General features: G+C 70.5%; 55 protein-coding genes and 1 pseudogene. 29 read left to right on the top strand and 27 right to left on the bottom strand.

What is annotated here, in order from left to right; all coding sequences use genetic code 11:
- Positions 1-119: 119 nt before the first annotated feature.
- Positions 120-1,439 carry an MATE family efflux transporter gene (locus G3N18_RS03260; protein WP_196382875.1) on the top strand — a complete coding sequence of 440 codons (1,320 nt, stop codon included), beginning with the start codon at positions 120-122 and terminating at the stop codon, positions 1,437-1,439.
- 95 nt (positions 1,440-1,534) lie between these two features.
- A complete protein-coding gene (locus G3N18_RS03255) occupies positions 1,535-2,962 on the top strand; it encodes an AAA family ATPase (RefSeq protein ID WP_196382874.1) in 1,428 nt (475 codons plus the stop codon).
- Positions 2,963-3,009: 47 nt separating this feature from the next.
- Here G3N18_RS03255 and G3N18_RS03250 read toward each other — a convergent pair whose 3' ends face one another.
- Positions 3,010-3,612 carry a TrmH family RNA methyltransferase gene (locus tag G3N18_RS03250; RefSeq protein WP_206692921.1) on the bottom strand — a complete coding sequence of 201 codons (603 nt, stop codon included), beginning with the start codon at positions 3,610-3,612 and terminating at the stop codon, positions 3,010-3,012.
- A 345-nt stretch (positions 3,613-3,957) separates the two neighbouring features.
- On the opposite strand from G3N18_RS03250, the gene G3N18_RS03245 reads away from it, so the two are divergent.
- Positions 3,958-5,283: an Nramp family divalent metal transporter gene (locus G3N18_RS03245; protein WP_338038213.1), complete on the top strand. Its 1,326-nt coding sequence runs from the start codon at positions 3,958-3,960 to the stop codon at positions 5,281-5,283.
- Between the two features lie 10 nt (positions 5,284-5,293).
- A complete protein-coding gene (locus tag G3N18_RS03240; RefSeq protein ID WP_196382871.1) occupies positions 5,294-5,938 on the top strand; it encodes an iron dependent repressor, metal binding and dimerization domain protein in 645 nt (214 codons plus the stop codon).
- Positions 5,939-5,960: 22 nt separating this feature from the next.
- On the opposite strand, the gene G3N18_RS03235 is transcribed toward G3N18_RS03240, so the two are convergent.
- Both G3N18_RS03235 and G3N18_RS03230 read right to left on the bottom strand, forming a co-directional pair.
- Positions 5,961-6,620, bottom strand: coding sequence for a VIT1/CCC1 transporter family protein (locus tag G3N18_RS03235; RefSeq protein ID WP_196382870.1), 660 nt, complete (start codon positions 6,618-6,620; stop codon positions 5,961-5,963).
- A 74-nt stretch (positions 6,621-6,694) separates the two neighbouring features.
- A complete protein-coding gene (locus tag G3N18_RS03230) occupies positions 6,695-7,651 on the bottom strand; it encodes an SDR family NAD(P)-dependent oxidoreductase (protein WP_196382869.1) in 957 nt (318 codons plus the stop codon).
- A 41-nt stretch (positions 7,652-7,692) separates the two neighbouring features.
- On the opposite strand from G3N18_RS03230, the gene G3N18_RS03225 reads away from it, so the two are divergent.
- The 5 genes from G3N18_RS03225 to G3N18_RS03210 all read left to right on the top strand — a co-directional run bounded on the left by G3N18_RS03225 (position 7,693) and on the right by G3N18_RS03210 (position 10,136).
- Positions 7,693-8,502: an HAD-IIA family hydrolase gene (locus tag G3N18_RS03225; protein WP_196382868.1), complete on the top strand. Its 810-nt coding sequence runs from the start codon at positions 7,693-7,695 to the stop codon at positions 8,500-8,502.
- Positions 8,499-8,624 carry a hypothetical protein gene (locus G3N18_RS16275; RefSeq protein WP_268932570.1) on the top strand — a complete coding sequence of 42 codons (126 nt, stop codon included), beginning with the start codon at positions 8,499-8,501 and terminating at the stop codon, positions 8,622-8,624. Before G3N18_RS03225 ends, G3N18_RS16275 begins: the two co-directional genes overlap by 4 nt.
- Complete coding sequence (locus G3N18_RS03220) at positions 8,624-8,803, top strand: hypothetical protein (RefSeq protein WP_230403804.1); 180 nt, start codon at positions 8,624-8,626, stop codon at positions 8,801-8,803. The genes G3N18_RS16275 and G3N18_RS03220 overlap by 1 nt, the downstream gene beginning before the upstream one ends.
- 67 nt (positions 8,804-8,870) lie before the next feature.
- The gene (locus G3N18_RS03215) at positions 8,871-9,194 is read left to right on the top strand and encodes a hypothetical protein (RefSeq protein WP_196382867.1); all 324 of its coding nucleotides are present in this window, start codon (positions 8,871-8,873) and stop codon (positions 9,192-9,194) included.
- Between the two features lie 93 nt (positions 9,195-9,287).
- Entirely contained in the window at positions 9,288-10,136 is an 849-nt protein-coding gene (locus G3N18_RS03210; RefSeq protein ID WP_196382866.1) for a universal stress protein, read from the top strand.
- A gap of 454 nt (positions 10,137-10,590) precedes the next feature.
- Here the strand turns inward: G3N18_RS03210 and G3N18_RS03205 are convergent, their stop codons facing one another.
- A complete protein-coding gene (locus tag G3N18_RS03205; RefSeq protein ID WP_196382865.1) occupies positions 10,591-11,115 on the bottom strand; it encodes a hypothetical protein in 525 nt (174 codons plus the stop codon).
- 100 nt (positions 11,116-11,215) lie between these two features.
- On the bottom strand, positions 11,216-11,623 hold the full coding sequence (locus G3N18_RS03200) for a GNAT family N-acetyltransferase (protein WP_196382864.1): 408 nt from the start codon (positions 11,621-11,623) through the stop codon (positions 11,216-11,218).
- Positions 11,624-11,710: 87 nt separating this feature from the next.
- On the opposite strand from G3N18_RS03200, the gene G3N18_RS03195 reads away from it, so the two are divergent.
- Together G3N18_RS03195 and G3N18_RS03190 are read left to right on the top strand one after the other, a co-directional pair.
- The gene (locus G3N18_RS03195) at positions 11,711-11,899 is read left to right on the top strand and encodes a hypothetical protein (RefSeq protein ID WP_196382863.1); all 189 of its coding nucleotides are present in this window, start codon (positions 11,711-11,713) and stop codon (positions 11,897-11,899) included.
- A gap of 113 nt (positions 11,900-12,012) precedes the next feature.
- Positions 12,013-13,446: an HNH endonuclease signature motif containing protein gene (locus G3N18_RS03190; RefSeq protein ID WP_230403803.1), complete on the top strand. Its 1,434-nt coding sequence runs from the start codon at positions 12,013-12,015 to the stop codon at positions 13,444-13,446.
- 142 nt (positions 13,447-13,588) lie between these two features.
- Here the strand turns inward: G3N18_RS03190 and G3N18_RS03185 are convergent, their stop codons facing one another.
- The 3 genes from G3N18_RS03185 to pyrE all read right to left on the bottom strand — a co-directional run bounded on the left by G3N18_RS03185 (position 13,589) and on the right by pyrE (position 14,789).
- Entirely contained in the window at positions 13,589-13,864 is a 276-nt protein-coding gene (locus G3N18_RS03185) for a type II toxin-antitoxin system RelE/ParE family toxin (protein ID WP_196382861.1), read from the bottom strand.
- On the bottom strand, positions 13,861-14,145 hold the full coding sequence (locus G3N18_RS03180; RefSeq protein ID WP_196382860.1) for a type II toxin-antitoxin system Phd/YefM family antitoxin: 285 nt from the start codon (positions 14,143-14,145) through the stop codon (positions 13,861-13,863). Before G3N18_RS03180 ends, G3N18_RS03185 begins: the two co-directional genes overlap by 4 nt.
- Before the next feature lie 68 nt (positions 14,146-14,213).
- On the bottom strand, positions 14,214-14,789 hold the full coding sequence (gene pyrE, locus G3N18_RS03175) for an orotate phosphoribosyltransferase (protein WP_196382859.1): 576 nt from the start codon (positions 14,787-14,789) through the stop codon (positions 14,214-14,216).
- Positions 14,790-14,910: 121 nt separating this feature from the next.
- On the opposite strand from pyrE, the gene G3N18_RS03170 reads away from it, so the two are divergent.
- The 3 genes from G3N18_RS03170 (at position 14,911) to G3N18_RS03160 (ending at position 18,820) form a co-directional block, all read left to right on the top strand.
- Positions 14,911-16,461: a Re/Si-specific NAD(P)(+) transhydrogenase subunit alpha gene (locus tag G3N18_RS03170; RefSeq protein ID WP_196382858.1), complete on the top strand. Its 1,551-nt coding sequence runs from the start codon at positions 14,911-14,913 to the stop codon at positions 16,459-16,461.
- The gene (gene pntB / locus G3N18_RS03165; RefSeq protein WP_196382857.1) at positions 16,458-17,906 is read left to right on the top strand and encodes a Re/Si-specific NAD(P)(+) transhydrogenase subunit beta; all 1,449 of its coding nucleotides are present in this window, start codon (positions 16,458-16,460) and stop codon (positions 17,904-17,906) included. Before G3N18_RS03170 ends, pntB begins: the two co-directional genes overlap by 4 nt.
- A gap of 74 nt (positions 17,907-17,980) precedes the next feature.
- Positions 17,981-18,820: an exodeoxyribonuclease III gene (locus tag G3N18_RS03160; RefSeq protein WP_196382856.1), complete on the top strand. Its 840-nt coding sequence runs from the start codon at positions 17,981-17,983 to the stop codon at positions 18,818-18,820.
- Between the two features lie 16 nt (positions 18,821-18,836).
- On the opposite strand, the gene G3N18_RS03155 is transcribed toward G3N18_RS03160, so the two are convergent.
- Positions 18,837-19,391, bottom strand: coding sequence for an NADPH-dependent FMN reductase (locus tag G3N18_RS03155; RefSeq protein WP_196382855.1), 555 nt, complete (start codon positions 19,389-19,391; stop codon positions 18,837-18,839).
- Positions 19,392-19,462: 71 nt separating this feature from the next.
- Complete coding sequence (locus tag G3N18_RS03150) at positions 19,463-20,857, bottom strand: hypothetical protein (protein ID WP_338038207.1); 1,395 nt, start codon at positions 20,855-20,857, stop codon at positions 19,463-19,465.
- 132 nt (positions 20,858-20,989) lie between these two features.
- Between G3N18_RS03150 and G3N18_RS03145 the strand changes: the two genes are divergently transcribed.
- From G3N18_RS03145 to G3N18_RS03130, 4 genes are all read left to right on the top strand, one after another.
- Complete coding sequence (locus G3N18_RS03145; protein WP_196382854.1) at positions 20,990-22,327, top strand: sensor histidine kinase; 1,338 nt, start codon at positions 20,990-20,992, stop codon at positions 22,325-22,327.
- Complete coding sequence (locus G3N18_RS03140; RefSeq protein ID WP_196382853.1) at positions 22,324-22,998, top strand: response regulator; 675 nt, start codon at positions 22,324-22,326, stop codon at positions 22,996-22,998. The genes G3N18_RS03145 and G3N18_RS03140 overlap by 4 nt, the downstream gene beginning before the upstream one ends.
- A gap of 189 nt (positions 22,999-23,187) precedes the next feature.
- Positions 23,188-24,072, top strand: coding sequence for an ABC transporter ATP-binding protein (locus G3N18_RS03135; RefSeq protein WP_196382852.1), 885 nt, complete (start codon positions 23,188-23,190; stop codon positions 24,070-24,072).
- On the top strand, positions 24,069-25,184 hold the full coding sequence (locus G3N18_RS03130) for an ABC transporter permease (protein ID WP_196382851.1): 1,116 nt from the start codon (positions 24,069-24,071) through the stop codon (positions 25,182-25,184). The genes G3N18_RS03135 and G3N18_RS03130 overlap by 4 nt, the downstream gene beginning before the upstream one ends.
- A 92-nt stretch (positions 25,185-25,276) precedes the next feature.
- Here G3N18_RS03130 and G3N18_RS03125 read toward each other — a convergent pair whose 3' ends face one another.
- From G3N18_RS03125 to rraA, 3 genes are all read right to left on the bottom strand, one after another.
- On the bottom strand, positions 25,277-26,578 hold the full coding sequence (locus G3N18_RS03125) for a cation:proton antiporter domain-containing protein (protein WP_196382850.1): 1,302 nt from the start codon (positions 26,576-26,578) through the stop codon (positions 25,277-25,279).
- A 184-nt stretch (positions 26,579-26,762) separates the two neighbouring features.
- Complete coding sequence (locus G3N18_RS03120) at positions 26,763-27,149, bottom strand: VOC family protein (protein ID WP_196382849.1); 387 nt, start codon at positions 27,147-27,149, stop codon at positions 26,763-26,765.
- A gap of 171 nt (positions 27,150-27,320) precedes the next feature.
- The gene (rraA, locus tag G3N18_RS03115; protein ID WP_196382848.1) at positions 27,321-27,791 is read right to left on the bottom strand and encodes a ribonuclease E activity regulator RraA; all 471 of its coding nucleotides are present in this window, start codon (positions 27,789-27,791) and stop codon (positions 27,321-27,323) included.
- 175 nt (positions 27,792-27,966) lie between these two features.
- Between rraA and G3N18_RS03110 the strand changes: the two genes are divergently transcribed.
- Positions 27,967-28,533 carry a nitroreductase family protein gene (locus tag G3N18_RS03110; RefSeq protein WP_196382847.1) on the top strand — a complete coding sequence of 189 codons (567 nt, stop codon included), beginning with the start codon at positions 27,967-27,969 and terminating at the stop codon, positions 28,531-28,533.
- Between the two features lie 54 nt (positions 28,534-28,587).
- Here G3N18_RS03110 and G3N18_RS03105 read toward each other — a convergent pair whose 3' ends face one another.
- Positions 28,588-30,816: an ATP-dependent Clp protease ATP-binding subunit gene (locus G3N18_RS03105; protein WP_196382846.1), complete on the bottom strand. Its 2,229-nt coding sequence runs from the start codon at positions 30,814-30,816 to the stop codon at positions 28,588-28,590.
- Between the two features lie 152 nt (positions 30,817-30,968).
- Here G3N18_RS03105 and G3N18_RS03100 point away from each other — a divergent pair, with 152 nt between their 5' ends.
- Genes G3N18_RS03100 through G3N18_RS03080 form a run of 5 tightly spaced genes read left to right on the top strand, consistent with a single transcriptional unit; the run spans position 30,969 to position 34,398 of the window.
- Complete coding sequence (locus G3N18_RS03100; RefSeq protein ID WP_196382845.1) at positions 30,969-31,262, top strand: type VII secretion target; 294 nt, start codon at positions 30,969-30,971, stop codon at positions 31,260-31,262.
- Positions 31,259-32,665, top strand: coding sequence for a hypothetical protein (locus tag G3N18_RS03095; RefSeq protein WP_196382844.1), 1,407 nt, complete (start codon positions 31,259-31,261; stop codon positions 32,663-32,665). The genes G3N18_RS03100 and G3N18_RS03095 overlap by 4 nt, the downstream gene beginning before the upstream one ends.
- On the top strand, positions 32,662-33,255 hold the full coding sequence (locus G3N18_RS03090; RefSeq protein ID WP_196382843.1) for a hypothetical protein: 594 nt from the start codon (positions 32,662-32,664) through the stop codon (positions 33,253-33,255). Before G3N18_RS03095 ends, G3N18_RS03090 begins: the two co-directional genes overlap by 4 nt.
- Before the next feature lie 8 nt (positions 33,256-33,263).
- A complete protein-coding gene (locus tag G3N18_RS03085; protein ID WP_196382842.1) occupies positions 33,264-33,833 on the top strand; it encodes a hypothetical protein in 570 nt (189 codons plus the stop codon).
- A gap of 10 nt (positions 33,834-33,843) precedes the next feature.
- Positions 33,844-34,398 carry a hypothetical protein gene (locus G3N18_RS03080; protein WP_196382841.1) on the top strand — a complete coding sequence of 185 codons (555 nt, stop codon included), beginning with the start codon at positions 33,844-33,846 and terminating at the stop codon, positions 34,396-34,398.
- A gap of 10 nt (positions 34,399-34,408) precedes the next feature.
- Here G3N18_RS03080 and G3N18_RS03075 read toward each other — a convergent pair whose 3' ends face one another.
- Positions 34,409-35,395: a GlxA family transcriptional regulator gene (locus G3N18_RS03075; RefSeq protein WP_196382840.1), complete on the bottom strand. Its 987-nt coding sequence runs from the start codon at positions 35,393-35,395 to the stop codon at positions 34,409-34,411.
- Between the two features lie 248 nt (positions 35,396-35,643).
- Here G3N18_RS03075 and G3N18_RS03070 point away from each other — a divergent pair, with 248 nt between their 5' ends.
- Positions 35,644-36,111, top strand: coding sequence for a hypothetical protein (locus G3N18_RS03070; RefSeq protein ID WP_196382839.1), 468 nt, complete (start codon positions 35,644-35,646; stop codon positions 36,109-36,111).
- Between the two features lie 79 nt (positions 36,112-36,190).
- Here the strand turns inward: G3N18_RS03070 and G3N18_RS03065 are convergent, their stop codons facing one another.
- Positions 36,191-37,279 (bottom strand): glycosyltransferase family 4 protein, encoded by a 1,089-nt coding sequence (locus G3N18_RS03065; RefSeq protein ID WP_141380612.1) that lies wholly within the window; start codon positions 37,277-37,279, stop codon positions 36,191-36,193.
- A gap of 4 nt (positions 37,280-37,283) precedes the next feature.
- Complete coding sequence (locus G3N18_RS03060) at positions 37,284-38,465, bottom strand: glycosyltransferase (RefSeq protein ID WP_196382838.1); 1,182 nt, start codon at positions 38,463-38,465, stop codon at positions 37,284-37,286.
- A 276-nt stretch (positions 38,466-38,741) separates the two neighbouring features.
- On the opposite strand from G3N18_RS03060, the pseudogene G3N18_RS16005 reads away from it, so the two are divergent.
- Positions 38,742-39,153, top strand: a pseudogene (locus tag G3N18_RS16005) (hypothetical protein); the annotation flags it as partial.
- 79 nt (positions 39,154-39,232) lie between these two features.
- On the opposite strand, the gene G3N18_RS03055 reads toward G3N18_RS16005, so the two are convergent.
- From G3N18_RS03055 to G3N18_RS03025, 7 genes are all read right to left on the bottom strand, one after another.
- Positions 39,233-39,418 (bottom strand): hypothetical protein, encoded by a 186-nt coding sequence (locus G3N18_RS03055; RefSeq protein WP_196382837.1) that lies wholly within the window; start codon positions 39,416-39,418, stop codon positions 39,233-39,235.
- Between the two features lie 36 nt (positions 39,419-39,454).
- A complete protein-coding gene (locus G3N18_RS03050; RefSeq protein WP_196382836.1) occupies positions 39,455-40,351 on the bottom strand; it encodes a ribokinase in 897 nt (298 codons plus the stop codon).
- A 4-nt stretch (positions 40,352-40,355) separates the two neighbouring features.
- A complete protein-coding gene (locus G3N18_RS03045; RefSeq protein ID WP_196382835.1) occupies positions 40,356-40,796 on the bottom strand; it encodes a heat shock protein transcriptional repressor HspR in 441 nt (146 codons plus the stop codon).
- A gap of 2 nt (positions 40,797-40,798) precedes the next feature.
- Complete coding sequence (locus G3N18_RS03040; protein ID WP_196382834.1) at positions 40,799-41,791, bottom strand: DnaJ C-terminal domain-containing protein; 993 nt, start codon at positions 41,789-41,791, stop codon at positions 40,799-40,801.
- An 8-nt stretch (positions 41,792-41,799) separates the two neighbouring features.
- Complete coding sequence (locus G3N18_RS03035) at positions 41,800-42,372, bottom strand: nucleotide exchange factor GrpE (RefSeq protein WP_141380458.1); 573 nt, start codon at positions 42,370-42,372, stop codon at positions 41,800-41,802.
- Positions 42,373-42,380: 8 nt separating this feature from the next.
- Positions 42,381-44,249, bottom strand: coding sequence for a molecular chaperone DnaK (gene dnaK / locus G3N18_RS03030; protein WP_196382833.1), 1,869 nt, complete (start codon positions 44,247-44,249; stop codon positions 42,381-42,383).
- A 154-nt stretch (positions 44,250-44,403) separates the two neighbouring features.
- Positions 44,404-45,087, bottom strand: coding sequence for a GntR family transcriptional regulator (locus tag G3N18_RS03025; RefSeq protein ID WP_196382832.1), 684 nt, complete (start codon positions 45,085-45,087; stop codon positions 44,404-44,406).
- 167 nt (positions 45,088-45,254) lie between these two features.
- Here G3N18_RS03025 and G3N18_RS03020 point away from each other — a divergent pair, with 167 nt between their 5' ends.
- Together G3N18_RS03020 and G3N18_RS03015 are read left to right on the top strand one after the other, a co-directional pair.
- Entirely contained in the window at positions 45,255-46,958 is a 1,704-nt protein-coding gene (locus G3N18_RS03020) for an L-lactate permease (protein ID WP_196382831.1), read from the top strand.
- A gap of 59 nt (positions 46,959-47,017) precedes the next feature.
- The gene (locus tag G3N18_RS03015; protein ID WP_196382886.1) at positions 47,018-49,828 is read left to right on the top strand and encodes an FAD-linked oxidase C-terminal domain-containing protein; all 2,811 of its coding nucleotides are present in this window, start codon (positions 47,018-47,020) and stop codon (positions 49,826-49,828) included.
- A 76-nt stretch (positions 49,829-49,904) separates the two neighbouring features.
- On the opposite strand, the gene G3N18_RS03010 is transcribed toward G3N18_RS03015, so the two are convergent.
- Positions 49,905-51,650: a DEAD/DEAH box helicase gene (locus G3N18_RS03010; RefSeq protein WP_196382830.1), complete on the bottom strand. Its 1,746-nt coding sequence runs from the start codon at positions 51,648-51,650 to the stop codon at positions 49,905-49,907.
- 196 nt (positions 51,651-51,846) lie between these two features.
- On the opposite strand from G3N18_RS03010, the gene G3N18_RS03005 reads away from it, so the two are divergent.
- Complete coding sequence (locus G3N18_RS03005) at positions 51,847-53,265, top strand: MFS transporter (RefSeq protein ID WP_196382829.1); 1,419 nt, start codon at positions 51,847-51,849, stop codon at positions 53,263-53,265.
- Positions 53,266-53,302: 37 nt separating this feature from the next.
- Here G3N18_RS03005 and G3N18_RS03000 read toward each other — a convergent pair whose 3' ends face one another.
- Positions 53,303-54,964, bottom strand: a complete 1,662-nt coding sequence (locus tag G3N18_RS03000; protein WP_196382885.1) for a BCCT family transporter — start codon at positions 54,962-54,964, stop codon at positions 53,303-53,305.
- A 163-nt stretch (positions 54,965-55,127) separates the two neighbouring features.
- Positions 55,128-55,513 (bottom strand): MarR family winged helix-turn-helix transcriptional regulator (locus G3N18_RS02995; RefSeq protein ID WP_230403801.1); only part of this gene is annotated, 386 nt, incomplete at its 5' end.

Below are 55,513 nucleotides of genomic sequence, written 5' to 3'. Positions count from 1 at the left end.
AACGGGCTTCTCACGCGCCTGCGGCCCCTCAGAGGCCGGTTCGCCCTGCTTTCGCGACACACGACGGGCCCGCCCCTTCCGCGTCTCGCCGCGTCGGCGCCCGGTCGTAGGCTCGGTCCATGGCCGCGCCGAATCTCAACCGCGAGATTCTGCGCCTGGCCGTCCCGGCCCTCGGCTCGCTCATCGCCGAGCCGATGTTCCTGATCGTCGACTCGGCGCTCGTCGGCCACCTCGGGGTGGTGCCGCTGGCGGGACTCGGCATCGCGTCTGCGGTGTTGCAGACGATCGTCGGCCTGATGGTGTTCCTCGCCTACTCGACGACGCCGGCGGTCGCCCGCCGGTTCGGCGCCGGCGAGCACACGGGGGCCGTGCGGGCCGGCATCGACGGGCTCTGGCTCGCCCTCGCTCTCGGCACCGTGCTCGCGGTGGTCGGATCGCTCACGACCCCGTGGCTCGTCTCGCTCTTCGGGGCCGACGCCGCCGTCTCAGAACAGGCCGTCATTTACCTGCAACTGTCGATGTGGGGGCTGCCGGCCATGCTCATCGTCTTCGCAGCGACGGGCCTGCTGCGCGGCATGCAAGACACCGTGACGCCGCTGTGGATCGCGGGGCTCGGCTTCGGCCTCAACGCCCTGCTCAACTGGCTGTTCATCTACGGGTTCGGCTGGGGCATCGCGGGGTCCGCCGCGGGCACGGTCGTCGCGCAGTGGTCGATGGTCGGGGCGTACGCGTTCGTGGTCGGGCAGCTCGCGCGGCAGCACGAGGCATCCGTTCTTCCGCAGCGCGAGGGGCTCCGCGGTTCGGCGCGGGCGGGGTGGTGGCTGTTCCTGCGCACCGTGTCGCTGCGAATCGCGTTCCTCGCGACGGTCTACGTCGCGACGGGGCTCGGCACCGACGAACTCGCCGGCTGGCAGGTGGCGTTCACGATCTTCTCGACAGCGGCCTTCGCGCTGGATGCCTTGGCCATCGCCGCGCAGGCGCTCGTCGGCCGGGGTCTCGGCGCCGACGACGAGCCGTTCGTGCGCCGGGTGCTCGGGCGCACGGTGGCGTGGGGTGCGTGGTTCGGGGTGCTCGTGGGCGGGCTGATCGCGGCCCTGTCGGGCGTGATCGGCCTCGTGTTCACCGGGTCTCACGACGTCGCCGCGCTCGTGCAGCCGGCCCTGCTGGTGCTGGCCGTCGCGCAGCCCGTGTGCGGAGTGGTGTTCGTGCTCGACGGCGTGCTCATGGGCGCGGGCGATGCCCGCTACCTCGCGATCGCGGGCGGTCTCAACCTGGTGCCCTACGTGCCGGCGCTCGTAGCCGTGTGGATCGCCCACCCCACCGGCGCGGAGGGCCTCGCCTGGCTCGCGGTCTGCTTCTTCGGCGTGTACATGCTCGCCCGGCTCGGCACGCTCGGCTGGCGCATCCGGCGTTCCGCCTGGCTCACCGCCGGGGCGTGACGCGGCGGCCGCTCGCGCGAGCCCGGCGCTGCTCCCGCGGGCCGACCGTGTCGAAGGGCTAGCCGGGGCGCGGTCATCGAACCTAGGTTGAGGGGGTGCCCACCGACGACGACGCCTTCCTCGCCCAGCTCCATCAGCTCGTGCGCCGCCTGAACGAGCGGCCTGACGAGAGGCCCGCATCGCTCACGCCGCTCGGCGAGCGCGTGCGCGATCACCTCGGCGTCGACCCGGGCAGCCTGCCCGTCGTCGTCGAGCAGGTCGCGCCGCACAGGCTGATCGACCTCGACCTGGCGCTCGACTCGCTCGCCGGCGACGACCCGACGGCGCTCGTCCTCGGCATCTCGGGCGGCCAGGCGCGCCATCACGAAGACCTCCCGTCGCTGATCCAGAGCCCGTACGCGCGGTTCACGGTGGATGCCGCGGTCGAATACGCGACCGTCGCCGACGGCCCGCGCAGCACGCGGCAGGTCGTCGCGATGGGCCTGCGCCTGCTGCACTGGAAGGGCGTTCCGTTCGCGGCGCTGCAGCGCGGCGCGAACCCGCGCTTCGGGCGGAACGCGGCGGAGCTCGAGATCCTGAGCCCCGACATCGACACGACGACCGCCTTCATCGACGAGCTGCGCCAAAGGATGAACGCGCTCAGCGTCGTTCGGGGCCAGGTCGTCACCTTCGGTCGCGACGAGTACGGTCAGGGCATCGGTGCAGTGACGTTCCTCGACCGCCCCGACGTGTCTGCCGACGCCGTCATCCTGCCGAGCGGCGTGCTCGAACGCGTGCGCGACCACGTCGCGGGGGTGAGCGAGAACGCCGACGCCCTGCGCGCGCACGGGCAGCACCTCAAGCGCGGCGTGCTGCTGTACGGCCCTCCCGGCACGGGCAAGACGCTGACGGTCCGCTACCTGCTGCACGAGCTGCCGGGAGCGACGACGGTGCTGCTGCAGGGCGGTTCGTTGGGGCTCGTCTCCGAGGCGGCGCGACTCGCGCGGGCGCTCGCCCCGTCGATCGTCGTGCTCGAAGACGTCGATCTCGTCGCGGCCGAGCGCGGCTCGTTCGGCCTGCAACCGATGCTCTTCGAGGTGCTCGACGCGCTCGACGGCATCGACGGCGACGCCGACGTCGCCTTCGTGCTCACGACGAACCGCGCCGACGTGCTCGAGCCGGCGCTGGCCGCACGCCCGGGCCGGATCGACCTCGCCGTCGAGATCCCTCTGCCCGACGTCGCCGCCCGCCGCGCGCTGTTCGCCCTCTACGCCGAGGGTCTGCCTTTGACCGCCGCGGCACTCGACCGCGCCGCCGACGAGGCCGAGGGCGTGACGGCGTCGTTCGCGAAGGAGCTCATCCGCCGGGCCGTGCTGCGGGCGACGCTCGCCGGGCGCGAGGTGGCCGACGACGACCTCGCCACCGCGCTCACCGAGCTTCGCGAGAGTACCGAAGGGGTCTCACGCGTGCTGTTCGGCGGCGAGGTCGGCGGCCCGCCGCCGAGCGGCCACGCGTCGGCGTTCCTGATCGGCGACATCGGCTGAGCTCAGGTGCCGTGATTTCGGGTCCGGTGCCGTCACGCCCAGTGACGTCACGCCCAGCGGCGGCACCACTCGTACATCACGACCGCCGCGGCGGCGCTCGCGTTGATCGAACGGGTCGAGCCGTACTGGGTGATCTCGACCACGCCCTGCGCGGCGGTGACGGCCTCGGGTGAGAGCCCCGGACCTTCCTGACCGAACAACAGCACGCAATGCTCGGGCAGGTCGGCACGGTCGACCGGCACCGAGCCGGGCACGTTGTCGACGGCGATGATCGGCAGAGTGGCATCCTTCGCCCATGCGGCGAACGCGGCGATGTCTTCATGGTGGCGCACGTGCTGGTAGCGGTCGGTGACCATCGCGCCGCGACGGTTCCAGCGGCGCTTGCCGACGATGTGCACCTCGGCCGCGCCGAAGGCGTTGGCGCTGCGCACGATCGAGCCGATGTTCATGTCGTGCTGCCAGTTCTCGATCGCGACGTGAAACGGATGCCGGTGTGCATCGAGGTCGGCGACGATGGCCTCCATCGTCCAGTAGCGGTACCGGTCGATGACGTTGCGGCGGTCTCCCCCGGCGAGCAGCTCACGGTCGTAGCGCGGGTCGTCGGGCCAGTCGTCGACGCTGCCGAGCCAGGGCCCCACGCCGACCGGCAGCTGCGGCTCGGCCTCGGACGCCGGAGCGCGCTCGGGCTCTGACCCGTTCTCGCCTTCCGGCTCGCCTGATGCGCCCACAGGTTCAGGCTAGTCGGGCGTTCGGCGCCCGCCCGATCCGGGGGCATCAGCAGGGGATCCCGTGCCGTCACCGCGGCTCCGCCGCCCCGCACCCCGGTTTCCCGTGCCGACGCCCCCACAGACGCGCCCACACCGGATTTTTCGATACGCCGAAATATCCGGTGCTACGTTTTCGGTGTGCCGAAAAATCCTTCGATGGGGCCGACAGGGCAGGAGCGGTCCGCCCAGCCCGCGCGCACGCCCCCGCGCGCGTCGGAGGGCGCGCCCGTGACCGCCCGCCGCCCGCGTGCCGCGTGGCTGCTGGGCCCGGCGCTCGTGGCGGGCGTCGCCTATCTCGACCCCGGCAACGTCGCGAGCAACATGACCGCGGGCGCCCGGTTCGGGTATCTGCTGGTGTGGGTCGTGGTGCTCGGCAACACGATGGCGTGGCTGATCCAATACCTGTCGGCCAAGCTCGGGGTCGTGACGGGGCGAAGCCTCGCCGAAACGCTCGGCGAGCGCCTGCACCGCCCGTGGGCGCGGCGGGCGTATTGGCTGCAGGCCGAGCTCGTCGCGATGGCGACCGACATCGCCGAGGTGATCGGCGGGGCGGTGGCCCTGTGGCTGCTGTTCGGGGTGCCCCTCCCGGTCGGCGGCCTCGTGACGGGGGCCGTCTCGCTGGCGCTGCTGCTCGTGCAGCAGCGGCGCGGGGCGCGCAGCTTCGAGTTCATCGTGATCGCGCTGCTCGCGATCATCGCGTTCGGGTTCGCGTACGGCGTGTTCGTCGCGCCGCCCGACCCGGCGGGCGTGATCGGCGGACTCGTCCCCCGCTTCGAGGGCGCCGAATCGGTGCTGCTGGCCGCCTCGATCCTCGGGGCGACGATCATGCCGCACGCGATCTACGCGCACAGCGCGCTCGCCCGCGACCGGTTCGCCGACGCCTCGACGACCTCAACCCCGCATCCCCCGACCGCCACCACCGACAAAACCACCCCGCACACCCCGACCGCCCCGACCCCGAACACCGCCACCCCACCCGACCCCGCCCGTATCCCCCGCCTGCTGCGGGCGACCCGGTGGGATGTCACGATCGCCCTGGCGATCGCGGGCACCGTGAACCTCGCCATCCTGCTGCTGGCCGCCGCGAACCTCGCCGGCGTGCCCGGCACCGACAGTCTCGAAGGCGCCTACGCCGCCCTGCAGTCGGGCCTCGGCGCGGTCGTCGCGACCCTGTTCGCGGTGGGGCTGCTCGCGAGCGGCCTCGCGAGCACGGCGGTCGGGGCCTACGCCGGCGCCGAGATCATGCAGGGCCTGCTGCGGGTGCGCGTGCCGCTCATCGCGCGGCGGCTCGTGACGCTCGCGCCCGCGATCGCGATCCTCGCCGCGGGCGTCGACCCGACGGCCGCGCTCGTGCTCAGCCAGGTGGTGCTGAGCTTCGGCATCCCGTTCGCGCTCGTGCCGCTCGTCGCCCTCACGGCGCGCACCGACGTGCTCGGCCGCTACCGCAACCGATGGTGGACGACGCTCGGCGGCGTGGCATCCGCGGTCTTTCTCATCGCGCTCAACGGGATGCTGCTGTGGCTCGTGCTGGGTGGCGCCCCGCCGGGCGGATAGCCTGGACCGCGTGCCCGCGAACTCCGTCGCGATCGACGACTACCTGAAGACGATCTACCACCACACCGAGTGGCAGAGCGTCGCGATCACGCCGTCGCAGCTCGCGGCCGAGCTCGCCCTGGCGCCGTCGACGGTGACCGAGATGGTGCAGAAGCTCGCGGCGCTGGGGCTCGTGTCGCACCGCCCGTACGGTCCGGTGTCGCTGACCGATGCCGGTCGCGCGCGGGCGGCGGCGATCATCCGCCGGCATCGCCTGATCGAGACGTGGCTGGTGCGCGAGTTCGACTACGCGTGGGACGAAGTGCACGACGAGGCCGAGGTGCTCGAGCACGCGATCAGCGACCGGCTGCTCGAGGGCATCTCGGCCCGGCTCGGGCACCCGACGCGCGATCCGCACGGCGACGCGATTCCGGATGCCTCGGGCGTGGTCGTGACCGAACCGTTCGTGCTGCTCGCCGAGGCCGTCATCGGGCACAGCGGGCGGGTGCTGCGGGTGAGCGATCGCGACCCGGCGCTGCTGAGGGCGCTCGAGGGTGCGGGCATCGATGTGGGCCACGCGGTGACGGTCACCGGCCGCGGTGCGGTGCAGGTCGACGGCGGCGCGACGATCGAACTTCCGGATGCCGCGGCGTCGGCCGTCTGGATCACCGCCTGACCTCGGTGCGAGCAGCCCGGGCTCAGAACAGGACGAGTCCCGCGACGTAGCTGACCGCCATCGTGCCGATGCCGACGACGAGGCTGCGCACCAGCACCTTGCGCAGCACGAGGTGCCCGGCGCGCGCGGCGATGATCGAGGCGACCGTGAGCGAGACGATGACGGCGATGACGATGACGGTGTCTTCGACTTGCATGGGAACGAGCCAGGTGATCAGGAGCGGGATCGAGGCGCCGACCATGAACGCGATCGCGGTCGCGAACCCCGACCAGATGGGGGCTGCGGGAGTGAGCAGCTCTTCGATGCCGAACTCGGCGTCGAGCTGGGCGGCGAGCGCGTCGTGGGCGGTGAGCTCTTCGGCGACGGTGCGGGCCGTCTCGGGCGAGAGGCCCTTGGCCTGCCAGTGGGCGGTGAGTTCGTCGATCTCGCCGCGCAGGTCGGCTTCGAGCTCCGCCGACTCTTCCCGTACGAGCCGCTGCTCGGCTTCGCGTTCCACGGCGACCTCGGCCCATTTCGCGCCGCCGGCCGAGAGCCCGCCGGCGATGGTCGCGGCGGTCGCGGCGAGCAGCAGCAGGCGGTCGCTCGCTCCCGCCCCGGCGAAACCCTGCAGCAGGCTGGCCGTGGCGATGATGCCGTCGTTGGCGTCGATCATCCAGCTGCGAAAGCTCGAGGCATCCGTCATCGCGGCGCGCAGGCGCCGCCAGCGCAGCGCCGCCGCGGCGGCGAGCCCGAGCCGTGTCGGCTACGGGGCGGTAGTCACCGCCGGCGCCTCGTGCGGCTCGCCTTCAGGTACGGCCAGGGCAGGCCGGTGGCGTGTTCGCAGTAGTTCCAAAGGCGCGCCGCGAGCTCGTGGTCGCGGGTGATCTTGGCGGGTGTCGCTCGGCGCACGGCCCCGGCGACGACGCGCGACGGTCCCCAGAACTGGCCGCCCTCGGCCTCGGGGTCGACGAGGGCGCGCACGAGCGGCCAGGCGCCGTGCTCTTTCGACTGGGTGATCGGGGCCTGCAGGTTGCCGATGAATCGGCGCCGGCGCGTGGGCTCGTTGACCCCGACGATGCCGCGGGTGCGGCCGCTGATCGAGAACCCGGGATGCGCGACGACGCTCGCGATGGGCACGCTCGCGGCGCGGAGGCGCCGGTCGGCCTCGAGCCCGAGGGCCGTCGTCGCGACCTTGGACTGCACGTAGGCGCGCCACGGGGTGTAGCCGTTCTCGAGCTCGGGGTCGATCGGGTCGTAGGGCCACATCGAGGTCGACATCGACCCGACCCACACCATGCGGCCGCGGCCGGCGGCCAGCGGGAGCAGCAGTTCGCCGGCGAGGGCGTAGTGGCCGAGTGCGTTGGTCGCGAAGACGATCTCGTGGCCGTCGGCCGTGGTCTCGCGGCGGCGCGGCGGGTGGACGATTCCGGCGTTCAGCAGCAGTCCGTGCAGCCCGGCGCGCCCGCGCACGGTCGCCGCCGCGGCGCGCACCGACCCCAGGTTGCTGGTGTCGAGGAGGAGGGTTTCGACCGAGGCATCCGGCGCATTGCGCAGCACCGCGGCACGCGCCGCAGCGAGACGGTTCGGGTTCCGTCCGGTCATGATGACGTGACCGCCGGCGGCGGCGAGCTGCAGCGACGAGAAGAAACCGAGACCGGCCGTCGAGCCCGTGACGAGATACCGGCGCCCCTCGAGGTCGGGGAGGCGGTGGGGGTCCCAGTCATCACGTGCCACGGGTCGAGACTAGGGCGGATCGCACCGCTAGGCTGGGCCCCATGCGGACACGTGCCGATATCGAATGCTGGCTCACCGACATGGACGGGGTTCTCGTCCACGAGAACAAGCCGATCCCGGGGGCGGCCGAGCTGCTCGCCCAGTGGCGTGACACCGGAACGCCCTTTCTGGTGCTGACGAACAACCCGTTCTACACGCCACGCGATCTGAGTGCGCGGCTGCGGATCTCGGGGCTCGAGGTGCCCGAAGAGCGCATCTGGACGTCGGCGCTCGCGACCGCGGAGTTCCTGAAGTCGCAGCACCCGGGCGGCACCGCCTTCGTCATCGGCGAGGCGGGGCTGACGACCGCGCTGCACGAGGCCGGGTACGTCATGACCGAGACGCAGCCCGACTACGTCGTGGTCGGCGAGACCCGCAACTACTCGTTCGACCGCATCACGCAGGCGATCCGGTTCATCAACGCCGGTGCGCGGTTCATCATCACGAACCCGGATGCCACAGGCCCCACCCCGACCGGAGTCGTGCCGGCGACCGGGTCGTTCGCGGCGCTCATCACACACGCGACGGGCAAGGCGCCGTACGTCGTCGGCAAGCCGAACCCGATGATGTTCCGCTCGGCGATGAACCGGATCGGGGCGCACTCCGAGAACACCGGCATGATCGGCGACCGCATGGACACCGATGTCGTCGCCGGCATCGAGGCGGGGCTGCACACGATCCTCGTGCGCACCGGCATCTCGGACGACGCCGAGATCGAGCGCTACCCGTTCCGCCCCGACGAGGTGCTCGATTCGGTCGCCGACCTGCTGTCGAGCGAACCCTTCGAGTCCGAAGACCCGGAGATCTTGTGAACCCGGTCGAGCAGACCCTGCTCTATCTCACGAGCATCGTGATCTTGCTCGGCACGCTGACCGTCTTCGTCGTGCAGTTCGTGCGCGGCCGGCGCCGCGGTTCGGGCGGGGGCGAGCGCTGATGGCGATCTTCTTGGTGCTCTCGGGCATGGCGCTGCTGATCTTCGCGCTCGTCCTGTTTCTGCGCGGGCGCAAGGATGCCCCGCAGGGAACGCCGCTGCCGAACGGCCGCGGCATCATGCTCCTGACCTTCGCGGGTCTGATCCTCGCTCTCGCCTCGCAGCTGCCGATCTTCCAGTAGTCCTGCTGCTGGCGCCGGGGCGTCGTGGGGGGTCGTGGCGGATCGCGCGCTCGGCTAGCGTGAGCCCATGTGGGCAGATGTCGCACGGCGCTGGGCCATCGCACTCGTGTGCGTCGTGGGCCTCGGCGTCGTGTTCGCCGCGACGTTCGAGCAGTGGCCGGCATGGGTCGTGTGGCTGACCGTCGCCGCATCTATCGGGCTGGTCTCGGCGCTGTCGGTGCGACCACGGCGAACGAGGCCCGGCAGTGGCGACGCCGGGCTCTACGCGTCGGATGCCTATTCCGACGCTTACCTCGGGCGCGCGCGCCCGACCCACCCGCACTCCGACGCGCAAGCCTCGTCGCAGATCATCGACCCGCCCCCGCACGATCCGCTGCGACTGCCCGACTGAGCGGCGGGGTTGTCACGGCGCGAGCGCATGCACGCGGCATCCGTCTCGCCTAGCGTGGGAGGACAGGATGCCCCCAACGGAGGGATAAGCCCGATGAACGACACGATCACCGTCGGAGTGACCGGCGCCCCTGCTTCTCACCGCGCGATCGACTGGGCGGTGCGCCGCGCGGAGGCTCGCTCGCAGCGGCTCGAGCTCGTCGCCGTCGTGGGCGGCGCGCTCGGGACGGTCGGCGAGGATGCCGTGGTCGAAGACGCGCTCGCGGCGACCGGCGAATTCCTCGAGGCTCAGGCGGAGCGCATCCGTGCGGCCGCGCCGTCGGTGCCGGTGGCGGTGCGCGCCGAGGCTGGGAATCCCGTGCGGGTGCTGATCGAGGCATCCAGCCGTTCTGCGTTGCTCGTCATCGGCAGCGACTATCGCGGCCCGGGCGACGGACCCCCGCGCGGCGCGCACGGCGTGCGGATCGCCGCCGGTGCCGCGTGCCCCGTCGTTGTGGTGCCCGATTTCGACACCGAGGGTCGGTCGGGCGTCGTCGTCGGTATCGACGGGTCGTCGGTGTCGGAGCACGCGCTGCGCTTCGCCGCCGCCGAGGCCGACCGGCTGGGCGAGGCACTCGTCGCGGTGAGCGTGTGGACTCCGCTGACCGCACCGCGCAATGACTTGGCCGTGTACCCCGACCTGTACCTCGAGAACATGCAGGCCTCGACCGAAGAGGTGCTGTCGCTCGCCCTCGCGGGCCTCGTGAGCGACTACCCCGACCTGGTCGTCGAGCGCCGCGTCGAGCGCGGCTACCCCTCGCAGGTGCTGAACGAGATCGCGAGCGGCGCCCGCCTCGCCGTCGTCGGCACGCACGGCCGCGGCGCGCTCGCCCGCTTCTTGCTCGGCTCGATCAGCCAGGAGGTGCTCGGCCGGCTCGCGACCGTTACTGCGGTGGTGCGGTGAGTTGGGTGGGTGAGTGGCTGCGGTGAGCGTGGTGTGCCGAGTCGGCGCGCAGGGTGTGGCGTATCGAGAGCGCGTCGCGCAGAGCGCGCGGCTGTCGCGCGGCGCTTCGGGCGAGTCATGCGGGCGAACGGACACGGACCAAAGTCGCATACTTGAAGACGAGGATCCCTGCGCGCAGCACGACCGGATTCGGACGTATCGCGGCGAACGCAACAGGCATATTTTCAGCCGCATGGACTAGCGCCTCGCGGGCCGTGCGACGGTGACTGATGTCCTCGGAACGCCCTTCCATGTTGGTCGTTACATCGCGGCGGAGGCGGCCCCATCGATTTGATCCCGCGCCAGACGGGCCCCACTCCCACGCAATGCCCGCTCAGGGATCGCTCACGCAAGACACAATCGACGCCGCCGGACGGTGGCCCGCAGCAGGCGATGCGAAAAGCGGGTCTCGCGATCAACCGATGTGCGAAAGCTCCGCTTGCATCGCCCCGAGCAACTCATCGCGCGTCCTTCGATACTCGACGAACTCTCTAATTACGCCACTTGCAGCATCGGCAAATACGTCTATGAGCTCTAGCTCGACCCGTTTGATCAGACGAGCAACTTCTGGACCGGCAACTACGGCTGCGGAGTTGCTGAGCGCGTCCAGCTCCTCGATGTAGGGCGCATTTTTCTTCAGATACCGCTGCTGCTCGGCTTCAGTCGCGGACTCCGACCAGCGAGCCAACTCGCCCGATGCGACTCCACTCGCAAAACTCAGGAGAACGTTCGAAGCCCTATTGCAACCCGATAGAAGTTCCGCGTATGCCTCACGTCGAAGGGCTCGAAGCTCGCGTCGCTCAGTGGCGAGTAACTCCTGCTCACGGTCCATTCGGGACCAGCGGCGTCTCAGCACAGCACCAAAGCCACTCGCCAACGCAGTGACGACAACGCCACTAAGGGTGAGCAATCCGGCGATGAGCGCTACTTGAGTTTCCATTTGCAGTTTCTGTGCCCCTGACACCTAAACCGCCATTGTTCGCAAGGAGATCACACCGGAGCTGCCTGCACTCGGGCGACAAGAGGCCGACCTCAGCACCTCACCGCGCGGCGCGAACCATCGCCGTCGCGTCGGGTGCTCCAAACCCGAACTGCTCATAGAGCCCGTGGGCGTCTTTCGTGAAGAGCGTCCACCTGAAGTCGCGGCCCGGCCCGTCGTCGATCATGAGTCGCACGATCCGCTTGCCGAGGTCGTTGCCTCGATGGGCGTCGAGCACGAAGACGTCGGCGAGGTAGGCGAAGGTGACCCCGTCAGACACCGCGCGGGCGAAGCCGACCTGCTCGCCGGTGTCACGGCGATAAGCGCCGACGACTCGCCAGGCGCCGTCGAGCTGGGTGTCGACGTCGGCACGCGTGCGCTGACGCCCCCAATACGCCTCGGTCGAAAGCCACGCCCAGACGACCTCGCGCTGAATGCGAGCAGGGTCAGCGTCGAGTTCGTAGTCCATCCCCGCATTGTGCAGCACCCCTCACCCACCGCGGGGTTATGCGCGCCGGCACCACCGGCTAGCCTCGAGGGAACGAACGGAGATCGCATGTCGGGACTGCTCGTCGCCATGACCACCGGAGGCCTGACGCTGCTGGCCGTCGCCCTCATCACCGCCATCGCGGTGCCGCGCATGCGCCGCAGCCGCGTCGACCCGCACCTCGGCCCCGAGCTGCACCGCGCCGGCGAAGAAATCCAGGCGCAGATCGACCGGGGCCGCTCGGGCCTTCTGCGGTGACGATTTCGTGAACGACCCTGCGCACGATCGACGTCAGCAACGAGACATTTTTCTGAGCTGAACGGGATCTTTTCACCCGCCCAATGTCTGACGCCCCTGCCAAAATGGGGCGTATGGACCTCCTCGCTCAGCGGCTCGACGACCTGCGCACGCAGGCCGCGGCGCTGGTGCGCGACGCGGCGAGCGAGCGGATGCTCGAGCGCGCGACCGAGACCGAACTCGCCCAGCAGGTGGCCGCCATCGCAGCCTTCGCGCGGCTCGCCGAAGCACTGCTGGTCCACGCAGTGGGTGAGGTCGCACGCCGCTCCGAGCAGGCGGCGCGCGACGAGCGCATGACGTCGCACCTCGGATGCCGCGACGCGGTCGAGCTCGTCCAGTCGCTCACCCGCGTGGGTCCGCAGACCGCGGCACGCCTCCTTCGGGCTGCGAAAGCCGTGCGCCCCGCCGTGTCCGACACCACAGGCGAGGCTCTCGATGCGCCGTTCCCGAGCGTGCGGGCGGCGATGGTCGACGGGACGATCGGCGTCGACGGCATCCTCGCCATCACCGATCCCCTGCAGGCGACCGCGCCGCGCGTCTCTGCACGCGCGCGCCGCGAGGCGGCCGACATCGTCGTCGCCGAAGCGCGCGGAGAGGGGCCGGATGCCGCGCCGCCGGCCTGCGCCGCACTGCTGAAGATCCACGCACAGACGTGGGCGCTCGCCCTCGATCAAGACGGCGCCGAGCCGCGGGAGCGGGCCGCGGAGCGCAAGCGCGCGCTCGTGCTGGGCGTCGCCTCACCCGACGGCGTGCCGGTCCGAGGTCTGCTGCTCCCCGAGGTCGCGGCGCAGTTGCAGACGATCTTCGACGCGCACCTCTCGCCCAAGGTCGCCTTCGACGACCCGACCGCCTCGAGCATGGCAGACGGTTGCACCGCAGACGGTGGCGACGCGCTCCCGCCGCTTCCCGCCCGCGACGATCGCACCCGGGCACAACGCCAGCACGATGCGCTCGCGGCGGCGGTGCACGTCGCGGCATCCTCCGGTCTGCTTCCGACGATCGGCGGCGCCGCTCCGACGCTCGTGGTCTCGGTCGACGCCGACGATCTCGCGCGAGGCACGGGCTACGCGCACGCGCAGGGGTGCGACCAGCCGATCAGCGTGGCGGTCGCCCGCCACATCGCGTGCGGCGGGGTGATCCAGCGCGTCACGATGCAGGGCGGGCGGATCCTCGCTATCGGCACCGAGGAACGCGTCTTCAACCGCCACCAACGCCGCGCGATCGCCCTGCGCGACGGCGGCTGCATCATCCCCGGGTGCGGCACGCCCGCCGGCTGGTGCGAGATCCACCACGTCACCGAACACGCGGTCGGCGGGCCGACGCACACCGACAACGGCGTGCTGCTGTGCTGGTATCACCACCGCTTCCTCGACCGGATCGGGTGGAGCATCCGCATGAACCGCGGCGTGCCCGAAGTACTCGCGCCACCGTGGCACGACACCCGCCGCGCGTGGCGGCCGGTGACCACCTCCCCCACGCGGCTGCGAAAACGCGTTCTGAAAACCTGAGGCAAAGAGAAAGCCCCGACTGTTACCACACAGCCGGGGCGAGACGAATGAGAAGTTCGCCTATCCCGATCATCGTACCGCGCCCACCTGGGAAGACGCCCGGCGCGGTCTGCCCCGGCTCCGCCCTGCGCCTGCCCGCCACTCAGCGGCGATGGTAAGCGTCGCGACGATGCTCGATGGTGACGACCTCGATGACCAGCCGCTGGTCTTCGATCCGGTAGAGAACGCGGTACTCACCGCGGCGCGCTGAGTAGAGGGGCGCAAGCGGTTCGCGCAGGGGCTTTCCGACTCTCCGAGGATTGCTCGCGAGCGGGCCGACGATGAACTCGAAGGCGGCCGCCGCGACAGACTCGGGGAGCGTGATCTCGAGGGCGCGTCTGGCCGACCGCGTGAAGACGACCTCGTAGGCGTCGCTCACTCGGCCAGGCGACCGCGCGCGACCATCGCCGCGCGAACCTGCTCGGCCGACGACACATCTTCCGAATCGAGCTCCGCGATCGCCACCCGCAGACCGGCGACCTCTTCGGGACTGCTCAAGATATCGACCGTTTCGATGAGCGAGTCGTAATCGTCCGCGCTGAGCAGCACGGCGACTCGGGCCCCGTTGCGGGTGATCTCGAAGCGCTCATGAGTGGTCGCCGCCGACTCGATGTGCTTACTCAGCGAGGCGCGCGCATCTGCGAGGGACAGAACCGTCATGTGCAGAATTCTAGCGCAAATGCCTCAACATGGATGCCTCGGTCCGCTGGCCTCAGCCCAGCGCTCCCCTACTGCGCCTCGAGCCCCAGGTCGTCGAGGTCGATGATCGAGCGCCATTCGAAACCGGCGGCCTCGACGGCGGCCTGCGCGCCGGTCTTGCGGTCGACGACGGTGACGACGGCGACGACGTCGGCCCCGGCATCCTTCGCCACCTGCGCGGCCTTGAGGGGCGACCCGCCCGTGGTCGAGGTGTCTTCGACGATCACGACGCGCTTGCCGGCGACCTCGGCACCCTCGATCTGACGGCCGCGACCGTGGTCTTTCGGCTCTTTGCGCACGACGAACGCGTCGACCGGGGCATCGGCGGCGACCGACGCGTGCAGTGCCGCGTTCGCGATCGGGTCGGCACCGAGCGTGAGCCCGCCGACCGCGTCGACGTCGAGATCGCGCACGATGTCGAGCACGAGCCGACCGATCGCGGGAGCGGCTCGGTGGTCGAGGGTCAGCTTTCGCATGTCGACGTAATACGTCGCCTTCTTTCCGCTCGACAGGGTGAAGTCGCCGTGGAAGACGGCCTCCTCACCGATCAGGGCGATGAGCGCTTGGCGGTCAGACTCGAGTGCGGGCGTAGAGGCGACGGTCATGCGGAAAGTCTACGGATGCAAGGAACCGCGTTTTTTCCCATGACATGTCGTTCGCGACGCGCAGCATGCGCCCTAGAGTCGGGATCGGCGTCCGCGACGGGCGCAGAACCAAAGGAGAGCCATGACCCGCATCGGGATCGTGACCGAACAGCCCGGCGAAACACGCGTCGCCGCCACACCCCAGACCGCAGCGAAGCTCCGCGCACTCGGCTACGACATCGTCGTCGAAACGAGTGCGGGGCACGAGTCGTCGTTCCCGGATGCCTCGTACGAGGCATCCGGCGCAGCGATCGTCGACCGGGCCACCGCCTGGGGTTCCGACATCGTGCTCAAGGTCGCCGCACCGACCGAGGCGGAGATCGCGCTGCTGCAGCCGGGCGCCACGCTCGTCGGCGTGCTCGCGCCCGCGCTCTCGCCCGATCTGCTCGCGGCGCTCGCGGCACGCGGAGTGACCGCCCTCGCGATGGATGCCGTGCCGCGCATATCTCGCGCCCAGTCGATGGACGTGCTGAGCTCGATGGCCAACATCGCCGGCTACCGCGCCGTCGTCGAGGCGGCGAACGAGTTCGGCCGCTTCTTCACCGGGCAGGTCACCGCGGCCGGCAAGGTGCCGCCCGCCAAGGTGCTCGTCGCGGGAGCGGGCGTCGCCGGCCTCGCCGCGATCGGCGCCGCCTCGAGCCTCGGCGCGATCGTGCGCGCCACCGACCCGCGCCCCGAGGTCGCCGACCAGGTGGCGTCGATCGGCGGCACCTACCTCGACGTCGTCGTGCCCGACGAGGCCAAAGAGGTCTCGAGCGACGGCTACGCCAAGGCGACGAGCGCCGCCTACGACACGGCCGCCGCGAAGCTCTACAGCGACCAGGCCGCCGACGTCGACATCGTCATCACGACCGCCCTCATCCCGGGGCGCGCCGCCCCGCGCCTGCTCACCGCGGCCGACGTGGCGAGCATGAAGCCCGGCAGCGTCGTCGTCGACATGGCCGCCGGTCAGGGCGGCAACGTCGAAGGCTCGGTCGCCGGCGAACGGGTCGTCACCGAGAACGGCGTCGTGATCCTGGGGTACACCGACCTCGCGGGGCGCCTGCCGCAGCAGGCGTCGCAGCTGTACGGCACCAACCTGCTGAACCTCATGACGCTCCTCACCCCCGCGAAAGACGGCACGGTCGTCTACGACGAGAACGATGTCGTGCAGCGCTCGGTCACCGTCACCCGCGACGGCGCCGTGACCTGGCCGCCGCCGGCCGTGCAGGTGTCTGCGGCCCCGGCCGCTAAGACGCAGACCGCCGCCACTCCTGTCGCACCCGAGAAGAAGAAACTCTCGGCGGGCGCGAAGTCGGGCCTCATCGCCGCGGGCATCGCCGCCCTCTTTCTCGTATGCGCGATCTCGCCGCCACCGCTGCCGCAGCACTTCCTCGTGCTGACGCTCTCGGTCGTGATCGGGTTCTACGTCATCGGCAAGGTCGCGCACTCCCTGCACACCCCGCTCATGAGCATCACCAACGCCATCAGCGGCATCATCATCGTCGGCGCGACGACCCAGATCATCGTGCCGAACCCGCTCGTGCAGACACTCGCCGCGATCGCGGTGCTCGTGGCATCCATCAACATCTTCGGCGGCTTCGCCGTCACCCGGCGCATGCTCGCCATGTTCCAGAAGGGTGACCAGAAGTGACCTTCGTCTCCACCTCCACCGCCGCGGGCCTCGCGCTCGTGCAGTCCATCGCCGTCGCGGCATACATCGTCGCGGCTCTGCTGTTCATCCTGGCCCTCGCGGGCCTCAGCAAGCAGGAGAGCGCCCGCCGTGGCGTCGCCTACGGCATCGCGGGCATGACGATCGCGCTCGCCGCGACCTTCCTGCTCGTCATCTCGTTCGGCTCGCTCGTTCCCGACGATGTGACGCTCTATCTCGGCGTCGGCCTGATGGTCGCGGCGATCGTCGTCGGCGGCGCGATCGGCCTGTGGCGCGCCCGCGTCGTCGAGATGACCGGCATGCCCGAGCTCATCGCCCTGCTGCACTCGTTCGTCGGCCTCGCGGCCGTGCTCGTCGAGTGGAACGGGCACCTCTACGCCGAGGGCATCGCCGCCGAACTCGTCGGCATCCACCACGCCGAGGTGTTCATCGGCGTGTTCATCGGGGCGGTGACCTTCACCGGGTCGATCGTCGCGTTCCTGAAGCTCTCGGGGCGCATGTCGTCGAAGCCGCTCATGCTGCCCGGCAAGAACTACCTCAATGTCGGCGCACTGGTCCTGTTCGTCGTGCTGACCGTCTGGTACGTCATCACCCCCTCGATCTGGCTGCTCGTCGCCGTCACCGCGCTCGCCCTCGCCCTCGGCTGGCACCTCGTCGCCTCCATCGGCGGCGGAGATATGCCCGTCGTCGTATCCATGCTCAACAGCTACTCGGGCTGGGCGGCGGCCGCGGCCGGCTTCCTGCTGAACAACGACCTGCTGATCGTCACCGGAGCCCTCGTCGGCTCGTCGGGTGCGTACCTGTCGTACATCATGTGCAAGGCGATGAACCGCTCGTTCCTGTCGGTCATCGCGGGCGGCTTCGGCATCGAGGCGCCGCGCTCGGACGGCGACGAAGAGCAGGGCGAGTATCACGAGACGGATGCCGGGTCGGTCGCCGACCTCCTCCGCGAGGCCCGCTCGGTCATCATCACGCCCGGCTACGGCATGGCGGTCGCGCAGGCGCAGTACCCCGTCGCCGACCTCACGAAGAGGCTGCGCGCGCGCGGGGTCGACGTGCGCTTCGGCATCCACCCGGTCGCCGGGCGCCTGCCCGGCCACATGAACGTGCTGCTCGCCGAGGCGAAGGTGCCGTACGACATCGTGCTCGAGCTCGACGAGATCAACGCCGACTTCGATGGCACCGACGTCGTGCTCGTGATCGGGGCGAACGACACCGTCAACCCCGCCGCGGCGGAGGACCCGGGCTCGCCGATCGCCGGCATGCCGGTGCTGCAGGTGTGGAACGCGAAGGACGTGGTGGTGTTCAAGCGTTCCATGGCCTCGGGCTACGCCGGCGTGCAGAACCCGCTGTTCTTCCGCGACAACACCCAGATGCTCTTCGGCGACGCGAAGGAGCGCGTCTCCGACATCCTCGGCGCTCTCTGACGCGGCGGGCGACGGACACGGCGGGCGACGGACACGGGCAGGCGACGTCGGCGGCGAGCAATACGCTGGATGCCATGCGCATCGCCACCTGGAACGTCAACTCGATCCGCGCCCGCGTCATCCGCACCGTGGAGTTCTGCGTGCGGGAGGACATCGACGTGCTGCTGATGCAGGAGATCAAGTGCAAGCCCGAGCAGTTCCCCTACGCCCAGTTCGAGGACGCGGGCTACACGGTCGAGGCGCACGGACTGAACCAGTGGAACGGTGTCGCGATCGCGAGCCGTGAGCCGATCGACGACCTGAAGATCGGCTTTCCCGGCATGCCGGGCTTCGCGAAGGGGCACGACGGACCGGATGCCCCGCAGGAGGCGCGCGCCATCGGCGGCACGATCGACGGGGTCGAGCTCTGGAGCCTCTACGTGCCGAACGGGCGCGGCCTCGACGACCCGCACTACACCTACAAGCTCGCCTGGCTCGAAGCGCTGCGCGGCTACACCGCCGACTCGCTGCGGCAGAACCCCGACCTCGCGCTTGCACTCACGGGCGACTTCAACATCGCCCCGACCGATGCCGACAACGGCGACCCGACCGTCGTCGAGGGTGTCTCGACGCACGTCTCGCCGCCCGAGCGCGAGGCGTTCCAGGCGCTGCTGGGCGCAGGCCTCGCCGACGCCGTGCGACCGCTCGTTCCCACGGGCTACACCTACTGGGACTACAAGCAGCTGCGCTTTCCCCGCAACGAGGGCATGCGCATCGACTTCATCCTCGGCTCGCACGCCTTTGCCGACGCCGTCGTCGCGGCATCCATTCACCGCGACGAACGCAAGGGCGAGATCCCGAGCGACCACGTGCCCGTCACGGTCGACCTCGACCTCGACGGGGCCGACGACGATGACCGGCCGATGATCTTCTGAGAGGTCGCCGGCGGGGCTACTGCCAGCGGCGGATGAGCTCGTGCAGGCGCTGCAGGAAGGCGGTGAGGAACTCGCGCGTGCCCTCGTTCGCGATGGCGCCGTCCTCGGTGAAGAAGTCGTCGGTGATGCGGATGTAGACCTCGGGCGCCCCGACCAGCGGCGCGCCCTGCGCGGCGAGGATCGACTTCAGGTGGCTCTGCGCCAGGGCGGTCGAGATCGCCCCCTTGCTCGCCCCGGTGACCCCCGTCGGCTTGCCGGTGAGCGAACTCTGCCCGCTGGGCCGCGACGCCCAGTCGAGCGCGTTCTTGAGCGCACCGGGGATCGACCGGTTGTACTCGGGGGTGACGATGAGCAGCCCGTCGGCGCTGTCGACCGCGTCTTTGAACGCGCGCCCGACGGCGGGGAAGTCCTTGTCGTACTGCGCGCCGTAGAAGGGCAGCTCGGCGATCGGGATCTCGCTGATCACGAGCCCGGTGCCCGGAGCGAGCCGCACGAGAGCCTCCGCGAAGCGGCGGTTCAGCGATGGCTCCGAGACGGAGCCCACGATCAGTCCCACGGTGTATTCGGCCATGCGTCCATCGTGCCGGGTCCGGGCGCCCCGGTCCATGGGGTGGCCGGGCCGCGGGGTGGTTAGCTAAGGCGTCAGGCCCCGGCGATCGCGACGGCGGGCGCGGGCAGCACCGCGGCATCCCGCTCGCGCACCGTCTCAGAGCCCGCGCGCCACAGCACGACGACGCTCCAGACGAACAGGCCCACGACCATCACGTTGCGCGCGAGCAGCACGCCGGCAGAGAACGGGTCTCCGTCGATCAGCGGCATGTAGAGCACGGGGAAGACGAGCGTCGTCGCGAAGCACACCCCGGCGAGCCAGCCGGCGGCCTTGCGCCAGGCCTGCGGGTCGACGATGAGGCCGACCGCGACGATGGGCGCGAGCCACAGCATGTACTGCGGCGAGCCGACCTTGTTGAAGACGATCAGCGCGGCCGTCAGCGCGAAGCTCGCCACGAGGATGAGGCGCTGCTCAAGGCCGGTCGTGAGGCGACCCTGGCGCACCGCGAGGCGGCGTGCGCGCCACAGCAGCAGCACGATGATCACGAACGCGATCGGCATGAGCAGACCGACGACGTCGCCGGCGAGGTGCGCACCCGGGCCGGCGACCTCACGGGTCGCGAGCACGTAGTTCTGGTGAATCTCAGAGCCGGGAATGCCGAGCACCGTCGCCCACACCCACGGCGTCGCGACGGGCGCTTCGAGCTGCAGTGAACGGTCGCCCTGGATCGTCGCGAAGCTGAACAGGTTCGAGGCGCCGCCGAAGACCACGACGGTCATCGCGATGACGACGCTGATACCGACGCCGCCGATGATGATGCGCAGACGGTTGGATGCCACGGTCACCGCCGCAGCGGCGATCGCGGCGGGCCACACCTTGATCCACGTGGCGGCGGCGATGAGCGCACCGGCGATCGCGGGGCGGCGCATGAGGAGCACCAGGCCGCCGATCGCGAGCGGCGCGGCGAAGCCCTCGAGGCGCAGCATGGAGACGGGCGCGAGCAGCACCTGCACGGCGAGCCAGTACCAGGCGGCGGGGTAGCCGGAACGGCGACGCAGCCCACCGGTGAGCGCGAGGATCGCGAACAGGTTCGCCCCGATCATCAGCACGAACCAGCCGAGCTGGTAGTTGTAGGGACCGGCGGCGATCGCGGCCATGATGGGCGCCAGCGCACCGGCGGGGTACACCCACGGCATGTCGATGACGGGCCAGTAGCCGAGCTTGGCCTGCTCGGCCCAGAGGCGGTAGAGCGGCAGGTCGCCCTGGGTCTGCCCGGCGAGGATCGTCGGCAGCAGCACGAGCAGGTAGAGGCCGTGAACGACGGCGAAGCCGGTCATCAGGCCGCGCGTGGTCATCGCGAAGCGCACCATCGGAGCCCGCAGGGCCAGCATTCGCGTCGCACCCCGACTCCACGCCGAGGGAATCCACGCGAGGGAGGTTGTGCCGCTCACGTCTGAGGCGCGGCGGGCCTGGGGGGCGCTCGTCACTCGCCTGAGTGTAGAGACTGCAGATGTGCGAATGGTGGACGGCATGTGTCGATCACCTGTGCGTTTGCTGAGGACGCCCGCTCCCTCGCGCGGGGGAGGCGGACGACCACAGCCCCCTCTAGCGTGGATGCCATGAGCGTACGACTGCCCTCGCGGCGCGTGAGCCCGGCCGAGCGGCGCGCCGATCTCTGGCTCGCGCTGGCGCTGCTGATCGGGGCGATCATCAGCGCGTGGCTGGGCCAGGTGGCCGGGGTCTACGGCGACGAGACGCCCGCGTTCGGCTGGGCGCTCGTCTACTCCGCCGCCCTCACCCTGCCGCTCGCGCTGCGCCGCCGGTACCCCGAGGTGGTGCTGCTGTGGGTGGCGGCCATGTTCTATGTCGGCGCGTCGTTGCGCATTCCCGAGGTCTACGTCGGCAACGTCGCCGTGTTCATCGCGATGTACACCGTCGGCGCGTGGGTCGCCGACCGCCGCCGCGCGACCGTGGTGCGGTGGATGGTGATCGCCGGCATGTTCGTGTGGCTGCTCGTGACGACTTTTCAGGCCGCGACCGCCGACGGCGACGGCGGGTTGTCTCGCGCGGGGCTGTTCTCGCCGTTCGCCGCGTACATGCTGCTGCAGTTCCTCGTGAACGTCGCCTTCTTCGGCGGCGCGTACCTGTTCGGCGAGCGCGCGTGGGCGCAGGCCCGTTCGCGCGCGGCGCTCGAGGAGCGCACCCGCGAGCTCGATCGCGAGCGCGAGCTCACCGCCGCGCAGGCCGTGGCCCTCGACCGCGTGCGGATCGCCCGCGAGCTGCACGACGTGGTCGCCCACCACGTGTCGGCGATGGGGGTTCAGGCCGGCGCCGCCCGCGCCGTGCTCGATCGTGATCCCGCGGCGGTGCGCGGCGCCCTGCAGGCCGTCGAGCAGTCGGCGCGTGACGCGCTCGTCGAACTGCGTCAGCTGCTCGAGACGCTGCGCACCCCCGACGCCGACACACCGACCGATTCGACGGTGCACCTGTCGGCACTCCCCGACCTGATCGCGCACGCGCGCGAGAACGGACTGCCGACCACGTTCGCGGTGGTCGGCGAGCCCCTCGAGGCGCCCGAGCTCGTGCAGGTGAACCTGTACCGCGTGGCGCAAGAAGCGCTCACCAACGCACGCCGCCACGGCGGCCCCACCGCCACCGCCGACGTGCGGCTGCGCTACAGCGCCGACGCGATCGAGCTCGAAGTCTCGAACGACGGTCGCGCCCACCTCGTCGGCCGGCCGGGGCTCGGTCTCGTCGGCATGCGCGAGCGCGCCTCGGCGTCGGGTGGCACGCTCGAAGCCGGGCCGCGCCCCCGCGGCGGCTTTCTCGTGCGCGTGCGCGTGCCGCTCTCCTCCCCCGGAAGCCCGGCCTCCCCCGGCGTCCCGGTCGGCCCCGGCGTCCCGGTCGCCGCCACGCCCTCGGCAGAACCGTCGACGGATGCCGAGGCCCGCGCATGAGCGCGCCGATCCGCGTGCTCCTCGTCGACGATCACGCCGTCATGCGCGCCGGCTTTCGCATGATCCTCGACGCCGAACCCGACATCACGATCGTGGGAGAAGCGGCGACCGGGCTCGAGGCGGTGGCCGAGGCATCCACTCTGCGCCCCGACGTCATCTGCATGGACGTGCAGATGCCCGACCTCGACGGCCTCGAAGCCACGCGGCGCATCATCGCCGACCCGTCGTCGCGCTCGGCCGTCGTGATCGTGACGACGTTCGACCGCGACGACTACCTGTTCCAGGCGCTCGACGCCGGTGCGAGCGGATTCCTGCTGAAGAACGCCGGGCCCGAGCAGCTCGTCGAGGCGGTGCGGGTCGCCGCCGCGGGCGACGCGCTGCTCGCGCCCGCCGTCACCCGTCGCGTCATCGAGCGCTTCGCGCGCACGCAGCCGATGGATGCCTCGCCGCCCCGCGCGTTCTCGGCACCGGGCATCCGCGTCGACCTCACCGAGCGCGAGAGCGAGGTGCTGCGCCTGCTCGCCGACGCGCGCAGCAACGCCGAGATCGCCGCGGCGCTCTACATCGGCGAGGCCACCGTGAAGACGCACGTGTCGAACCTGCTGCAGAAGCTCGGGGTGCGCGACCGCGTCGCGGCGGTCGTGTACGCGCACCGGCACGGGCTCGCCTGAGCGCGGGGCATCCGCGGCACTCCCTCCCCCGCGCTCCCTCCCCCGCGCGGCGGAGCCGGCGGCGCGAACGGGTGCGGCGGGGCTCCAGGAGTCCGTCGTGCGGCGGAGGCAGCGAACCGCCTGCTCGCCTAGCGTCGAGGGGGAGGGGCTGCGGCGACGACCGCCGTGGCCGCCGAAGAGGAGGAGCGCATGCTCGAACTGAGCGGCATCACGAAAAGCTACGGCACCACGCGCGTGCTCGACGACGTCAGCTTTCAGGTCGCGCCGGGCCGGCTGACCGGGTTCGTCGGCGGCAACGGCACCGGCAAGACCACCACGATGCGGATCATCTTGGGGGTGCTCGCCCGCGACGCGGGCACCGTCACCCTCGACGGCGCGCCCGTCACGGCGGCCGACCGGCGCCGCTTCGGCTACATGCCCGAAGAGCGCGGGCTGTACCCGAAGATGCGCGTACTCGACCACATCGTCTACCTCGCGCGGCTGCACGGCTTCGGCAAGGCCGACGCGACCGAGCGCGCCGAGGCGCTGCTGGTCGAACTCGGCCTCGGCGAGCGGCTGAACGACAACATCGAAACCCTGTCGCTCGGCAACCAGCAGCGCGCCCAGATCGCCGCCGCCCTCGTGCACGATCCCGAAGTGCTGATTCTCGACGAGCCGTTCTCGGGCCTCGACCCGATCGCGGTCGACGTCGTCGCCGGCGTGCTGCAGTCGCGCGCCGCGGCCGGCGTCGGCGTGCTGTTCTCGTCGCACCAGCTCGACGTCGTCGAGCGGCTGTGCGACGAGCTCGTCATCATCGCGGGCGGCACGATCCGGGCGACCGGGTCGCGCGACGAACTGCGCGCCGAGCACGCGCAGCGCCGATTCGAGCTGATCTCGGCGGGCGACGCCGGGTGGTTGCGGAGCGAGCCCGGAGTCGAGGTCGTCTCGTTCGACGGCGGGTACGCCCTATTCGACGCCGACACCGACGAGACGGCGCAGCGGGTGCTCCGCCGCGCCATCGCCGAGGGAGCGGTCACGAGTTTCGCGCCCCGGCATCCGTCCCTCGCCCAGATCTTCAAGGAGGTCATCCAGTGACCGCGCACACCACCGCCACCGCCGCCGCCACCACCGCACCGACCTTCGCGCAGAGCGTCTGGCTCGTCGCCGAACGCGAGATCGGGTCGAAGCTGCGCAGCAAGGCGTTCCTGATCTCGTTCGGCATCCTGTTCGTCATCGCCCTCGCCGGGGTCATCTGGGCGGGCTTCAGCGCGCAGAGCGCCTCGACGACGCCCGTCGCCGTGACGAGCGAGTCGGCGCGGTACGTCGACGGCGTGCCCGGCCTCGAGGTCACCGAGGTCGCCGACCGCACGGCAGCCGAAGCGCTCGTGAAAGACGGGTCGGTCGATGCCGCCGTGATCGCCGACGACGCGTCGCCGCTCGGCTACGCGCTCGTCGTCGAATCCGACGCACCGCAGGGCCTGCTCATGTCGCTGTCGCAATCGCCGTCGGTCGTGGTGCTCGACCCCGCGAGCTCGACCAACTGGATCGGCTACATCGCCGCGATCGGCTTCGGCATCGTGTTCCTGTTCGCAGCGCAGACCTTCGGTTCGACGATCGCCCAGAGCGTCGTCGAAGAAAAGCAGACGCGCGTCGTCGAACTGCTCATCTCGGCGATCCCCGCGCGGGCGCTGCTGGCCGGCAAGGTGGTCGGCAACACGATCCTCGCGATGGGACAGGTGGTGATCCTCGCCGCGATCGCGGTCGTGGGCCTGACCGTCACGGGCCAGACGGAATTCCTGCAGGGCGTCGGCGGACCGATCGCGTGGTTCGCGGTGTTCTTCCTCTTCGGGTTCGTGCTGCTCGCGGCGCTGTTCGCCGCCGCGGCGGCGATGGTCTCGCGGCAAGAAGACATCGGCGCGACGACCACCCCGCTCATGCTGCTGATCCTCGGGCCCTACTTCTTGGTGATCTTCTTCTGGAACAACCCGACGGTGCTCACGGTCATGTCGTACGTGCCGTTCTCGGCCCCCGTCGGCATGCCCGTGCGACTCTTCCTCGGGCAGGCGCAGTGGTGGGAGCCGATCCTGTCGCTCGGCATCCTGCTCGTCACGTGTGTTCTGGCGATCTGGGTCGGCGCGAAGATCTACGAGAACTCGATCCTGCGCATGGGCGGGCGCGTCAAGCTCGGTGAGGCACTCGCGGGCTGACGCGCCGCCGGTGATGAAAACCTGCTGAGTGGGGCGGGAGAGGGCTCGCGACCGTCAGCGAGACGACTCGCGCCCCACCTCGCAGGTTTTCGTCACGCCTCGAGGCCGAGACGCCGACCGCGGGTGGCGAGCTGCGGCGCGATGAGCCCGTGCAGCACGATGCTGCCGACGACCGTGAACACCGTCACGGCGAGCACGTCGTAGGCCTCGGGCTCGGGCAGCCTGTTGAACGCGAGCAGTCCGAACACGATCGTCGCGGTGCCGCGCGGGCCGATGAACCCGATCATCGTGCGCTCGCGCCACGGCACCGACGAACCGAGCATCGACACGTAGACGGGCACGACGCGGAAGAGCGTCAGCGCGAGCGCCGCCACCACGAGCAGGCGCACGTCGAACCCGTCGAGCACGACCACGACCGTCATCGCCCCGAGCACGAACCAGACGAGGTTCGCCGCGAGGGTTCCCGCCTCTTCGACGAGCAGCACCTCGGCGTGCGGGATGGTGTGCTCGGCGGTGCCGCGCGTGCGCATGAGGCGATAGATCAGCCCCGCGACGAACGCCGCGACGAAGCCGTTCGCCGCGATCGTCGACACGGTCGCGGTGCCGAAGGCGAGCAGCGGCACGAGCAGCATGACGTAGCGGATGCCAGAGGGCGCCGCCCACCCGCGGGTCAGCGCGAGTCGGGCGAGCAGCCCGAACAATCCGCCGAACACGACGCCGATGAGCGCGGCGATGACGGTCGCCGGCACGGCGCCGAAGAAGGCGACGGCGAACTCGGTGAGGTTCTCTTCGAGCTGCGCCTGCGCGTCGGGGCTGAGCGCGTCGGTGCTGATCGTGCCGCCGTCGGCCGCGGCGAGGAGTGCCGGCAGGGCCACGGCCGCGGCGAGCGCCATCGCGAACACGGGTGAGACGAGCCCGTCGTTGTAGCCGCTCTCGACGTTGAGGATCTGGCGGATTCGGGGCGGAATCCACGGCGAACGCAGCAGCTCGGCCGCCGGCGAGAAGTCGGTCGGCATGACGACGCACGCGATCACGAGCAGCACGAATACGTTCAGCTCCGGCACGATCCACACCCCGCTGAGCACGACCGCGAGCAGCGACAGCGGCAACGCGATGAGCACGAGTCGGGCGATGACACGGCCCTCGCCGCCGAAGATGCCGCCGCGCACCTCACAGGCATCCACGAAGAGCAGCACCGCGAGGATCAGCTCGACGACGTGCTCGGCCGCGTCGCCCGCGATCGCGTCGGCGAAGCCGTTCACGTCGATGAACACGAGCACGGCACCGGCGAGGGCGAGGGCCGCGGGGCCCGCGACCCCCCAGCGCGCGAACCGGTGCTCGACGAGCGACCACAGCGCGATCGCCACGAACCCGCACAAGAAGATCAGCGGCATCGGTCCCCCTTCGCGAAGTGGCTGCGTGTGCTCAGTCTGGCCGAACCGGCGCGCCACGAGGGGCACCTGGGCACGGCTCGTCGCGCGGGAGGGACGCCCAGGCGCCACCCGCGGGTGTCACGTGGGGTGCCACCCGCGAAGGATGCTCGCGTCGGCGGGTTTCAGCCGCGCACGTCGGTGGGTTTCAGCCGCGCGCGTCGGCGATGACCGACAGCACGTTGCCCGCGGGGTCGCGGAACCACGCGATGTCGGGCCCGCGCCCGCGCGAGATGCCGCGCGCGTCGGTGCCGAAATCGGGGTCGTCGTAGATCTTGGTGACCACATCCGCCGCGTTCAGCTCGTCGACGGCGGTGTCGATGTCGGCGACGCCGAGATTGAGGACGGTGAACGATGCCGGGGCATGATCGCTCTTCGGATAGGCGATGACGTGCCCGCCGCCCGGCAGGGCGATGTCGAGGATGCCCATCTCGTTCACCTCGACCGTGAGACCCAGAGTGTCGCCGTAGAAGCGCTGCGCGGCGGGGATGTCGTCGACGGAAAAACCCGAGAAGGCGGAGTCGATCGTGACCATGGAGCACTCCTGTCGTGAGGTCGACCTCGGAACGGTGTCAACAGAAACGATGACAACAGCAGGCTGAACCCGTCGTGCGTGTCCGCGCAAGGGCCCCAGCGCGCGATCCACCCTGCTGTCGTCACCGCTCAGGCGTGGTCAGTGCTCTGGCGGGTCAGTGCTCAGGCGTGGTCAGCGTTCGACGAGGATGCCGTCGGCGTCGGCCCACACGTGTGCGCCGGGGCGGAAGGCGACGCCCGCGATCTCGACGGGCACATCGACCTCGCCGACGCCGTCTTTCGCGCTCTTGCGCGGGTTCGAGCCGAGCGCCTTGACGCCGAGGGGCAGCGCGCCGATCGCCTCGCGGTCGCGGATCGCGCCGAACACGATGATGCCGGCCCAGCCGTGCTCGAGGGCCGACGCCGCGATCAGGTCGCCCACGAGCGCCGACTCGAGCGACCCGCCGCCGTCGACGACGAGCACGGCGCCGTCGCCCGGCGTCGCGAGCGTCGCCTTGACGAGGGCGTTGTCGCGGTGGCAGCGGATCGTGCGGACGGGCCCGTCGAACGCGACGTGCCCGCCGATGTCGTGCAGCTGCAGCGAGAGCGAGTCGAGCTCGTCGCCGCGCTCGTCGTAGAGGTCAGCCGTCGCGATGGTGGTCATGGATGCCACGCTAGCCCCGGCATCCCGCACGCCGACCGGCCCGGGCGTGGGAACTCCCGCCGACCTTCTGCAAAACGAAAGCCTTTCAGCGGGAACATACCGGCGTTGTATACGGTTGAATGCTCCGGGCCGACGGCGTCCCACACCCCAACGGACCACCCCCCAAGGAGTCGCCATGAGCCCCGCCGTCACCGCCGCCCCCATTCTCGATGTGCTCGCCGAGCGCTGGAGCACCCGCATCTTCGACGCCGAGACCCCGATCGACGAGGCGGCGCTCGCGAGCGCGCTCGAGGCCGCCCGCTGGGCGCCGTCGGCGAACAACACGCAGCCGTGGCGTTTCGTCGTGGCCCGCCGCGGCACGGCCGAGCACGCGCAGATCGTCGACGCGCTGATGGGCTTCAACCAGGCGTGGGCGGCGGATGCCGCGGCGCTGATCGTGTTCGCCGCCTCGGCTTCGCTCGACGGCAAGCCGCTGCCGTGGGCCGCCTACGACACCGGCCAGGCCGCCGCGCACTTCACGGTGCAGGCGCACGCGTCGGGCCTGTACACCCACCAGATGGGCGGGTTCGACCGCGACCGGATCGCTCAGGCGTTCGGCTTCGGCGACGACCTCGCCGCCGTGACCGTCATGGCCGTCGGCGCGCTCGGCGACATCGATGCGGCCCCCGAAGCGCTCCGCGAGCGCGAGCAGGCGCCGCGCACCCGCCGCCCCATCGAGGAATCCCTCGTCATCGACGCGTGAGTCGAAACTGCGGCGCTCGCTTTCGCGAGCGCCGCAGTGCATTCGGCTGGAACCTCAGTCGTCGAGCAGGTCGCCTTCGATGACGTCGGCGTCGGAGGCGCCGGATGCCGAGGCATCCGCCCGCTCGTCGGGCGCCGCGCCGGCCGAGGTCAGCACGAGGCCCGAGCCGTCGGCGGCGACGTCTACCCGCACGATGTCGCCGTCGTGCACGCCGCCCGACAGGAGCGCCATGGCGAGGCGGTCCTGGATCTCCGACTGGATGAGCCGGCGCAGCGGCCGCGCCCCGAAGATGGGGTCGTACCCGCGCTCGGCGAGCCAGGCGCGCGCGTCGGGGGTGACCGCGAGGGTCAGGCGACGGTCCTTCAGCCGGCGCTGCAGGGCGTCGACCGAGAGCTCCACGATCTGCGCGAGGTCGTCCTCGCTCAGCGCCGTGAACATCACGATGTCATCGAGCCGGTTGAGGAACTCGGGGCGGAACGCGGTACGCACGAGCGCCATGACCTGCTCGCGCTTCTGCTCGACCGTCAGCGTCGGGTCGATGAGGATCGGCGAGCCGAGGTTCGACGTCAGGATCAGGATCGTATTGGTGAAGTCGACGGTGCGGCCCTGACCGTCGGTGAGGCGGCCGTCGTCGAGCACCTGCAGCAGGATGTCGAAGACTTCGGGGTGCGCCTTCTCGACCTCGTCGAGGAGCACCACCGAGTAGGGGCGCCGGCGCACGGCCTCGGTGAGCTGCCCGCCCTGCTCGTAGCCGATGTACCCGGGAGGGGCACCGACCAGACGCGCGACGGAGTGCTTCTCGCCGTACTCCGACATGTCGATGCGCACCATGGCGCGCTCGTCGTCGAAGAGGAATTCGGCGAGCGCTTTCGCGAGCTCGGTCTTGCCGACGCCGGTCGGGCCGAGGAACAGGAACGAGCCGAGCGGGCGGTTCGGGTCGCTGATGCCGGCGCGCGAGCGGCGTACGGCGTCGCTGACGGCCTTGACCGCGTCCTTCTGCCCGATGAGGCGCTTGCCGAGCTCCGACTCGAGGTGTACGAGCTTCTCGCTCTCGCCCTGCAGCAGCTTTCCGACCGGGATGCCTGTCCACGCGGCGATCACGGCGGCGATGTCCTCGTCGGTGACCTGCTCGTTCACCATCCGCTCGCCGTCGGCGGCCTCGGCGTGCTCGGCTTCGGCGACCTGCCGCTCGAGCGCGGGGATCTCGGCGTAGTACAGGCGCGACGCCTTCTCGAGGTTGCCCTCGCGCTGCGCGCGCTCGGCCTCGCTGCGGGCCTGGTCGAGCTTCGTCTTCAGCTCGCCGACCGCGTTGAGCGACGCACGCTCGCGCTCCCACCGCGCCTGCAGCTCGTCGAGCTTCTTCTGCTCGACCTTCAGCGTCTCGCGGAGCGCCGCGAGACGCTCCTTCGCCGCGGCATCCTTCTCCTTCTTGAGGGCGAGCTCTTCGAGCTTCAGCCGGTCTACGTGGCGGCGCAGCTCATCGATCTCGAGCGGGGCCGAGTCGATCTCCATGCGCAGGCGCGACGCGGCCTCGTCGATCAGGTCGATGGCCTTGTCGGGCAGCTGCCGGCTCGGGATGTAGCGGTTCGACAGGGATGCCGCGGCCACGAGCGCCCCGTCGGAGATGGCGACCTTGTGGTGCGCCTCGTAGCGTTCCTTGAGGCCGCGGAGGATCGCGATGGTGTCCTCGACGCTCGGCTCGCCGACGTACACCGGCTGGAAGCGGCGCTCGAGCGCGGCATCCTTCTCGATGAACTCGCGGTACTCGTCGAGCGTCGTCGCGCCGATCAGGCGCAGCTCGCCGCGCGCGAGCATCGGCTTGAGCATGTTGGAGGCCGCGACCGATCCCTCGCCGCCGCCGGCGCCCATGAGCACGTGCAGCTCGTCGATGAAGGTGATGATCCGCCCGTCGGACTCGGTGATCTCCTTGAGCACGCTCTTCAGGCGCTCTTCGAACTGGCCGCGGTACATTGCGCCCGCGACCAGGGCGGAGATGTCGAGCGAGACGAGCTCCTTGTCCTTGAGCGACTCGGCGACATCGCCCGCGACGATGCGCTGGGCGAGGCCCTCGACGACCGCCGTCTTGCCGACGCCGGGCTCGCCGATGAGCACGGGATTGTTCTTCGTGCGGCGGGTGAGCACCTGGCTGACGCGGCGGATCTCGCTGTCGCGACCGATGACCGGGTCGAGCTTTCCCTGCCGGGCCCGCTCGGTGAGATTGATGCCGAACTGCTCGAGGGCGCTCTGCTGCTCCTCTTGGCCCGGCTGGGGTTGTGCGTTCATCGTGTCTCCTTGAAACTGGCGAGAAATCTGCGAGGCTCAAACTTGAGCCATCTGGACTCAACTTTATCAAAGTATGGCACCGGCGGCAAGCCTCGCGGCGATGGGCAGTCCTCCCCATCGCGACCGTCCCGGGGCTCACCTAGAGTGACAACGTGGCCGATCTCGTCGTCAATACGGAGAACCTCCGAAACCTCGCGAACCAGCTCGCGACCGTCCACGGCACCCTCACCGCCGGGGATGGCGACGCGCGCGACCTGGCGGGGATGATCCCGCACGCCGGGCTCGCCTCCGCCGTGGACGAGTTCACCTCGGGGTGGGACCGGCGACGCAAAGACCTCGCGGATCGCGTGGACCAGCTGCAGAAGCGCGCCGACGGCGCCGCCGATGCCTTCGAAGGCGTCGACGGCCAGCTGGCCGACAAGCTCAAGGAGGGAAGCAACGGATGAGCATGGCACCCATCGGCGGCGATGTCGCCGGCATCCGCGGGCACGCCTCGCGATACAGTTCCACGGCCCGCGCGGTATCGGAAGCGGTCGACATGCTGCAGGCGGTCATCAGTGCGTCGCAGCAGGAGACGAGCGAAGCCGTCGAGGCCCTGGCCGGGACGATCGGCGACACGAAGACCTTCCTCTCCCGCATCCGGGAGCGCTACGAAGTGGCCGGCTCCGCGCTCGCCGTCTTCGCGAACGAGCTCGAGCAGGCGCAGCAGCAAGCGGCATCCGCGATCGCCGCGCACGACGACGCCCAGCGTCGCCACACCTACGCGCAGCGCAACCTGACGGAGGCCCGTCAGGCGACGCAGCAGACCGTCGACCCCAATGAGCTCGCCGAGGCGACGGATGCCGCGCGACGCTACTCGTCGATGAGCACGTCGGCGGCGACGGACCTCTCCCAGGCGCAGGCCGCCTACGATGCCGCGGTCCAGCGTGTGCAGCAGGCCGGCGACACCGCGGCATCCACCATCTCCCAGACGGTGTCCAGCGATTCGCTCAACGACTCGTGGTGGGACAACGTCCTGGACTGGGTGAACCAGAACGCGGAGTGGCTGAAGGTCGTCAAGGACATCCTCACGGTCGTCACCGCCATCGTCGGCGTGCTGTCGATCTTCTTCCCCGTGCTCGCGCCCATCGCCCTGGGGCTCGCCGTCCTGTCGATGGGGCTCAGCTTCCTGCTGGCCTCGTCGGGCGACGGGTCGTGGTTCGATTTCGCGCTGGACGCCATCGGCGTGCTGACCTTCGGCGTGGGAAGCGCTGCGCTGGCCGGCATCAAACTCGGCACGGTCGCCCTGCGCGGCGGTCGCGCGGCCACGCTCGCGGTGCGCAGCCCCGGGATGGTCTGGGGCAACGGCGCACGCCAGGTCATCGGCAATCTGCTCGATCGGGGCCTGGTCGGCTCGATCCGTCAGCCGATGCGGATGGTGGCCGAAGAGAGCGCGAGCGTCCTGTCGGCACGGCCGAACCTCGCACAGGTCGTCACGCACTGGGGCGACGATGCGATCAAGGGCATCCGCGAGTCGGACAGCATCATCATCTCCGAGTTCGACCAGATCGCGTCGCAGGCGCGGCTCGGCGCCGGAGGCGCCATCGACAACCTCGTGACGAGCGGCGTCGACAGCCTGAAGAACGTCGTGGGGACGATGGGCAAGATCGGCTCGTCGCTCGACGCCTACAACATGGTCGGAATCGGGATCAACCGCAGTGACCAGCTGATGAACTGGGTTCAGGACCAGACCGGAGTCCAGACACCGCTGGGCACCCTCACGACCGGCCTCAACGAGGTGTACGGATTCGTTCCCGGGCTCTTCGAGGCGCCGATGGGAGCGGACTGGCGCTCCGCCTCCACCCCGTGACGCTTGAGCGCCGCGTGGCGTGGGAGGCCCGCTTCGGGGACGGACTGTTCCTCGCCACCATCCTCTGGATCATCTTCGGCGCCTTCCCGACGATCGGACTGTTGGTGGGACAGCTCGTGACCGGTTCGTTCGTGAGCAACGGCGCCGTGCCCGACAGCTTTCCCGCCTTCATGCCGCCGTGGTGGGCGGCCTACCCCATGACCCTGCTGCTCGTGGTGTTGGCCGTGGGTTCGCTACCGCTGCCACTGCGGGGTCCGCGGGCAACGACGCGGAGCACACTTCTGACGGTGCTCGTGCTGACCTTCAGCACGACGCTCTACATCGCCGCAGCCGCCGCGGCGGCGGAAGCCCACCAGGGTCGTGTCAACTTCTTCGGGGTCGACAACCTCGTGTTCATCCAGTTCTTCCTGATCCTCGTCACCGTCGCACGCATGCTGCTGAGCGGAATGCGCCTGCTGCCGCGAACGTGGCGGGAGTACATAGACGACGACGGTACGGTGGTGCCGCCGAAGGAGATCGTGCGTCGCGCCCCGCGCCGCCCGTGGGACTGGAATCGCAACCGGATGCAGCGCCGTCCGCCACGACAGTGAAGGAAACCGTGAACGAGATCGCGCCGCCACGCTACCGGCTCGTGCTGCCGCCGGGGTTCCTGCTCATCCCGGTGGCGCACTCGACCGACGACGAGATCGCCGACCTCGTCCGTCGCCACTATCGCGACCTTCCGCGTGACAGCTATGGCCCGCAGATCGAGAGAACCGCCGCTCAGCTCGTCGCCTCCGCCCGCAGCGCGCGCGAGGCCGGCGTGCTCGACCTCGTCGTGCCGATGGGAGTGCCGTGGCGCGCACCGGTGTCGCTGGCGATCGCCATCAGCACCGCCCCGGCACCGGGCGCCGCTGACCCGGAGTCCTCGGCATCCGAGTCCACCGAGATCGTGACGACGACGGCGGGCGAGGCCGTCCGCGCCACCGAGAGATTCACCGCGCCCGCGACCGCCGACGAGATGGCGCCGCTGCTGAGGATGCGCTTCCGGTGGTCGATCCCGGATGCCGAGCGGCAGCTGCTGGCCGTCTGCACGATCAGCGGGACGGTCGATCCGGAGCTCGCGCCGATCGTCGACGCCCTCGCCGAGCTCGGCGATCTCCTGCTGCGCACGCTCCGCTGGGACTGAGAGGAACCGCATGGCCATCGACATGGACTACGACCTGGACCGGTGGGTCTACGTGCCGAACGTCTTCCCCTGGGAGTCGTTCGGCGACGAAGAGCAGTGGGCGGATGCCGTCGCGCGCGCTTTCGGTGGAGAAGGAGGCACGGCCGCGCCGGCAGAGCTCGTCGAGTGGCTGCGGGCGTACCTCATCGGCGCGGTGCGCGGCAACCGGTCGGGGACGATCCGCTTCGTGCATCTGCCGAACATCACCGCACCGCACGCGATCGTCGACGTCTACGACATGCCGCGTCGCGACGACGTCGCACTGATCGATCTGACACACGAGAACCAGGAACCCGCTGTGCGCGAGGCCGAGGTCGTGCCGTTCGACTCGGAGCATCTCGGTGCGGGCGTGAAGTCCACCCGGTGGGTGCGCACCGAGGCCGACAGGATAGTCCGGGCCACCAACTGGGTGTGGCGCACCGCTGAGCGCGACATCGTCGTCCTGACGGCCAGCTCCGATCTGCCCCTCGCAGAGGCTCTCGACCCGGTCGTCGACGAGCTGGCGCGCACGATCCGCCCGGCCTGACGCCTCCCCCTCAGGACGCGATCGCCTCCAGCTCCGCCGGTGCCGCAGCCGTGCAGGTGAAGCGTGCCCGGTACGCGGTGGGGCTCAGCCCCAGCATCCGGGTGAAGTTCTGGCGCAGCACCGCCGCCGAGCCGAAGCCGCTCTCGAAGGCGACGGCGTCGAGGCCCAGTTCGGTCTGCTCGAGCAGGCGCTGCGCGTGGATGATCCGCTGCCGGGCGAGCCACGCCGCGGGGGTCGTGCCGTAGTCGGCCTTGAACCGGCGCGCGAAGGTGCGCGGCGACATGTGCGCGCGGGCGGCGAGCTGATCGACCGAGAGGTCGAGGGTGAGGTTCTCGACGATCCACTCCGTCACCGGCGTGAGCGACATCGAGGTGGACTCGGGCAGCGGCTTGGCGATGAACTGCGCCTGGCCGCCGTCGCGCTGCGGCGGCACGACCATGCGCCGGGCGATGGTGTTCGTCATCTCCGCGCCGAGCTCGATGCGCAGGAGGTGCAGACAGGCGTCGAGCCCCGCGGCGGTGCCGGCGCTCGTGATGATGCGGGCATCCTGCACGTAGAGCACGTTCGGGTCGACGTCGATCTCGGGGTAAAGGCTTGCCATCTTCTCGGCGTACATCCAGTGCGTCGTGGCGCGGCGACCGTCGAGAACGCCCGCCGCCGCGAGGACGAACGACCCGCTGCAGACGCTCAGCACCCAGGCATCCCGCGCGACGGCGTGCCGGACGAGGTCGAGCACGCGCTCGTCCACGTCGTCCCAGTACTCGTGCGGGATCGGCGAGATCACGACGAGGTCGGCCTCGTAGGCGAAGGAGAGATCGGCGTCGACGTTGATCGAGAAGCCGATCTTCGAAGGCACGACGCCCGGTGTGGGTGTCACGACGCGGAAGTCGAAGTTCGGGATGCCGTCGTCGGAGCGGTCGAGTCCGAACGCCTCGCAGGCGACGCCGAACTCGAACGGAGCGAACCCGGGCAGGACGACGCACGCGACAGTCTTCATGGCAGGAATACTACTAGGGGCGGCTTTTCTGCCACTAGTGGCGGTTTGGATACGTGCATAGCGTTCCTGCCATGATCCTTCTCACTCTCCTCACGCTGATCTCGGCGATCGCGATCGCCGCCACCTTCCGCACCGTGCACGTCGACGGCTACCGTCGCACCCCGACCGATCGCACGCGCCTGCCCTGACGCCCCTCGCTCGGTCGGTGGTGACACCGAGAGTGGAGGCCCGTGCCAGAGGAGGCCGCCATGTCGACGCCCGACCCGTCCGCCGCTTCGACGCCCGACACTCCGCCTACGGCCGCCGCCGCACCACCGGCCTACTACACCCCGCCGCAGTACGCGCCGAATCCGTACGCGCCGAATCCGTCCGCACCGGCGGGCTGGTCGCCCGCGCCGCAGGCATCCGCAGCGAACGGCTCGCGACGCGGGCTTGCCCTCACCGCGGTGATCCTCGGGGCGCTCCCGCTCGTCGGCAACCTCTTCCAGCCCTTCGTGCTGCGCACCGTGGTCGCCAGCGGCGGCTACGCCGTCTACACGATGATCAGCGCCGCCCTCGGGATCGTGGGGCTGGTGCTCGGCGTCGCCGCACTCGTCTGCGGCCTGCTCTCGCGCCGCGACGCCCCGCTGCCGGCGGGCATCGGCATCGGCGTCGGAGTCGCCCTCATCGCGAGCGCGCTCACCGGGCTCCTCTACGCCCTCACCTCGTACCTCTGACGCGGACTCCCCGGGCGCCGGGCGCCGCGCGCCTGCTTCGAGAAAGCGCGCGTGTGGGAGACCGCGACCGCCGGACCGCTCAGATCCCGGCGAGCGCGTCGAGCAGCACGTCCGCCGACCGGCCCCAGTCGAATCGCGCGATGTGGGCGGTGCCCGCGGCGATCACCTCGGCGCGGCGAGCGGGGTCGTCGAGGGCGCGGATGCCTCGGGCGAACGCCTCGGCATCCATCCCGGGTGCGTACAGCGCACCGTCGCCGGCGACCTCGCGGAAGATCGGCATGTCGGTGACGACGGCGGGGACGCCGAGTTCGAGCGCTTCGGCGACGGGCAGGCCGTAGCCCTCGTCGAGCGAGGCGGAGACCAGGACGCCGTGGTCGGCGAGGAGGGCCGCGTACTCGGCATCCGTCACCCCGCCGTGGAAGACGACGCGCGCGCCGGCGGGGTCGATCAGCGCCTCGAGCTCGGCGCGGCGGGCGGGTGAGATGCGCGACAGCAGGTGCAGCGTGCGCCCCGGCAGGAGGGCCGCGGCGCCGAGGAGCGTCTCGACGTTCTTGTAGGGCATGAACGAGCCCATGTAGACGAGGTTCTGCGCGCCCGGCACGACCTCGGCCCCCTCGGGGAGGAGCTCGGCGAGCCGCTGCGGCGCGTTGGGCACGACCACGACGGGGCGCTTCGTGAGGTTCACGCGGGCGAACTCGGCGGCGCTCGTCTCGCTCACGGTGGCGACGACGTCGGCGGCGTTGAGGGTCAGGCGCTGTGGCACGTAGGAGAGGTGGAACAGGCGCCAGCCGACGCGCACGTACCAGGGCAGGTCGCGGGGGGGCGTGCGGTGCCGGTAGTAGATCGTGTCGTGCAGGGTCAGGATGAGCCCGAAGCGACGGCCGAGCGAGCCGATCGTCTGCATGGGCGAGAACACCGCGTCGGGACGGTAGCGGTTCAGCCGCAGCGCGGCGAACGGTTCGAGCGCCGAGGTAGGCGCGTGCACGAGCAGGGTGCGCGCCCCCGCGGGCAGGAGCGCGCGCTGCGCCTCGTCGTGGATGAGGAAGACGACGTCGACCCCCCGTGCGGGCGCGGCGGCGAACACGGCGCGAGCGAGCTCCGCCGAATACCGGCTGATGCCGTCGTGGAAGTCGGTGCGGATGTACCGCACGTCGAACAGCAGCCGCACGGCGTCAGGCTCCGAGCGGTTCGCCGCGGTAGAGCTTCTCGAACGTGTCGAGCGTGTTCTCGATGTCATGGATCTCGACGCCGTCGAGGGATGCCTGCTGCATGCGCAGGTACTCCTCGGGCGACGCGGTCAGCACGCGGCGCAGCTTGTCGGCGAGGTCGTCGACGTTCCCCGGCTCGAAGAGGTATCCGTTCTCACCGTCGTGCACGAGGTGCGGCAGCGCGACGGCATTGGCCGCGACGACGGGCAGGCCCGAGGCCATCGCCTCCATCGTCGCGATCGACTGCAACTCGGCGATCGAGGCGATCGCGAAGACGTCCGCCTTGCCGTACGACGCGCGCAGCTCGTCCTCTTCCACCCGACCGTGGAAGGTGACCCGGTCTTGGACGCCGAGGCGCTGCGCGGTCTGCTCGAGATTGCGGCGCTGGTCGCCGCCTCCGACGATGTCGAACGTGATGTTCGGGAGTTCGGGGGCGAGCTTCGCGACGGCGCCGAGGGTGACCTCGACGTGCTTCTCGGTGGTGAGCCGGCCGACGAACAGCACTCGGTGGTGCTCGCGCGGGGTGAGGTCGGGCGTGTAGTTGCGCTTGTCGATGCCGCAGCTGATCGGGATGACGCCCTCGATGTCGATCGTCTGCTCGAGGAACTCGGCCGCCTTGCGGGTGGGCGTCGTCACGGCGCGCGACATGTCGAAGGTGCGCTTGGCGTCGTCCCACGCGAGCTTGACGACGATCTTGTCGAGCACGGGCGGCAGGGTCGTGAAGTCGATGATGTTCTCGGCCATCACGTGGTTGGTGGCGACCACGGGGATGCCTCGTTGATGCGCGATGCGGGTGAGACCGCGCCCGATCACGATGTGCGACTGACTGTGCACGACGTCGGGCTGGACGGCGTCGAGCACCTTGCGCGCGTAGTGCTTGCTACGCCAGGGCCAGACGAATCGCAGCCAGTCGTGCGGGGGCCAGCGCACGCCGGGCAGCCGGTGCACGGTGAGGTCCTGGCCCTCGATGTGCTCGGTGAACACGCCGTGGTTGCGGTGCCCGACGCTCGGGGTGACGATGTGCACGTCGTGGCCGCGGCCGGCGAGGCCCGCGGCGAGGCGCTCCGCGAAGCGGGCGGCGCCGTTGACGTCGGGCGCGAAGGTGTCGGCGGCGATCACAATCGTCAGCGGGGAGCGGTCGGGCATGGGCGAGCCCTCGGCGTCTGGTTCGGGGGTGGTATCCGGTGTCGCGGTGGGAGTCACGGGTTCGGTGGCTTCCTATCTCTGCGGCGTCGCCGGCGGGTGCGCCGGCGCCCTCGAGTCTAACCGAGGGGTCTTCGAGTGCCCCGGTGGCACCGCGGCGCGGGCGCCGTTCGGGAGGAGAAGTGCGTTCGGGAGGGTGTTCGCAACCTCCGCGCCCTCCCGAGTGCAGAAACCCTCCCGAGTGACGCGCAGCGGGGAGAGCCCGCCTACCCTGGAGGCATGATGCGCCTGCAGGCCGACGCCGATCCCGCCCGCTGGGTTCCCGTCACGGGCTCGTTCGGGCTGCGCGGGCGCCGCCACCGCAAGCGCGCGATCGGCATGCTGCTCGCGCAGGCGAACGCCGCGCTCGGCGCCACGCCGCGACCGGGCGCGGGGCGCGGCGTCGCCGCGTGGGCGATGAGCCAGGCGGTGCCGATGCTGCTCCGCAGAGCCGGCGGGCGCGTGCTCGTCTGGGTGTGGAAGGACGACCCCGAGCTCGTCGTCGCACTCGCACAGGTGCAGCAGGCGACCCCGCAGCTGCGCACCGCGCGCGCGATGATGCCCATGGAGTACGACGGACACCGAGGACTTCCGCAGCCCCTTCCTCGGCCTCGGCGAGAAGCTCGCCGCGCCGCTCCCCGGCAGCAGCCGGGCCGACGACGAACGAGTGGATGCCTCGGCATCCGCCCCGCCCCCGGCCCCGCCCTCCGCGACCTGACCCCCGTCGCCCGCTATGACGAGCACTTCGACGCGGAGGGCGGACTCGCGACCGGCAGCACGGCATCGCGCAAGGTGCTGCGCGACGCGATCGCGCACGCCCAGAGGCGCACGTCGGAGCGCGCGATGCGAAAGATCACGACGAACGGCGACGACGGCCGGCTGCGGTTCGTCGAGGAGCCGGCGACGATGACCCACATCGGGGGACCCGCGTCGACGCGTGGCGAGGCCGTGAGTCAGCCCGCGGCGAGCGCCGCGGCGATCTCCGCGCGGGTGGGCATCGAGGCGGCGGCGGCCGCGCGGGTGACGGCGAGGGACGCCGCAGCGGTCGCCGCCGCGAGCGCGTCGCCCAGACCCACGCCCTGCGCGAGCCAGGCGACGAGCACGCCCGCGAACGTGTCGCCCGCTCCCGTCGTGTCGACGGGCCTCACCGGTCGCGCCGAAACCCGCTCGACGACGCGGCCGCCGCGGGCGACGACGGCCCCGTCGGCCCCGCACGTGACGACGACGGTGCGGGCGTGGCCACTGAGCGCGATCGCGGCGGCCTCGGAATCCGTCACGCCCGCGAGCACTGCGGCCTCGCCGGCGTTCGGGACGAGCACATCGGAGAGCGCGAGCATCTCGTCGAGCGACACGCCCACCGGCGCCGGGGTGAGGACGGTCACGACGCCGTGCGCCCGCGCATGGCGCAGCGCCTCGACGACGAGCGCCTCGGGCCGCTCCAGCTGCACGACGAGGTGGGATGCCTCGGCGATGAGCGGTCGCTCGTCGCCGGTCAGATCGGCGGTCTCGTTCGCTCCGGAGACGACGGTGATCGCGTTTTCGCCGTCGTCGGTCACGGTGATCTGGGCGATGCCCGTCGGGCGCCCGGTCGTGCGCAGGGCGCGGGTGTCGATGCCCTCGGACTCGAGCGCCGCACGCAGCCGTGCGCCGTACTCGTCGTCGCCGACGGCACCGATGAACGCCACATCGGCACCGGCCCGCGCCGCCGCGACGGCCTGGTTCAGTCCCTTGCCGCCCGGGCCGGTGTGGAACGACGATCCGAACATGGTCTCGCCGGGCTCGGCCCGACGTGGCTGACGCACCACCAGATCGACGTTGGCGCTGCCGAGCACGACGATCCGCGAGGCCATCCGGTCAGCCGACCTCGTCGGACGGGCCGCCCGGCCGCCACAGCACGACCTCCGTCGCCCGCCGAACCCGGGTGCCGCGGCGGAGCGTCACGACCGAGCCGGTCGTCCCCGCCGCGAACACGCGCGAGCGTCGGTCGGCCTCGCGCTGCAGCCGCCCCTCCAGCTCCGACACCTGCCCGCGGAGCCCCCTCACCGTGTTCTCGAGCTCGATGAGACGCGAGATGGCGGGCAGGTTCATGCCCTCCGCCGACAGTGCCGCGACTTCGCGCAGCTGCTTGACGTGCCGCAGCGAGTAGCGACGGGAGCCGCCCTGCGTGCGCCCGGGCGTGACGAGGCCCAGCCGGTCGTACTGCCGCAGCGTCTGCGGATGCATTCCGGCGAGCTCGGCCGCGACCGCGATCGCGAAGATCGGCTCCTCGTCGTCGGGGATCTCGTCCGTCGCCATGGCTACTCCCGGGCCTTCGCCATGAGCTCGGCGCGCGGGTTCTCCTTCGGCTCCACTTCGTGGAAGCGCTCGAGAGCCTCCTTCGCCTTGTCATCCAGGTGTGCCGGCACGGCGACCTGCACCTCGGCGAGCAGGTCGCCGGTGCCCTTCGACGACTGCACGCCGCGCCCCTTCACCCGGAGCACGCGCCCCGAGGGTGTGCCCGGAGCGACCCGCAGCTTGACCGGGTCACCGCCGAGCGTCGGCACCTCGATGGTGGCGCCGAGCGCTGCCTCGGTGAAGGTGACCGGCACCGTCACCCGCAGGTTCAGCCCATCTCGGGTGAACACGGGGTGCGGCCGCACCGTCACCTGCACGACGATGTCGCCGGGCTCGCCGCCGTCGGGAGAGGGCCGCCCACGGCCGCGCAGACGGATCTTCTGCCCGTCCGACACGCCCGCCGGGATCTTCACCTTGAACGGCTTGCCGTCTTCGCCGGCGAGGCTGATCGTCTCGCCCTTGACCGCGGTCTGGAAGTCCAGCGTCGTGCGCGCGGTGACATCCGCGCCGCGCTGCGGACCGCCGTAGCCGCGGAACCCGCCGGTCGACTGGCCGAACCGGCCCGAGCCGAACCCGCCGCCCTGCTGCCCGAACATCGAGAACAGGTCGTCGAAGTCGGCCTGCTGGTACGACCCGCCGCGCGACTGGCCGAACCGACTGAAGACGTCTTCGAACCCGCCCGCGCCGCCCGAACCGGGCGCCTGGAAGCGGGCGCTGCCCGACCCCATCGCCCGGATCTGGTCGTACTCCTCGCGCTGATCCTTGTCGGAGAGCACCGAGTACGCCTCGCTGATCTCCTTGAACTTCGCCTCGGCGGCCGCATCACCCTGGTTGGAATCGGGGTGGTACTTGCGCGCCAGCTTGCGATACGCCTTCTTCAGATCGGCGTCCGAGATGTCCTTGGACACCCCCAGCACCTTGTAGAAGTCCTTGTCGAACCAGTCCTGACTGGCCATCGCTCCCCTTACTCGGCCGAGCCGGCCACGACGACCTTCGCCGGTCGCAATTCGATGTCGCCGAGGCGGTAGCCGACCTCGACGACGTCGAGGATCGTGCCGTCAGCCACGCCACCCGGGTTGGGCGCGTGGAAGATCGCCTCGTGCTGCTGCGGGTCGAACGCCTCACCGGCGGTGCCGTAGGTCTCGACACCGAGCCGCGACACGACGGCGCGGAGCTTCTCGGCGATAGCCGCGAGGGGCGACCCATCGGCGAGATCGCCGTGCTTCTCGGCGCGGTCGAGGTCGTCGAGCACGGGCAGCAGCCCCTTCGCGACCGACCCCGTGGCGCGGGCGATCTCCACCTCGCGCTGCTCCTCGGTGCGCCGGCGGTAGTTGGCGTACTCCGCCTGCACCCGCTTGAGGTCCAGCAGCAGATCCTTGTCCTCATCGGATGCCTCGGCGATGGCAGCGTCGTCGGTCTGCTCGGCGCCCAGGATGTCGTCGACCGTCAGGGAGTCCTCCTGCGAGTCGGGGCCGGATGCCGTGGCATCCGACCCCTCGTCACCGGGGACCTCGTTCTCGAAGTCCTTGGTCATGATCCGCTTTCTTACTTCTTCTCGTCCTCGTCGTCGACGACCTCGGCGTCGATGACATCCTCTTCGGGGTTCGGCGTCTCACCGTTGCCGGGCTGGCCGACGTTCGGGTCGGCCTGCTCGCCGGCGGCCTGCTGCGACGCGTAGATCGCCTCGCCGAGCTTGCCCTGCGACTGGTTCAGCTTGTCGAAGGCCGTCTTCACGGCATCCTCGTCTTCACCGGCCAGCGCGGACTTCAGCGCGTCGACGTCGGCCTGGACGGAGTCCTTGACCTCGGCCGGCAGCTTGTCCTCGTTGTCCTTGATGAGCTTCTCGATCGAGTACGAGAGCGTCTCGGCCTGGTTACGCACCTCTGCCGACTCGCGACGCTTCTTGTCCTCCGCGGCGTGCTCCTCAGCCTCGCGCACCATGCGGTCGATGTCCTCCTTCGGGAGGCTCGAGCCGCCCGTGATCGTCATCGACTGCTCCTTGCCGGTGCCCTTGTCCTTCGCGGACACGTGCACGATGCCGTTCGCGTCGATGTCGAACGTGACCTCGACCTGCGGGATGCCCCGGGGAGCCGGCGCGATGCCGGTCAGCTCGAAGGTGCCGAGCGGCTTGTTGTCACGCGTGAACTCGCGCTCACCCTGGAACACCTGGATCGCGACCGACGGCTGGTTGTCGTCGGCGGTCGTGAACGTCTCGCTGCGCTTGGTCGGGATGGCGGTGTTGCGCTCGATGAGCTTCGTCATGATGCCACCCTTGGTCTCGATACCGAGGCTCAGGGGGGTGACGTCGATCAGCAGCACGTCCTTGCGCTCGCCCTTGAGGACACCCGCCTGCAGGGCGGCGCCGACGGCGACGACCTCGTCCGGGTTCACGCCCTTGTTGGGCTCCTTGCCGCCGGTCAGCTTCTTGACGAGCTCGGTGACCTGGGGCATGCGGGTCGAGCCGCCGACGAGGACCACGTGGTCGATGTCGGCGACCTTGATGCCCGCCTCGGCGACGACGTCGTTGAACGGCTTCTTCGTGCGGTCGAGCAGATCCTTCGTGAGGTCCTCGAACTTCGCGCGCGTGATCGTCTCCGACAGCGACACGGGGCCCGAGTCGGTGAGCGACAGGTACGGCAGGTTGATCGAGGTGCTCGTCGAGGACGAGAGCTCCTTCTTGGCCTGCTCGGCGGCCTCCTTGAGGCGCTGCAGGGCGATCTTGTCACCCGAGACGTCGACGCCGGTGGTCTCCTTGAACTGCTTGATCAGGTAGTCGACGAGGCGCTGGTCCCAGTCGTCGCCGCCGAGGCGGTTGTCACCGGCGGTGGCGCGCACCTGGATGGTCGAGAAGTCCTCGTCCTTGCCCACTTCGAGCAGAGAGACGTCGAACGTGCCACCACCGAGGTCGAAGACGAGGATGAGCTCGTCCTCCTTGCCCTTGTCGAGGCCGTAGGCCAGGGCCGCCGCGGTGGGCTCGTTGATGATGCGCAGCACGTTGAGGCCGGCGATCTCCCCGGCTTCCTTCGTGGCCTGACGCTCGGCGTCGTTGAAGTACGCCGGCACCGTGATGACGGCGTCGGTCACGGTGTCACCGAGGTACGACTCGGCATCGCGCTTGAGCTTCTGGAGAATGCGCGCGGAGATCTCCTGCGGCGTCCACTTCTTGCCGTCCACGTCGAATGTCCAGTCGGTGCCCATGTGGCGCTTGACCGACGAGATGGTGCGGTCGACGTTGGTGACGGCCTGGCGCTTGGCGGTCTCGCCGACGAGCACCTCGCCGTCCTTGGTGAACGCGACCACCGACGGGGTGGTGCGGAAGCCCTCGGCGTTGGTGATGACCTTCGGCTCGCCGCCCTCGAGGACGGAGACGACGGAGTTCGTCGTACCGAGGTCGATACCCACTGCACGTGCCATGTGTGTTTCCTTTCCCGAAACGGATCTGAAGAAATCTGCGGACGTTGAGTCCTGATGGCTCAACTTTCATCCGGGTTCCACGATACGCAGGGGCGGCGCCGGTGTCAAATGAACTTGATACAGGACATATCAAGTTTTCAGGATGCCGGCGCGGTCACACGGTGGGCGGGACGAACGCCTCGGGCCCGGCCACGCCGCCCAGCCGTTCGGCGAGGCGCTCGCGGGCGCGACCGATGTGGATGGCGAGAAGAGCCGCCGCACCGTCCTCGTCCCCCGCCTCGATCAGTTCCAGGATGCGCTCGTGCTCGGCCGCGATCAGCTCGGTGGGCAGCAGCGAGGCCCCCTGCACCTGCGACATGCAGAAGACGACCTCCGAGGCGAGCGATCCGTAGGTGCGGCTCAGCCGGGGACTGCCGATGGCGTCGATCAGCGCCGTGTGGAAGCGCATGTCCGGTTCGACGACCTCCCCCGGCGAGGCATCGATCAGCATCGCGATCTCGGCGTTGGCCTTGCGGGCGCGCTCCGGCGCGAGGCGTTTGCGCGCGAGCCGGCGGAGCACCTCGGCTTCGACCACCTCGCGGGACAGGTAGATGTCGCGCGCGTCGTCCGGCGACAGGCGCACGACGCGGGCCGTCTTGTGCGCACTGCGCTGCAGCAGGTTCTCGCGCACCAGATTCTCGATCGCCATCTTGGCCGTGGGTCGCGCCACGTCGTAGGTCTCGGCCACGTCAGCCTCGGCCAGAGCGGTGCTCGGCTCGAGCTGCCCGCCCAGGACGCGCCGACGAAGGTCCTCGGTGACCGCCTCGATGATCGAGACGGCTCTGACGTGTGCCGGCATCCGGCTCCTCCTCGAGCGACCCGCGCTGCGGAGCGGGTGAGGCCATCCTAATGATGACCGTCCCATCCGGATACTTGACAGGCTTGTGTTCTTGTCAGACAATCTCACGAGCGAAACACCCCTGGCGGTCGACGTCGACCGCCCACTCGATGAGGAGTCACCACCGGATGTTCCAGCAGATCCTCGACCCGCTGTTCGGGTCGCTCGCCCTCTCGGCGCTCGTCGCCGTCATCCCCTTGGCCACGCTCTTCGTGCTGCTGGGGGTCTTCCGCGTGAAGGCGTGGAAAGCCTCACTCGTCGGTCTCGTGCTGTCGATGCTTCTCGCCGTCGCGGTGTGGCGGATGCCGGTGCCCCAGGTCGTCAGCGGCAGTCTCGAAGGCGCCCTGTACGGAATCGTGCCCATCCTGTGGATCCTCGTGAACGCACTCTGGGTCTACCGACTGACGGTCGTCACCGGCTGGTTCGAGGTGCTGGGCGACCGCATCCGCGCCATCAGCGACGACCAGCGGATCCTGGCCATCATCATCGCCTTCTGCTTCGGTGCGCTGCTCGAGTCCCTCGCCGGGTTCGGCGCGCCGGTCGCGATCTCCATCGCGATGCTCATCGCCGCGGGGATGGCGCCGGTCAAAGCGGCCGTGGTGTCACTGCTGGCCAACACGGCACCGGTCGCGTTCGGCGCGATGGCCGCGCCGATCATCGCGCTGTCGGGGGTGACCGGCATCGACATCCATCTGCTCTCGCAGATGGCGGGCCGCCAGACGCCGTTCCTGGCGGTTTTCGTTCCTCTCATCCTCGTGTTCATCGTCGACGGATGGCGCGGCGTGCGGCAGACCTGGCCGGTCACGACCGTCGCCGGTGTCGCTTTCGCCGTGTCGCAGTTCATCACCTCCAACTTCATCGCGGTCGAGATCACCGACGTGGTCGCCGCCGTGGTGACCGTGATCGCCGTGCTGGTCACGCTGAAGTTCTGGACGCCCAGGAGCACCGTCGCCTTCGAGCCGGCGATCGCCGACGCGAACGCCGGCTCGGCCGTCGGCGCAACCGTCCCCACGACCGGCGGCAAGACCGCCACGACGGTCGTCAAGGTCGCCGACGCGACCAGGATCGACCGCAGCGGGCGCACGCCGGCGAACCTGACCTGGAACGCGGTCATGCCCTACGTCGTGATCATCGCGGTGTTCTCGATCTCGCAGCTGCCGCCGGTGAAGGCCTTCCTCGCCGAGCATGCGACGCTGACCTTCGCCTGGCCCGGTCTGGACGTCTCCGACAGCTCGGGTGAGGCGGTGGCCACGGTCTTCAAGCTCGGCTACATCGGAACCGGCGGCACGCTGCTGCTACTGTCGGGCATCATCGTCGCCCTCCTGTACCGGCTGCCGACGCGCCGGGCGCTGGAGGCGTACGGGGCGACGCTCCACCAGCTGCGCTTCACCATCGTCACCGTCGTGTCGGTCCTCGCCCTCGCCTACGTCATGAACCTGTCCGGTCAGACGCACACCCTCGGCGCGGCGCTGGCCGCGACCGGCGGCTTCTTCGCCCTGCTGTCGCCGGCCATCGGCTGGCTGGGCGTGGCGATCACCGGATCGGACACGTCCTCGAACGCACTGTTCGGCCTGCTGCAGGCCACCACGGCCCAGAAAGTCGGGCTCGACCCCGTCCTCATGGCGGCCACCAACTCGTCCGCCGGCGTGCTCGGCAAGATGCTCTCACCGCAGAACCTCGCCGTGGCCGCCGCAGCGGCCGGAATGGCCGGCAAGGAGGGCGACCTGTTCCGAAAGCTCCTCTGGTGGAGCCTGGGCCTGCTGATCGTCTTCACGGGCCTGGTCTACCTGCAGTCCACCCCGATCCTCGGCTGGATGGTCCCCACGCCGTGACCGCTGCAGCCCGGCATCCCCTCCCGCACGCCGACCACGACATCCCGCGGCAGGGATGGATCGACCCCGCCGTCGCCGCTGCGGTCGGCGAGGCGGAGCGCATCAGGCTGCGGGCGATCGACCGGGTCGCGTACGCCAGCGACGCCTCGCACTTCCTGCACACACCGCGCGCCGTGGTGATCGCCGACGACGCCGCCGAGGTCGGGGCGATCATGCGCGCCGCCACCGCGAGCGGGTCCAGGGTCACGTTCCGCTCGGGCGGGACGAGCCTGTCGGGGCAGTCGTCCGGCGAGGACATCCTCGTGGACACGCGGCGCTCCTTCCGGCGGATCGACGTGCTCGACGGAGGCCGCCGCGTGCGGGTGCAGCCGGGTGCCACCGTCCGGCAGGTCAACGCCCGTCTGCTCCGGCACGGATATCGACTGGGCCCCGACCCCGCCAGCGAGGCGGCGTGCACGATCGGCGGGGTGATCGCCAACAACTCCAGCGGCATGGCGTGCGGGACGGTCGAGAACACCTACCGCACGCTCGAGTCGATGGTGTTCGTGCTGCCTTCGGGCACGGTCGTCGACTCCGCGGCGCTCGACGCGGATGCCGCGCTGCAGGCCGCCGAGCCGGAGCTGTTCGAAGGCCTGCGCCGCCTCACGGCGCGCGTCCGCTCGAATCCCGACTCGGTCCGCCTCATCGAGCGGCAGTTCGCGATGAAGAACACCATCGGGTACGGGGTGAACGCGTTCCTCGACCACGAGTCCCCCGCGCAGGTGCTCACCCGCCTCGTGATCGGCAGTGAGGGCACTCTCGCCTTCGTCGCCGAGGCCACCTACCGCACGGTCCCGATCAAGCCCCGGGTGACCACGGCGCTCGCGGTCTTCCCGGACATCGTCGAGGCGACCCGCGCGCTCCCCGCCCTTGTGGCGACCGGTGCCGCGACCCTCGAGCTCATGGACGCGACCAGTCTGCGCGTGGGTCAGTCCTTCGCCGATGCGCCGCCGCAGATCCGCGGTTTCGAGGTCACCGACCAGGCCGCGCTGCTGATCGAGTACCAGGCGATGGACGAGGCCGGACTCGCCGCGCTGGCCGCGGCGGGCACTGCTTTGCTGCGCGACCTGCCGCTGATCACGCCGGCTGTGCTGTCCAGCGACGCCGGCGAGCGCGCGCTGGCGTGGAAGCTGCGCAAGGGCCTGTACACGAGCGTCGCGGGTGCGCGTCCGTCCGGGACGACCGCCCTCCTGGAGGACATCGTGGTGCCCGTGCCGCAGCTCGCGCCCACCTGCGCCTCGCTGCAGGACCTGTTCGCCACCTATTCCTACAGCGACAGCGTGATCTTCGGGCACGCCAAGGACGGCAACATCCACTTCATGCTCACCGACCGCTTCGAGGGCGACGCGGCCCTCGGGCGCTTCACCTCGTTCACGGAGGAGATGGTCGACCTCGTGCTGGGCGCCGGCGGCAACCTCAAGGCCGAGCACGGCACCGGTCGCGTCATGGCGCCCTACGTCCGGCGGCAGTACGGCGAGGAGCTGTACCAGGTGATGCGCGAGCTCAAACGGCTGTGCGACCCGACCGGCATGCTCAACCCCGGCGTGATCATCGAGGACGATCCGCGGGCGCACCTGCGCAACATCAAGCTCGCCGAGCCGATCGAGGCCGAAGCTGACCGGTGCGTGGAGTGCGGGTACTGCGAGCCGGTGTGTCCGTCGAAGGACCTCACGCTCACACCCCGGCAGCGGATCGTCGTGCGTCGCGGCATGAAGCGCGCCGAGGCGGCGGGCGATCACGCCCTCGCTCGTGAGCTCGACCGGGACTACGACTACGCGGGCGTGGACACCTGCGCCGTCGACGGCATGTGCGTCACCGCATGCCCCGTCCTCATCAACACCGGCGCGCTCGTCAAGAGGCTGCGCCGAGAGGATCAGAATCCGGTGCTGGCGGCCGGGTGGAAGGCCGCCGCGCACGGGTGGGGCGCCGTCAGTCGCGGCGCAGCGGCGGCCCTGACCGTCGCCGATCACGTGCCCGCGGGACTCGTGAAGGCCGCGACGACGGTCGGGCGGGCCCTCCTGGGCGCGGACACGGTCCCGGAGTACAGCGCCGACCTCCCGGCGGGCGGCTCGGCGCGGGGGCCGCTGACCGGATGCCTCGGGTCCGGCCCCGGCGATCCGGTCGCCGTCTACCTGCCCGCCTGCGTGAACTCCATGTTCGGAGCCGCGGGGGAGGGCATCGGCGCGACCTCCGCGTTCGCGCGGCTGCTCGAACGCGCCGGCGTGCGCGTGGTGGTGCCCGAAGGCATCGAAGCCCTGTGCTGCAGCACGCCGTGGACCTCGAAGGGGTACGCCGGCGGGCGGGACGTGATGGCCGATCGGGTCGTCGAGGCGGTGCGGGTCGCCTCCCGCGACGGCGCGCTGCCCGTGATCAGCGACGCCTCCAGCTGCACGGAGGGGTTCGCGCACATCTTCGAGGACCGGAAGCTGCCCTTCCGCACCGAGGATGCCGTCGACTTCGTCGCCCGTGAGGTGCTGCCGGCGCTCGGGGATATCACGCCGCTGGTCGACTCGCTCGTCCTGCATCCGACCTGCTCGTCCACACAGATGGGGCTCGATCCCGCTCTGCAGGCGGTGGGCGCGGTCGTCGCCCGCGAGGTGACCGTGCCGTACGCGTGGAACTGCTGCGGCTTCGCCGGCGACCGCGGGATGCTCCATCCCGAACTGACGGCCGCGGCGACCGCGGCCGAGGCGGCCGAGGTCGCCCGCCTCGGCGCCGACGCCCACGCGTCGTGCAACCGCACGTGCGAGATCGGGATGACCCGTGCGACCGGCGCGGAGTACCGGCACGTCCTCGAACTGCTCGAAGAGGCGACCCGGCCGCCGAGCTGACGGTCCCGGCCGCCGTCCGGCCGGGTCGCCCTCCTCACGCTCCGCCGTTCACAACTCCGGACATCCCGTCGGCCGGTCAGTCGCGCGGACGCGACGGACGATCGGTTCGTTTCGCCGAGCGCTGGAAGCGGTCGGGCTTGATCTCGATCAGCCGGCCGCTGATGCGGGTCTGCTCGAGCCGCTTCAGGGTGTCGGCGGGGAGGTCGGCGGGAAGCTCGACGAGCGAGAAGTCCGGACGGATCTGGATCGCGCCGAAGTCCTCACGGCGCAGCCCGCCCTCGTTCGCGAGCGCACCGACGATCTGGCGCGGCTCGACCTTGTGCCGGCGGCCGACCTCGATGCGATAGGTCGTGCTGGGTCCGCCGGGGCGGCGACGGTCGTCGCGACGCGGGCGCTCCTCGCGGTCGGCACCGTCGCGGCGGGTGCGGTCGTCGCGGTCGAAGCGCTCATGGCGCTGCTGCCGGTCGGACTCGGCATCCAGCAGCAGCGGCGTCTCCCCCTGCGCGACGACGGCGAGCGCGGCGGCCACGTCGGCTTCCGGCACGTCGTGGTGGCTGACGTAGTGCGCGACGATGTCGCGGAAGCGGGCGATCCGGTCGCTCTCGGCCAGGGCGGCCGTGATCGCGTCGTCGAATCGCGTGAGCCGGGTGGCGTTCACGTCGTCCACGCTCGGCAGGCTCATCTCGGTCAGCGGTTGACGCGTCGCCTTCTCGATCGAGGTGAGCATGCGCCGCTCACGCGGCGTGACGAAGCTGATCGCGTCACCCGTGCGACCGGCACGCCCGGTGCGGCCGATCCGGTGGACGTACGATTCGGTGTCGATGGGCAGGTCGAAGTTGACCACGTGGCTGATGCGGTCCACGTCCAGGCCGCGCGCGGCGACGTCGGTGGCGACGAGGATGTCGAGCTTGCCGGACTTCAGCTGGTTGACCGTGCGCTCGCGCTGCGCCTGAACGACATCACCGTTGATCGCGGCGGCCGTGTAGCCGCGGGCGCGGAGCTTCTCGGCGAGGGTCTCGGTCTCGTTCTTGGTGCGGGTGAAGACGATCATGCCCTCGAAGGGCTCGACTTCGAGGATGCGGGTCAGGGCATCCACCTTCTGCGGGTACGACACGACGAGGTAGCGCTGCGTGATGTTCGTGGCCGTCGAGGTCTTCGCCTTGACGTTGATCTCGTCGGGGTTTTTCAGGTACGTGCCCGCGAGGCGGCGGATCTGGGCCGGCATGGTCGCCGAGAAGAGCGCGACCTGCTTGCCGGCGGGGGTGTCGGCGAGGATCGTCTCGACGTCTTCGGCGAAGCCCATCTTGAGCATCTCGTCGGCCTCGTCGAGCACGAGGAAGCGCAGCTCCGACAGGTCGAGCGTGCCCTTGTCGAGGTGGTCCATGATGCGACCGGGGGTGCCGACGACCACGTGCACGCCGCGGCGGAGCGCCGACAGCTGCTGCCCGTAGCCCTGTCCGCCATAGACGGGCAGCACGTGCACGCCGCGCAGGTGCGCCGCGTACGATTCGAACGCCTCGCACACCTGCAAGGCGAGCTCGCGCGTGGGGGCGAGCACGAGCGCCTGCGGAGTCTTCTGCGACAGGTCGAGCTGCGAGAGGATCGGCAGCGCGAACGCGGCCGTCTTTCCGGTGCCGGTCTGCGCCGTGCCGAGCACGTCGCGCCCGGCGAGCAGCGGCGGGATCGTCGCGGCCTGGATCGCCGACGGGGTCTCGTAGCCCACGTCGCGCACCGCCTTCAGCACGGCATCGTCGAGGCCGAGATCGGCGAAGGTGAGGGAGGGGGTCGCCGGGGCCTCGTCGGGCGCACTGTCGGTGGTCATCCCCCTACGGTAGTCGCACGCGCCTGCGCGGCACGCGCCCGAGTGGCCGTAGGGTGGGCACGCACCGCGATGGTGGGTGCCCGAACGGATGCCTCGCGGCGGCCGGGATCGACCGTGCGGCGGCACCGTCGGCCGCCCCGCGGCGGCGCGGAGAGACGGCACCGGCCGTTCACCGAAAGGACCTAGCGTGACGAACATGTCGCTCCCCGATCAGCCCGCCCCCGACGCCGTCGCCGCGTCGGCGGCCACCGGCGCCGTGCAGACCCAGCCCGTGCCCCGCAAGCAGGTGGTGTCGTGGGCGCTGTGGGACTGGGCGACGCAGCCGTTCAACTCGGTGATCCTCACCTTCGTCTGGGTGTCGCTGTACCTCGTCTCCGACTCGTTCCTGCCCGCCGACGTCGCGGCGCAGAACGCCGACGGACAACTCGTCTGCTCGCGGGCCGCCGACGCCGTGACCGACTACTGCCGGGGGCTTTCCGACCTGAGCGAGTGGTACGGCTGGGTGACGTTCGCCGCAGGCATCCTGGTGCTGCTGCTCGCCCCGGTGCTCGGTCAGCGCGCCGACGCGCAGGGCACCAAGAAGCGCTGGGTCGTCGGGGGCACCGCGGCGCTCGCGCTCGTGCAGTTCGCGCTGTTCTTCGTCTACGCCGAGCCGCAGTACTTCTGGTTCGGGGCGATCCTCGTGGCGCTCGGCTCGGTGGCGAGCGAGATCGCCGGCGTCAGCTACAACGCCATGCTGCTGCAGGTGTCGACGCCGAGGACGATCGGGCGCGTGAGCGGCCTCGGCTGGGGCATGGGCTACATCGGCGGCATCGTCGCGCTCGTGATCGTCGTGGTGCTGAACCAGGTCGGCTGGTTCGGACTGGATGTCTCGGGCGGGCTCGCCTATCGCCTGATCGCCGTCGGCGCCGCCGTCTGGACCGTGGTGTTCTCGCTGCCGTTCTTCTTCAACGTGCCCGAGGCCGCCGCACGCGACAGCCGCCCGAAGGTCGGTTTCGTGCAGAGCTATGCCGTGCTCTTCCGCGACATCGCGGGGCTCTACCGCTCGCACCGGTCGACCTTCTGGTTCCTGATCTCGAGCGCGGTCTACCGCGACGGCCTCGCCGGCGTGTTCGCCTTCGGCGGGGTGCTCGCGGCGGTGTCGTTCGGCTTCTCGCCCAACGAGGTCATCATCTTCGGCATCGCGCTGAACGTCGTCGCCGGTGTCTCGACGATCATCGCGGGGCGGCTCGATGACCGGTTCGGCGCGCGCGCCGTGATCGTCTCGGCCCTCGTCATCCTCATTGTCAGCGCGCTGTTCGTCTTCCTCTTCCGCGAAGAGGGCAAGCTCGTGTTCTGGGTCGGCGGCATCGTGCTGTCGGCGGCCGTGGGGCCCGCCCAGGCATCCAGCCGATCACTGCTGGCGCGCGTCGCGCCGGACGACATGCAGGGCGAGGTGTTCGGCCTCTACGCGACGACCGGACGCGTGATGAGCTTCCTGTCGCCGCTGCTGTGGTCGCTGTTCATCGGCTGGTTCGGGGCGACGCACTTCGGCATCCTCGGCATCGTGCTGATCCTCGTGATCGGCCTCGTGCTGCTGCTGCTCGTGCGGTTGCCCAAGCACGTGCGCGAGTAGTCGGGCGCGCCCACGCGCCGAGCCCGAGTACCCCCGGTCAGCGCCGGCGCATCCAGGGCAGCCGGATGCCTCGCTCGTTGGGCCCTTCGACCTCGAGACCGTACCGTTCGCCGATCTCGTCGACGAACTTCGCGCGCTGCGCACGGTCGTAGGCGGCGCGCTCGCGGCGGAACGCGACGATCGTCGACCAGCAGATGAGCAGCATCACGATGCTGAACGGCAGCGCGATGATGATCGCCGCCGTCTGCAGCGCCACGAGGCCGCCCGCGATCAGCAGCGCGATGGCGAGGATCGCCGTGACGAAGGTGAACAGGGCCCGCACGGGGCGCGACGGCTCGGGGTTTCCGCCGGTCGCGAGCATGCCCATGACGAGGGCGCCCGAGTCGGCCGAGGTGATGAAGAAGATCGCGATGAGGATCAGGGCGCCGATCGTGAGCACCATCGTGCCGGGCAGGTGCTGGAACAGCTGGAAGAGGGCGCCCTGCAGATCGACCTTGCCTGCGGCATCCGTCATCGAGCCGGGAGTGTCCATCTCGAGCTTGAGCGCCGAGCCGCCGAGCACCGCGAACCACAGGATGCCGAGGAGGGTCGGCACGATCAGCACGCCCATGACGAACTGGCGCACCGTGCGGCCACGGCTGACACGCGCGATGAAGATGCCGACGAAGGGCGCCCACGAGATCCACCAGCCCCAGTAGAACGCCGTCCACGCGGCCTGCCACTGCTGGCCCGCCTCACCCTGGAACGCGCTGACGCTGAAGCTCAGCCCGATGAAGTTCTGCAGGTACGCGCCGATCGACTGCACCCATTCGCGCAGCAGATACACGGTGTCGCCGGCGAACAGCACGTAGAGCAGCAGCAGCGCCGCGAGCACGAGGTTGATCGTCGACAGCCACTTCATGCCCTTGGTGACGCCTGAGAGCACCGAGAACAGCACTCCTCCGGTGATGACGACGATGATGACGATCTGCTCGACGAGGCCCGGGTCGTTCACGATGCCCGCCGAGTCGAGGCCCGAGCTGATCTGCATGACGCCGAGGCCGAGGCTCGTCGCGACGCCGAAGAGGGTGCCGACGAGCGCGATCGCGTCGATCGCGTTGCCCCAGCCGCCCCGCACGTGCCGGCCCAGCACCGGCTCGAGCGCCCAGCGGATCGACAGGGGGCGCCGGCGGCGGTGGATCGCGTATGCCAGGGCGAGGCCCACGACGACGTAGATCGCCCACGCCTGCACGCCCCAGTGCAGGTAGGTCTGGGTCAGAGCCGACTGCGCGAGCTGGGCGGGCGTGCCGGTGACGCCGGGCTTCGGGTCGACGAAGTGGCTGAGCGGCTCGCTCACGCCGTAGAACACGAGCCCGATGCCCATGCCCGCGGCGAACAGCAACGAGAACCATGCGGTCGTGGAGAACTCGAGCTCATCGTCGTCGCGGCCGAGCTTGATGTCGCCGTAGCGGCTGAAGCCGAGAAAGAGACAGAAGGCGACGAAGAACGCGGTGATCAGCACGTAGTACCAGCTGAACCCGTCGACGATCGCCGCCTGGATCGTGCCGAAGAACGTCTCGGCGTGCGTCGGGAAGATGATCGCGAAGAGGCTGAACGGCAGCGTCACGGCGGCGGCGGGGCCGATCACCCAGAGGCCCGGTCCGGAGCGCCTGGCGGCGGTACGCGCCGTGGTGGTGGCGGCGGCATCCGTCTCGGTCACACGAGCCGTGGATGCCTGAGCGGCGGATGCCTCGTCGGGGGCGGGCGCGGGGGCGTCGGAGTTTTCGCGGCTGTCGGGGTTCACCCCGGCATGTTACCCGCCGACCTGACGGCGCTCCGGGGGCTTGACCCGGGCACGGTGCGTGGGGAACCCGCGGCCGCACTCAGTGCTGCGGCCAGGCGGCGGCGAGCTTCGTGAGCAGTCGCGCGAGCTCGGAACGCTCCTCAGGGGTGAAGCCTTCGAGGGCCTGCGACAGGTGCTCGCGGCGCTGCCCGCGGAAGCCGCGCACGACTTTCGCGCCCTCGTCGGTGAGCGCGATGCGGGTGCGTCGGGCGTCGTCGGGATCGGCCTCGCGCCGCACGAACCCGAGGTCGACCGCCTGCTGGATCAGCCGCGACGCGCGCGGCTGATCGACCCCGATCGCGTCGCCGACCTCGCTGACGCTGAGCGGGTGGGATGCCGCGGCCAGCGCCTCGAGCATGCGCAACCGTGCCGGGCCACCCATCCGCGCGCCGGCCGCCCACGGGCCGGCGGCCCAGGGTCCGGCGG

The organism is Microbacterium paulum (assembly GCF_015707995.1).
Taxonomy (GTDB): domain Bacteria; phylum Actinomycetota; class Actinomycetes; order Actinomycetales; family Microbacteriaceae; genus Microbacterium; species Microbacterium paulum.
The sequence above is the reverse complement of the archived record's forward strand: the minus strand, read 5'-3'. Positions and strand labels throughout refer to the sequence as shown.

Excerpts from the sequence above, each read along its gene's own strand:
- G3N18_RS03180 (WP_196382860.1), bottom strand. The coding sequence starts at position 14,145 with ATGACGGTTCTGTCCCTCGCAGATGCGCGCGCCTCGCTGAGTAAGCAC.
- G3N18_RS03210 (WP_196382866.1), top strand. The coding sequence starts at position 9,288 with ATGAACGACACGATCACCGTCGGAGTGACCGGCGCCCCTGCTTCTCAC.
- G3N18_RS03170 (WP_196382858.1), top strand. The coding sequence starts at position 14,911 with ATGACCCGCATCGGGATCGTGACCGAACAGCCCGGCGAAACACGCGTC.
- G3N18_RS03025 (WP_196382832.1), bottom strand. The coding sequence starts at position 45,087 with ATGCCGGCACACGTCAGAGCCGTCTCGATCATCGAGGCGGTCACCGAG.
- G3N18_RS03005 (WP_196382829.1), top strand. The coding sequence starts at position 51,847 with ATGTCGCTCCCCGATCAGCCCGCCCCCGACGCCGTCGCCGCGTCGGCG.
- G3N18_RS03260 (WP_196382875.1), top strand. The coding sequence starts at position 120 with ATGGCCGCGCCGAATCTCAACCGCGAGATTCTGCGCCTGGCCGTCCCG.
- G3N18_RS03095 (WP_196382844.1), top strand. The coding sequence starts at position 31,259 with ATGAGCATGGCACCCATCGGCGGCGATGTCGCCGGCATCCGCGGGCAC.
- G3N18_RS03080 (WP_196382841.1), top strand. The coding sequence starts at position 33,844 with ATGGCCATCGACATGGACTACGACCTGGACCGGTGGGTCTACGTGCCG.
- G3N18_RS03040 (WP_196382834.1), bottom strand. The coding sequence starts at position 41,791 with ATGGCCAGTCAGGACTGGTTCGACAAGGACTTCTACAAGGTGCTGGGG.
- G3N18_RS03050 (WP_196382836.1), bottom strand. The coding sequence starts at position 40,351 with ATGGCCTCGCGGATCGTCGTGCTCGGCAGCGCCAACGTCGATCTGGTG.
- G3N18_RS03140 (WP_196382853.1), top strand. The coding sequence starts at position 22,324 with ATGAGCGCGCCGATCCGCGTGCTCCTCGTCGACGATCACGCCGTCATG.
- G3N18_RS03155 (WP_196382855.1), bottom strand. The coding sequence starts at position 19,391 with ATGGCCGAATACACCGTGGGACTGATCGTGGGCTCCGTCTCGGAGCCA.
- G3N18_RS03110 (WP_196382847.1), top strand. The coding sequence starts at position 27,967 with ATGAGCCCCGCCGTCACCGCCGCCCCCATTCTCGATGTGCTCGCCGAG.
- G3N18_RS03070 (WP_196382839.1), top strand. The coding sequence starts at position 35,644 with ATGTCGACGCCCGACCCGTCCGCCGCTTCGACGCCCGACACTCCGCCT.
- G3N18_RS03120 (WP_196382849.1), bottom strand. The coding sequence starts at position 27,149 with ATGGTCACGATCGACTCCGCCTTCTCGGGTTTTTCCGTCGACGACATC.
- G3N18_RS03135 (WP_196382852.1), top strand. The coding sequence starts at position 23,188 with ATGCTCGAACTGAGCGGCATCACGAAAAGCTACGGCACCACGCGCGTG.
- rraA (WP_196382848.1), bottom strand. The coding sequence starts at position 27,791 with ATGACCACCATCGCGACGGCTGACCTCTACGACGAGCGCGGCGACGAG.
- dnaK (WP_196382833.1), bottom strand. The coding sequence starts at position 44,249 with ATGGCACGTGCAGTGGGTATCGACCTCGGTACGACGAACTCCGTCGTC.
- G3N18_RS03200 (WP_196382864.1), bottom strand. The coding sequence starts at position 11,623 with ATGGACTACGAACTCGACGCTGACCCTGCTCGCATTCAGCGCGAGGTC.
- G3N18_RS03125 (WP_196382850.1), bottom strand. The coding sequence starts at position 26,578 with ATGCCGCTGATCTTCTTGTGCGGGTTCGTGGCGATCGCGCTGTGGTCG.
- G3N18_RS03010 (WP_196382830.1), bottom strand. The coding sequence starts at position 51,650 with ATGACCACCGACAGTGCGCCCGACGAGGCCCCGGCGACCCCCTCCCTC.
- G3N18_RS03055 (WP_196382837.1), bottom strand. The coding sequence starts at position 39,418 with ATGTGGGTCATCGTCGCCGGCTCCTCGACGAACCGCAGCCGGCCGTCG.
- G3N18_RS03215 (WP_196382867.1), top strand. The coding sequence starts at position 8,871 with ATGTGGGCAGATGTCGCACGGCGCTGGGCCATCGCACTCGTGTGCGTC.
- G3N18_RS03075 (WP_196382840.1), bottom strand. The coding sequence starts at position 35,395 with ATGAAGACTGTCGCGTGCGTCGTCCTGCCCGGGTTCGCTCCGTTCGAG.
- G3N18_RS03205 (WP_196382865.1), bottom strand. The coding sequence starts at position 11,115 with ATGGAAACTCAAGTAGCGCTCATCGCCGGATTGCTCACCCTTAGTGGC.
- pyrE (WP_196382859.1), bottom strand. The coding sequence starts at position 14,789 with ATGACCGTCGCCTCTACGCCCGCACTCGAGTCTGACCGCCAAGCGCTC.
- G3N18_RS03105 (WP_196382846.1), bottom strand. The coding sequence starts at position 30,816 with ATGAACGCACAACCCCAGCCGGGCCAAGAGGAGCAGCAGAGCGCCCTC.
- G3N18_RS03045 (WP_196382835.1), bottom strand. The coding sequence starts at position 40,796 with ATGGCGACGGACGAGATCCCCGACGACGAGGAGCCGATCTTCGCGATC.
- G3N18_RS03145 (WP_196382854.1), top strand. The coding sequence starts at position 20,990 with ATGAGCGTACGACTGCCCTCGCGGCGCGTGAGCCCGGCCGAGCGGCGC.
- G3N18_RS03220 (WP_230403804.1), top strand. The coding sequence starts at position 8,624 with ATGGCGATCTTCTTGGTGCTCTCGGGCATGGCGCTGCTGATCTTCGCG.
- G3N18_RS03235 (WP_196382870.1), bottom strand. The coding sequence starts at position 6,620 with ATGACGGATGCCTCGAGCTTTCGCAGCTGGATGATCGACGCCAACGAC.
- G3N18_RS03020 (WP_196382831.1), top strand. The coding sequence starts at position 45,255 with ATGTTCCAGCAGATCCTCGACCCGCTGTTCGGGTCGCTCGCCCTCTCG.
- G3N18_RS03195 (WP_196382863.1), top strand. The coding sequence starts at position 11,711 with ATGTCGGGACTGCTCGTCGCCATGACCACCGGAGGCCTGACGCTGCTG.
- G3N18_RS03190 (WP_230403803.1), top strand. The coding sequence starts at position 12,013 with ATGGACCTCCTCGCTCAGCGGCTCGACGACCTGCGCACGCAGGCCGCG.
- G3N18_RS03225 (WP_196382868.1), top strand. The coding sequence starts at position 7,693 with ATGCGGACACGTGCCGATATCGAATGCTGGCTCACCGACATGGACGGG.
- G3N18_RS03060 (WP_196382838.1), bottom strand. The coding sequence starts at position 38,465 with ATGCCCGACCGCTCCCCGCTGACGATTGTGATCGCCGCCGACACCTTC.
- G3N18_RS03160 (WP_196382856.1), top strand. The coding sequence starts at position 17,981 with ATGCGCATCGCCACCTGGAACGTCAACTCGATCCGCGCCCGCGTCATC.